The sequence below is a fragment of the Bacillus sp. FSL R5-0439 genome, assembly GCF_038008805.1.
GTDB classification, from domain to species: Bacteria; Bacillota; Bacilli; order Bacillales; family Bacillaceae; genus Bacillus; species Bacillus safensis.
Window position 1 is genome coordinate 3,108,071 of sequence record NZ_JBBOZW010000001.1, and the last position, 57,671, is coordinate 3,165,741.

Here is a 57,671-nt window from a genome sequence, read left to right on the forward strand (position 1 = left end):
ATCCTGCCACGGCTTGATCTCATCTGCGTCGATATCTTCTTCGACCATCTTATCCCAAACCGTTTGGGCGAGCGTTTTGTGGCCTGTATGATAGGCTGCGCTTGCAAGCCAGTATAAAAATGTACTATCTCCCTGAAAACCTGTTTTGTACAAAGAATAAAGCCATTTAAAGGCCCATTCAAATTCTCCTACAAGGGCAAATGTTGCACCAAGCTTATAACGCTGTTCACTTAGTATTGGATACACGTGCGTTAATTGCTTCGCTAACTTGTTGACCTTCTCTTCTTCTTTTTCATAATGGTAGAAGACTAGCTGATTGCAAAGGGCATGCAGATTACCGGGATTTTCATGAAGGACCCGGTTCAACATTTCTTTCGCCTGATGGATTCGGCCAGAATAAAAATAGGCCAAAGCGAGATTGTTATACGCTGACCAAAATTCTGGATACTCAACAATCATCTGTTCCAGCATCTCAATGGCTTCATCGAGTCTGCCGCTTTCAAGCAAATGGTTTGCTTGATCCTGCTTCACAATCAGGTCATCCTGATCATAAGGAAAATCTTCGTCCTCTTCGTCGCTCATATCGAGCAGGTCCAGGAGGTCGTCATTTTCATCCGCAAATTCCCCGTTCTCTTCCAGTGCGGCATAAGCAGTAGCTGATTTATATGCCTCTTGAAATAGTCCGAGATTGGCATAATTATTGGCTTTAAAGTAGTGACACTCAGACATGTTTTCATCGATGTGTTCGAGGATGAAATCAAGCAGTTCGTTTGATTGCTGGTAATGACCCATTTCAGTATAAATAATGGCAAGCTGTGACAGCATTTCTACATTTTCAGGCTCAAGTACGATGGCCCGCTGTATTAGCTTACTTGCCCTAGACAAATTTCTTTCTCTATATGCTTTAAGACCTTTATGAAAAAAGTAATGCCCATCTTGAAAAAGCTGGACGACTTGTGTGTGATTATTTTGAGAAGTGTATTTACTCACCGATACCCTCCATTTCGAACAGTGTACCGTGTGTAGTATAACATACTTCACCAGTCGTCACATAGAACAAAAGGAAAGGAAGGATTTGTTTTTCATTTAAAAATAAAAAGCCTGGGATATCCCCCGGCTTTTCATTCACCTTGATGACGCTTTTTTAATACCTTTAATACATCATCAAGCGGTAATTGCTGTTCACGTAATAGCACAAGAAGATGATAGAGGAGGTCCGCTGTTTCCCATTTCAATTCTTCTTGATCCCGGTTTTTCGCTGCAATGATCACCTCAGACGCTTCTTCCCCTACCTTTTTCAGGATTTTATCGACCCCTTTTTCAAATAGATAGGTAGTATAAGCACCTTCAGGCATTTCCGCCTGACGCTTTGCAATGACCTGTTCAAGTTCATTTAATATCGCAAAACGATCCTGCTCTTCGCTTTGACGCTTTACGCCTTCTTCCGAAAAACAGCTATAGCTGCCAGTATGACAGGCTGGGCCGCTTGGCGCGACAAGGACAAGCAAAGCGTCCTTGTCACAGTCATATCGAATAGAAATCACTTGCTGGGTATGCCCAGAAGTGGCGCCTTTGTGCCAAAGTTCGTTTCTCGACCGGCTATAAAACCATGTTTCACCTGTCTCCAGCGTTTTTTTATAGGATTCTTGATTCATATATGCCAGCGTCAGTACTTCCTTACTTTGAGCATCCTGTACAATCGCAGGAATCAGGCCTGCTTCATTAAAAGTTAATTCATTTGCCTGTTTCATCTGACCTTCACCCCGTGTTCTCTCAAATATGTCTTCACCTCGTGAATGGAGGTTTCTTTATAATGGAAAATGGAGGCTGCTAATGCTGCATCAGCTTCTCCTTTTGTAAATGCCTCCAGCATATGCTGGGCATTGCCAGCGCCGCCAGAAGCGATAACTGGCACAGTGACTGCCTCTGATACAAGCTTTGTCAATCGATGATCAAAGCCTGTCTTTTCACCATCGGCATCCATACTTGTCAGTAAAATCTCTCCTGCACCTCTTTGCACAGCTTCCTTCGCCCAGTCGCTAACCTCTAAATCTGTTTGACGGCGTCCTCCGTGTGTATAGACCATATATGCTTTTTTCTCTTCATCGTATTTTGCATCAATTGCGACAACGATACACTGGGAGCCAAAAAAGTCAGCACCTTCTGAAATCAGTTCTGGCCTTAACACAGCTGCTGTATTGACAGATACTTTGTCTGCACCCGCTCTTAATATACGCTTCATGTCATCAAGGTGGTTAATCCCGCCTCCTACCGTAAATGGTATGGCAAGAGTGGACGCGACTTGTTTGACCACATCCACCATCGTTTTCCGGCCTTCATGCGACGCAGAAATATCAAGAAAGACGAGTTCATCCGCCCCTGCCTCATCATAGATCTGCGCTAATTCTACCGGATCACCAGCATCCTTTAAGCCTAGGAATTGCACTCCTTTGACAACACGCCCTTCCTTCACATCAAGACATGGGATGATTCGTTTTGTCATCATATGCGGTCAAGCCCTTCAAATGCTTCCGCTAAAGTAAACTGCTTCGTGTAAAGTGCTTTTCCAATGATCGCACCAGACACACCAGTTTCTTTTTGCGCTGACAGCTTTTGAAGATCAGCTACCGCGCTGACACCGCCTGAAGCAATCACTTGTTTGCCGGTTGCTTCTGCTAAGCGAACCGTGCTTTCCACATTGGGACCAGACAGCATGCCATCCATTTGAATATCGGTGAAAATAAAGACCTCTGCGCCTTCCTTTGCCAATTCCCTGCCGAGCTCCTCTGCCTTCACTTTAGACGTTTCAAGCCACCCTTCAGTCGATACAAAGCCATTTCGCGCATCAATCCCAATTGCGATTTTCTCTCCATATTGCGCCAGCATTTTTTTCACAAAGGCTGGGTTAGATACAGCTGAGCTGCCAAGTATCACTCTATCGACGCCGCTCTTTAAATAAAAAGCAACGTCTTCTTCTGTCCGAATACCGCCGCCGATTTGTACCTTCACATCTAAAGAAGATGCAATCGCCAGCACATGCTCATGATTGACACGTTTCCCTGCTTTTGCACCATCTAGATCCACAAGATGAATCCACGCTGCTCCATCCTTCGCAAATTTCGCGGCCATGTCGAGCGGTGAATCTCCATAAATGGTTTCTTGATCATAATCACCTTGTACAAGACGTACACATTTGCCATTTCTCATATCAATCGCTGGATATAATGTAAACTCACTCATTTGCTCACCCTCTGTTCGTTTGCTAATTGAATAAATTGTTTGAGCAGCGCCATTCCCGTTGTACTGCTTTTTTCAGGGTGAAACTGTGCACCAAGCACATTTCCCTTTCCAACGATTGCTGGTACTTGAACACCATAGTCCGCGCTTGCTAATTGCTCATCTGGATTCATATCACTCACATAATAAGAGTGAACAAAGTATGCAAATCCTTCTGGTACACCGTCAAACAATGGGGAGGGCTGATGAAATGTGAGCTCATTCCACCCCATATGAGGTACCTTCAGCCTTTGCCCGTCCTGATCACGATCTTTTAAAAGAACGACACGCCCTTTTAACAGCCCCAATCCTTTTGTGCGGCCTGCCTCTTCGCTTTCTTCAAATAACAGCTGCATGCCAAGGCAAATGCCGAATAACAACTTTCCTTCCTGTACAACTTGATGAATAAACGCCTCAAGTCCAGTCTCTTTTAACAGCTGCATTGCATCACGAAACGAACCAACTCCGGGCAAAATATAAGCATCTGCTTTTTTCAGCTCCTCCACATCAGAGGAAACGATATAGCGGGCACCTGCTCGTTCCAATGCTTTTGATACGCTGAACAAATTTCCCATTCCGTAATCAATGACTCCGATCATTAGAGCATCCCCTTTGTCGAAGGAATTCCTTTCACACGTGGATCAATGGTTGTTGCTTCATCTAAGGCACGTGCCATCGCTTTAAAAATGGCTTCAATCATATGATGTGTATTGGTTCCGTAGTGAACAATGACATGAAGGTTGATCCGGGCTTCAAGTGCAAATTTCCACAGAAACTCATGTACTAGCTCTGTATCAAAGGTACCTACCTTTTGACTTGGAAAGGCCGCTCTCATTTCCAAATGAGGACGATTGCTTAAATCGACCACGACCTGGGCAAGAGTTTCGTCCATCGGAACAAAGCTTGAACCATACCGCTTAATTCCCTTTTTATCGCCTAACGCTTCCTTAAACATTTGCCCGAGCACAATGCCGATATCTTCTGTTGTGTGGTGATCATCAACATCCGTATCTCCTTTCGCATCGACGGTCAAATTAAAGTGTCCATGCTTCGTAAATAAATCAAGCATGTGCGTCATAAAAGGGACGTCTGTTTGAATATCTGCTTTTCCTTCTCCATCAATTTCTAGCGCTAATGAAATGTTCGTTTCATTTGTTTTTCTCGCTGTTTTCGCCTGTCTCATTAAGATTCCTCCCGCTTTCTCGCTTCAATCGACCTTGCATGTGCTTCAAGCCCTTCTAATCTGGCAAAAGCGGCAATGCTTTCCCGGTGTGTTTCAAAGGCCTCTTGACTATATGAAATAATGCTCGTTTTCTTTTGAAAATCAGTCACACCAAGCGGGCTGGAGAATCGAGCTGTTCCGTTTGTTGGCAGCACATGATTCGGCCCTGCAAAATAATCGCCCACCGGCTCTGGACTATAGCGTCCTAAGAAAATCGCACCCGCATGCTTGATTTGACCAAGAAGTGATTCTGGATATGCTGTCAGCACCTCTAAGTGCTCTGGTGCTAATTGATTGACGACGTCTACTGCACGATCAATTGATTCTGTCACGTAAATATGGCCATGATCTTGAATGGATTGTGCTGCGATTGATTTTCTCGGCAAAGTATCAAGCTGCTTTCTGACTTCAGCCTGCACGCTTTCAGCAAGTGTCTTAGACGGTGTTACCAAAATACTAGATGCAAGGGCATCATGCTCTGCCTGCGAAAGTAAATCCGCCGCTACCTCATGTGCGACTGCTGTTTCGTCTGCTAGAACTGCAATTTCACTTGGACCTGCAATCATATCAATATCTACCTGACCAAATACTTCCCTCTTTGCCAGCGCTACATAAATGTTCCCTGGACCTGTGATTTTATCAACAGGCTTGATGCTTTCCGTTCCATAGGCAAGTGCCGCAATCGCCTGTGCACCGCCCATTTTATACATCTCAGAAATACCAAGCTCCTTCGCCGCAGCCAAGACAGCGTCAGAGAGACGTCCATCTTTCCCAGGAGGTGTCACAAGAACGATTCGTTCAACGCCAGCGACTAGCGCAGGAATCACATTCATTAATACAGATGATGGATAGGCAGCTGTTCCGCCGGGGACATACACTCCTACTGCATCAAGCGGTGTTACCTTTTGTCCAAGCATTGAGCCGTCCTTTTGGTAATAAAACCAAGAGGACGTAAGCTGGCGCTCGTGGTATGTGCGAATATGCTTGATAGCCGTTTGAATAATTTGAACCATCTCTTTGTCCAAACGTTCGTAAGCTTCTTCCATTTCACCTTCTGTGACAAGCGGATGTTCAATCAACACACCGTCAAATTGCTTTGTAAAAGACCGTACAGCTTCATCACCATTTGTTCTCACTTCTTGTATAATGCGCTGAACAGCCTGACGCTGCTCTTCTGTTCCTGTATCTAAAGACCGTTTGAGTGAGAGAGTATCTGTCTCACCTTCTTGTATGCAGGTGATGTTCATGATGATTCCTCCTCTTCTCCTTCAATAATTCTTGCAAGACGCTGTGCCATTTCATCAATCACCGTATCCTTCATCCTGTAGCTCACAGGATTGACAATAAAACGTGACGTGATATCACAAATATGCTCCGTTTCCACAAGTCCATTTTCCTTTAGTGTTTGACCTGTAGAGACAATGTCAACAATGCGATCGGCAAGCCCAATGAGCGGTGCTAATTCAATGGAACCATTCAGCTTAATGATCTCCACCTGCTCCCCTTGCTCTCTAAAATAGGACGATGCGACATTTGGGTACTTTGTTGCCACACGCGGTGCGACACCACCCCAGCTCGCTCCTGGCAAACCAGCAACAGCTAAATGACATTTACTGATGTTTAAATCGAGCACTTCGTACACATCACGAGCTTCTTCTAGCATGACATCCTTCCCTGCAATGCCAACATCCGCCACACCGTGCTCTACGTAGGTGGTCACATCCATTGGCTTAGCTAAAATAAAGCGGAGGTTTTCTTCTGGTACATCTATGATTAATTTTCTTGAATCCTCGAATTCCTCTGGCAGCTGGTACCCCGCCTGTCTTAACAGCCCGGCTGCTTCTTCAAATATCCGGCCCTTTGGCATTGCCATCGTCAACACTTTACTCATTTCGCTCTTCCTTTCTAGCGCCGATAAAATAAGTCACCTGTTCAAATGCCTTGGTCATCGCGTCAATATTTTCAATCCCCGCTAAGTCTTGCAGGACGATCTTTTTACCTTTTGAGCGCTCATTTTCTGCAAAAGCAAAAGCTTCAAGTCTTTGTTCTTTGCTAAAAATCACAGCCTCCTGCCGCTCATTGATCTCTTTTGCATCGAGCGCTTCAAGAAGACGGTCTAGTCGAAGCCCGAACCCTGTAGCTGGTGCGGGTGCATTAAAATGAGCAAGTAATTGATCATATCTACCGCCACTTCCGATGACCGATCCAACATGATCAGCAAATACTTCAAACAAAATACCCGTATAATAGCTCATATGACTCACCATGCTTAAATCTAAACGGATATATTCTGTACAGCCGTAATCTTCAAGTGTCTCCCATAGCGACTTTAGCTGTGCGAGCACCTCTTTTCCTTCTTGTGAAACGACGATTTCCTCTGCCCGCTCTATCACTTCTTGGCCGCCTCTTAACTCTAAAAGCTGTAACAGCCTCATTTTATCGATGGAGGAAAGCGGTAATTGTTTCACATGCTGTCGGTATCCTACATAATTCTTTTCATATAAGAAGCGGCGAAGGACGTTTGCACGCTCTGTATTTCCGAGTACATCGACAAATAACGTCTCTGCTAAAGCGACATGCCCGATCGCGATTTTGAAGGACCTTAGCCCGGCATTTTTTAAGGCAAATACGGCAAGTGCGATGACTTCAGCATCTGCACTAATCGAACCATCACCAATCAATTCAATTCCGACCTGCTCAAATTCTGATGGTCTTCCGCCTTCTCTTTCCTGCGCACGAAACACACTCGCTGCATACCCGACACGAAGCGGATACGCCTGTTCATGAAGCTTAGAAGCCGCCACCCTTGCAATCGGACCTGTCATATCAGGTCTCAGTACAAGGGTTTGCCCGTTTTGATCAAGAAGTTTAAAAAGTTGTGTATCGGTAATCGCCGATTGCACACCGACTGTATCGTAAAATTCAAGCGTTGGTGTCTCCATTAAACGGAAACCCCAACCATTCATAACATCTGTTAAAGAATGTCTCACTTTTTTCTTCGTCTCATACAATCCAGGTAATGAATCCCGCATACCATATGGTTTCTCAAACATAAACATGTTCTTCCGCACCTCCAACACATTAAAACAAAAAATTCCGAATCCTTTAGTTCGCTAATATGATAATATGCTAACAAAATAAAGTGATTAAATCAATCATTTTTATTTCTCTCTATTTTCATCAACATATTCTGGAATTATTACATTCAAGTGACACCTGTGCCTTTTCTGCATGTTCGGTGAAGGAACGTGCTATAATACTTAAAAATATTGAATAACACAGGAGATTAACAGTGAAGTTCATCCAGACATTAATCTTAACTTTGTTGTGCGCATGTCTTGTTTATTTCGGCTTTATATACGTTTCACAAATCGACCAAGTCAAGAAAACAGCTTCGCCGCAAAAAGCAGCAAAAAAAGAAAACGATACGGCACTCGCGGCTGAAGAAACTCGTTCAACAAAAAAAGCAGAAACCACACATCATTCACTAAAAGGAAGCAAAAAAGCCATGGACGTCATTCTCTACAATCAAATGGATGCACCAAGGCTTTATAATGGATGCGAAGTCACGAGCTTAGCGATGCTGCTTCATTACAGCGGCTATGAGCACGTAACGAAAAACGCATTGGCAAATGAAATCAAACGTGTTCCGCTCAATTATGAAAATGGCTTAAAAGGTGACCCTCATGACGGATTTGTAGGCGATATGGAGAATGGACCGGGTCTTGGGGTTTACCACGAACCGATTTATCAGCTTGCGAAAAAATACGCGGGCGATCAAGTTGTCGACTTAACCGGAAAGCCTGTTAAAAAGGCCATCTATCAGTCACTTGAAAAGGGCTATCCTGTCTGGGTGATTACGACATCCACCTTCGACAAAACCGATAACATCGAAACTTGGAATACACCAAATGGCAAAATAGATGTAAGCTTTAATGTGCATAGCGTAGTCATCACAGGCTATGACAAGGAGCATGTCTACTTGAATAACCCATATGGAGAAAAGAATCAAAAGGTCGACCGTGATCAATTTGAAGATTCTTGGGAACAGATGGGCAGTCAGGCGATTATCATTAAAGCGTAAAAAACAACCTCTATCCGCATAGAGGTTGTTTTTAAATGATTTATTTTTCTAGAAATTCCTTTAGGCGGTCTTCAAGCTTTTCAGCCGTCATTGCACCTCCGCCCAAGCTGAAGTATTCATCCCCTCTTTTTAATAAAAGTGTAGGATAGCCATTCACATGAAGTTGATGAACCTTCGCAAAGTCAGCATATGCATCATTGAACACTTCTTTTGTTTTCATACGTTCAATGACTGCGTCAGGATCAAGATCATGCGCCAAAGCGATCTCCCGATACGTTTCCTCATCACTCAGACTTTTTCCGTCTTGATAAAAAGCCTTTTGCATCGATGAAGCCAAGTACAATGAACGCTCAGGTGCGATGGATCTTAATGCAGAAAAACCAATGGCCGCAGCCTCAGAGTCTAAAAGAAACGTTCCGTTTGCTAGCAGCTTCTGATAACGTTCACCAAACTCGACACCAGTCAGCTGACTAATACGCTGATTTGCTTCTGGGATGTGTGGATAATCTTTTATCGGTAGACTCCTTTCCCCTACAAATAAACCACCCGACACAAGTGTTAGTGATATCTCCGGATGATTTTCATGCAAAGTGCGGATACTGTTTGAAAATCCATAACACCAGCCACAATACGCATCCCATACATAAATGAAAGACAATTCTTGCTCGTTCATACGTTAGATTCCCCATTTATCATTTTTAGGCGGCCATGAAACTGCTTATTCAGCTTCAGATACAACGGTAAAACGTTCTCCAACATGGGCTGCCTGCTCCACTTCATCAACCAGTGCAATGGCGTAGTCAGCATAGCTTACATAGCTGTCACCTTTAGAATTGACAATTAGATTGTCTTTCCCTTTCACGTATGAACCTGTACGTTTGCCAGCTGGATTAAAGAATGCGGCAGGGCTGAGGAATGTCCATTTTAATCCCTCTGACTGTTGAAGATCTTTTAGATTTTCTCCTTGCTGAGAAGCAGTAGGCACATACTCCTTCGGAAATTCTGGTGTGTCCACAAGTCTTGTTGTTTTCGCCTCATCTACAAATAGACTTCCTGCTCCGCCCACAACGATTAAACGAGTCTCAGGTGTTTCTTTTAAAATATCAATCAGCTTTTTCCCAGCTTCTACGTGAAGATGCTCCTGTCCAGGGGGTGCGCCAAATGCATTCACAATCACATCAAATCCTTTGATGTCATCTGCTTGCAAGTGAAACACATCCTTCTCAAGAACAGCTAGTGATGAATCAGTCATTTTTTGTGCATCTCGGACGATTGCCGTTACTTCATGTCCTCTTGATTGAGCCTCTTTCACAATTTCTTGTCCTGCTTTTCCTGTTGCGCCAATAATTCCAATTTTCATGTTAACTCCTCCTACAATATGGTTTTATGTTGATAAAGAAAGGTGTAACTATTTCGGTTACAACAGAGGTAAAAAAAATTGAATTGATCATCCAATTTTTTTGATTAGCACATGCGTTAGTTCACTTAATTTGATCTCAGCAAGTACTTGCTCCATCGCACTTTGAGCGCGGCATAAAATTAATTCAAGCACCGCTTGAATATTTGCACCGATCGGACAGTCAGGATTTGGGCTTTCATGAATTTGAAACAATTCACCCTCATCTACGACTTCAACCGCTTTATACACATCGAGCAATGTGATGTCGTCTTCACTGCGGTTCAGCTGCGAACCACCTTTGCCAAGACTCGTTGAGATTAGGCCTGCTTTTTTCAATTTACTCATAATGCGGCGGATGACCACTGGGTTTGTATTCACACTTCCTGCGATATCCTCCGATGTCTGTAAAGATCCTTTTTCAAGTGATAGCAAGGCCAGAATATGGACAGCGACAGTAAATCTGCTGCTGATTTTCATGTTTTCTCACCTCTGTTGTAATCATTATAGTTACACCATGTCACATTGTCAACAAAAAAGTCTGCCGAGCTACTCAGCAGACTTAGATTGACGTGCTTCCATTTCTTCCTTCGTATAAATCATGCGCATTGGATTTCCTCCAACAAATGAGCCTGCTGGCACATCCTTATGAACAAGTGTACCAGCCGATACGATCGCTCCATCCCCAATGGTCACACCAGGTAAAATAGTGGAATTAGCTCCAATTAAGACTTCATCACCAATATAGACTTCCCCAAGTCTGTACTCTTTAATCAAATACTCATGGGATAAGATGGTCGTGTTATAACCGATTACACTATTTCGTCCGACGGTGATTTTCTCAGGAAACATCAGATCAACCATTACCATTAAGGCAAACGCCGTATCCTCGCCGACCTTCATACGAAGAAAAGTTCGGTATATCCAATTTTTCATTCCCATAAACGGCGTGTACCTTGCCATTTGAATAAAAATGAAATTTTTCACCACTTTGAAAAAGGGAACTGTCCGATAGACTTGCCGCAGCGAATTGACCCCTTTTACTGGATATCGATCTGTTTTTCTCAACTTAATCAGCTCCAACAATCGCCAGGAGATCACTCATTTTCTTCAGCATGAAGTCAGGGCGATGCTTTAAAAGGGCCTCTTCTCCTTTAATAGACCAAGCCACACCTGCCGTTTTTGTCCCTGCCGCTTGACCAGACAAAATGTCATGATAATTATCACCAACCATCACCGCTTCATGCGGATCACTGCCAAGCTTTGATAATGCAAGCTGAACAGGCTCCGGATGCGGCTTCTCATTTTGTACATCATCGAGCGTCACAATAACCTCAAAGAACGGCTCTAAACCGGTCAGCTTCAATCCCATTAAAACCGTATCCCGTATCTTCGTTGTGACAATACCGAGCTTAAATCCTCGATCCTGCAGGACTTTCAATGTGTCTAAAACGGTCTCATATTCAGTCACAAGCAGATCATGCTGCTCATGATTAAACGTGCGGTACATCTGAATCATGTCATCCGTCAACTCAGGATCCATCGCAGAGAATGTATCAAACAAGGACGGACCAATGAAATGAAGAATATCCTCACGGCTGTACTGACCAGGGTAATAATGGTCCAGCGTATGCTGAAATGAAGCAATAATTAATTCATTTGTATTGATTAATGTGCCATCTAAATCAAATAGCACTGTGTTGATCGTCGATTCGTTCATATGGCTTCCTTTCTAACAGCTGCATGTTCCCGCTTCCGCCAAATATAGCTAATGGCAGCTGTCAATAAAATTGCAGAAATCAGGCGGATCACAAGAAGCGGCCATACTGGAATACCAAGTGGAATAAAAACCAGCGTATCTTCGACCACCGCATGGCAGGCAACGAGGAAAATAAAAGCTAGGGTTAAGTCCTTTTTACTCACACCGTCCTCTTCCACTGCCTTCATCATCACGCCGGCTCCATACGCCAGACCAATCGTTAATCCAGCCACCATTGTCATAGACGTATTTTCTTTCATCCCAAGCATTCTAGTAAAAGGTGACAGCCACTTAGACAGTGTATGAAGCCAGCCTAAATCTCTCATGAATTGAATGATGATCATGAGCGGTATAACGATACAGGCAAGCTGCAGCACACCGAGTACTGCTTTTTGTATAGCAAGAAGAACGATCATGTACCAGCTGGAAGGCACATCAGCCGCCTGAGCTGCACTCAAAAGTCCATATTGCGCCGGCTCCTCGCCTCCCTGCCAAACGAGATGAATGACAATAGCAGAAATAACAGCAAGACTGATTCTAACCAGCAAAATCACAGATACTCTCAGTCCAACCTTTGCCGCCACTGTCGATTCGATGATCAGGTTATGGCAAAAGGACAGCATCACTGCCAAAATAAACACTTCCTTCACAGGAAGCTCTAATGTCAAAATGGCTGCAATTCCCGCATACAAATTCAGCATGTTTCCTAATACAAGCGGAATCGCTGCTTCCCCCGAAAGACCAAACAGCCCCATAAATGGCTGAATGAATCGGATAATCCAATCCATGACAGGCGTATGCTGCAAGATACTGACGAGAATAGTTACTGGAAAGATAACTTTGCCAAGAGTCCAAGTTGTCGATAGCCCTGCTTTCAAGCCGTTTTTCCATGTTTCTCTCATCTCTTCTCATCCCCCCTGCTTAATTCGATGAATTGTTCTCTTTATACGGAATTGATGCGTACCCTTTCATTCTTCTAAAGAAAATCAGTAGAACAGCCACTGCGAATATCGCAATCGAAATCATCTGTGCGATTCTAAGATGCTCTGTCAGCATTAAGCTGTCTGTTCTCATCCCTTCAATGAAGAAACGGCCGATTGAATACCAAATTAAATAAGACAAGAAGATTTCGCCTCTGCGCAGCGAAGTTCTCCGTAATAAAATCAATATGACAACACCGGCAAGATTCCATAATGATTCGTATAAGAACGTCGGGTGATAATAGGTACCATCAATATACATTTGATTAATGATAAACTCAGGCAGATGCAAATTTTCTAAAAAGGCTCTTGAAACCGCCTCACCATGCGCTTCTTGGTTAATAAAGTTCCCCCAGCGTCCAATTGCCTGCCCTAGTAAAATACTTGGTGCTGCGACATCAGCTATTTTCCAAAACGATACCTTTCTCACTTTTGTAAAAACGATGGCTGTCAGCACGGCACCAATCAGCCCGCCGTGAATCGCAATTCCACCATTCCAGATTTTAATGATTTCGTTTGGATGCTGCTGATAGTAATCCCATTCGAAGGATACATAATAAATTCGGGCACAAATAATCGCGATTGGAATGGCAAATAAGATTAAGTCAATAAACAGATCTTTATTGATTCCTCTTTTTTCACATTCTCTCAGTGCGAGCCAGAGTCCAAGCAAGGCTCCGACCCCAATAATCACACCATACCAATGAACCGAAATAGGTCCGAGCTGAAAAGCGATCGGATCAATTGGCTGAATTGCTTCGTTCATATAGTCAACTCCTATTCACCTTGGCCATTGTCTTCAATGACATCGGCAAGCTTACTTGTAAATTGTTCTGCTGCATTATGCCCCATACGTTTCAGCCTGAAGTTCATCGCAGCCACTTCAATGATAACCGCTAAGTTTCGACCTGGCCGCACAGGGATCGTCAGCTTCGGCACATCTGTATCAATAATTCTCATTTTCTCTTCTTCAAGTCCTAAACGATCATACTGTTTGCCTTGTTCCCAAAGCTCCAGATTCATCACAATCGTAATTCTCTTATAGCTTCTGACAGCGCCTGCTCCAAATAAGGTCATCACATTAATAATGCCTAACCCGCGGATTTCTAAAAGATGTTCAATCAGCTCTGGTGCACTTCCGACTAACGTATCCTGATCCTCTTGACGGATTTCCACGCAATCGTCTGCAACAAGGCGATGTCCCCTCTTCACTAATTCTAAGGCTGTTTCACTTTTTCCTACTCCGCTTTTCCCAATTAATAATACACCTACACCATATACATCGACGAGCACACCATGAATGGCAGTCGTTGGTGCCAGCTTACTTTCTAAAAAGTTGGTCAATCGACTCGAAAGTCTTGTCGTTTTTAGACTAGATCGTAAAACGGGCACACCATTTTCATTTGATGCTTCGATTAATTCCTTCGGCACATCACGATCTCGAGACAAAATAATGGCAGGGGTAATATCTGTACAAAGAGACATCATTCTCTGCTTTCGTTCGCGTTCTGGGAGCTGTTCAAAAAAAGAAAGCTCTGTTTTCCCTAAAAGTTGAACTCTTTCTTTTGGGTAATATGTAAAATAACCAGCCATTTCAATACCTGGTCTGGAAAGATCACTGATTGTAATGGGACGATTAATCCCTTCTTCCCCACTTACCAGTTCAAGATGAAATTGTTCCATTATGTCCTTCGTACGAACTTTCGGCACGCTTCTTCCTCCTTTTATCACAGGCGATTCAGAAATACAGCTCTATTTTATCACTTTCAATGATGAACCCAAAACAGTATTTTATCCTGTTCCTGTTTCACCGCCCTCACTGGTATAGACAACTATACTTAAAAAGAGTAAACTTAAATGAAAGATAACGAATAAGGGGGCTCAAACATGAGCGGTTCTTTATTGCTCTCCAATATTCATATTGTGACTAAGACAAAGATCATTGAAAACGGTTTTGTCGGTTTACGCGATGGCAAGATTGACTATATTTCAACATCACCACCGACAGGAAATTATGAAAAAGTATATATTTCCCGGGAAAACTTTTATTTACTCCCTGGAATGATTGATATTCACATCCATGGTGGATATGGTGCAGACATGATGGATGCGACAGCAGAAGCGATGAATACACTCGCTGACAACCTTCCATCAGAAGGAACGACAAGTTTTTTAGCGACAACCATTACACAAAACCATCATGAGATTGAGCAGGCACTTAAAAATGTCGCTCAGTGGAAACAAAGTAATGAAGAACAAGCAGGAAGTCAGGCACAATGTCTAGGAATCCACCTAGAAGGTCCATTTATTTCTAAAGATAAGGCAGGGGCACAGCCTGTTCAATGGATTAAACAGCCCGATATTCCGCTTTTTAAAAAATGGCTGGATGCAGCTGAACAGCTAATTCGAATAGTCACGTTTGCGCCTGAGGAAGACACACATTTTGCTTTTCTGTCCCTGTTACAGGAAAAGAACATGATCCCTTCTATTGGACATACGAATGCCCATCACGACATGATAAATTTAGCAGCTAAGCATGGTGCACGCCATGTAACGCACCTTTATAATGCACTGAGTTCGTTTCAGCATCGTGAACCGAACGCTGTAGGTGCTGCTCTTACGAATGAGAACCTTTATACCGAGCTGATCACAGATGGGATTCACTCCCATCCTCTTTCCATCAAGCTTGCGTATTTGGCAAAAGGAAGTGATCGTTTAATCATGATCACAGACTCGATGCGTGCAAAAGGGCTCGGTAATGGAACGTACGAATTTGGCGGTCAGACGGTCACAGTCAGCGGCGAAAAAGCATTGCTGGAAGATGGTACACTTGCAGGATCGATTTTGCGAATGAAAGATGGCGTCAAACGGATGAAACAGCTCACAAATTGTGAGTGGACAGAGATTGCGAAGATGACCTCAACCAATGCAGCCGCTCAGCTGGGACTTGATCAACAGCTCGGTTCCATCGAAATTGGAAAACTAGCAGATTTGGTGATTTGGGATGAATCTGGTGAACTGATGATGACGATCTGCCGTGGACAAATCGTCTTTGAAAAAAAGGAGGCCAACCACTAATGAACATCATCGAATTTGAAAGCAAGGAGCAATTAGGAAAAGAAGCAGCCGCCATTATTGCACATGCAATAGCTGCTAAACCCGATGCCGTACTCGGCCTAGCAACGGGCGGTACACCTATTGATACTTACAAAGAGTTAATTAAACTTCATCAAGCACATCAATTGTCTTTCAAGCAAACAAAAACAATCAATTTAGATGAATATGCAGGGCTTGATCCAGAACACGAAAATAGTTATATGACCTATATGAAACGTCATTTATTTGACTATATTGATCTCCCTCAGAGTCAGTATTTTCTTCCAAATGGCAATGCAGCTCACTTAGAAAAGGAATGCTTAAGATATGACCAGCTTATTGAGGATGTAGGTGGCATCGATCTTCAGCTCCTTGGAATTGGTCAAAATGGACATATCGGTTTTAACGAACCTGGTACCCCTTTCAACTCAAAGACTCATGTCGTGCAATTAGATGAGAACACGAGACAGGCTAACGCAAGATACTTTTCTTCTATTGATGAGGTACCTACTCATGCGATCACAATGGGAATTGCGAGCATTCTTTCAAGTAAAAAGATTCTCCTTCTTGCTTCGGGAAAATCAAAAGCGAAAGTGATACAATATTTAGAACAGGCAGAGATTCATCCAGACTTCCCAGCATCTGCACTGAAACTCCATGAAGATGTAACAGTTTTGATTGATCGAGAAGCTGGATCACTACGCTAAAAACGAGAGGATTTTCACATGTTTATTGATAAGCAGTCACCTATTCCGATGTACCATCAGATTATGGAGAACTTGAAAAAGCAGATTGAGGATGGAACATTAGCACCTGATACACTCATTCCTTCTGAAAGAGAATATGCCGAACGCTTTGGTATTAGTCGAATGACTGTCAGACAAGCCTTATCGAATCTTGTGAACGAAGGATATTTGTATCGACAAAAAGGTAAAGGCACCTTTGTTAGCCGAAAAAAATTTGAACAGCCGCTTCAAGGCTTAACAAGCTTTTCAGAGGATATGCGGCAGCGAGGGCTCAAAGCATCAAGCCAGCTGATTGACTTCAAAAAAACCGCATGTCCAGAGCACTTGCTGACAGCCTTACAACTGTCAACTAGTGATGATGTCTTTGAACTAAAACGGATACGCCTTGCAAATGATGAACCGATGGCGATTGAAACGAGCTATATCCCTGAAAGATTTGCAGGAGATTTAACAAAGGAACATTTAACTGGCTCTTTATATGAATATATAGAAACTCACACTGGTCATGTCATTGCTCATGCCAAACAGGAGCTTGAAGCCAATGTTGCCTCAAAGGAAGAAGCACACTTGCTGTCTATTTCAACAGGCGATCCTGTACTGTCCATAACAAGAACGACTTTTTTTCAACAAGACGTTCCATTTGAGTATGTAGTTTCCGTTTATAGAGGGGATCGTTACAAGCTCATTCATACAATGGAAAGATAAACAGTGCCCCTGACACGGAGCACTGTTTTTTTATTTCCTAAGAAATTTTGTTTCATCATCATTTTTTGTATGAATTTTCCATATTGGTGAAATGGCTTTTCCTTGGAAACGATCTTTTGCTACAGTGTACCAATAATAATCTTCATTTGGCTTTAAGCCCTTCCACTCAAAGCTCGCTTTTTTGCCGCTTTTTACGCCTCGCGCTTCTCCTAGAAGAACATTCGTATACACATTGAGTTCAAAATAATTGGTTTTGACAGATTTCATTTTCGGTGTCAAATCCACATCGATTGAAAATTCATCTTGATCTCCATACGTTTTTGGATCGTAAAAATGCTCTTTATTCAAGTATGGTGAATATGTTGTAAAATGAAGCTGATTTTTTTCTTGATCGGCTGTTATGACCCTCATAAACCCTTGCCCACCTTCAGGTCCTGACTGATAATCGGCGAGTATTTGATATACTTTCCTGTCTGCTTTTCCATCATGGTCATCATCAAGCTCATCTACTTTCCTGCTGGCTCCATGGTAGTGGCCGCTAAATACTGCCACAATATTAGGATGGCGTTTCACCACTTGATGGAAGATGAGATCGCCAATCGGGCTTCGGTTGCCGCTCACTAACAAATACTCATGGAAATTTAAAATGACAATACGATCTGGATGCTCAGAAATCACGCGGTTTAACCAATCAATTTCATCTTGCTTAATCCCCCAGCCCATGTACACCATCATATAATCATTGCCGCCGGCAGAGATGAGATCATAATGACCTTTATTGTTTCGATAGGATTCACCATAGTAAGGCTTATCAGCAAAGCGTTTTTCCCCGAAATATTTCCCGTATTCCGCATATAAACCGTCCTTGTGTCTAACATCATGATTTCCTGCTAAAACACCATAGGGAATGTGATTCTCATCTAATACACGCATAAATGTATCAGCACGGTGCCATTGCTTATCCTTTGAATCATCCACAATATCGCCTGTATGGAACACATATTGAATGTTTAATTTCTCCCTCTGATCTCTGATCCATTCGACCATTTGTTTAAAGATATGAGGATAGCTCTTTGCATAATATTGAGTGTCAGACATCCACACCATCTTATACGGCTTTTGCGATTTGCTGATTTCATCCTGTACTAGCAAATCAAACGTTTGATTCCTCATGTACTGTCTCACTGACAGCAGCCCTTTTAGGTAAAATTCCTTTTGATCCTTCGCAAAGTGATGAGTGATTTTATCCCACTTTTCCTGCTGGTGATTCCATGCGTACATTGTCACCTTTCTCCCCGACAATGAACTCCCTTTCCATACAGCTTCGACGACATCCTTTTCGCGCACATCATGATGAACCTTAATTTGAAAACGATGATAAGGAAAACGCTGTAAATCCTTCGTTTCAACTGCCTTCCCATCAACAAATGCAATGCGGTTCCTTTCTTGATCAGAAAAAATCATTTCTCCTTTTTGAAGAAAACTCTTTGGCGGCTCTGTCTCTGCTGCATACTTAAAAATCTTCATTGAAGGATGCAGCGATGTATATTGATAGGCACGATAAAAAGAGTAATCTAACTTATCATTGGTTGGATCCTTGGTTAGCACAGTTTGCTTTGATGATTTCATTTTCGTCTTATCTGCCACCCGTTCTGGTGTTTCTGGATGCTCATGTACGGTCTTGAACTCTTTTTTCAACGTCGACATGTTCCCAGCAGCGTCTTTTGCTTTGATCATAAACGTGTGCTTCCCAGGCTTTAATTCACTAGAGGACGTCTGATATGGCAAAGAAACTGGTTTGCCATCTACATACGCCTTCAACTCCTCTATGTCACTCCAGCGATCCGTTACTTTTGCTTTTAATGTAAAGGCGCCTTTATATTGATCCTTTGCTTGTACGTTGGTCTTAATTCTCGGCCCAGTGTTATCAACTTTCACACGTACTGAAGCATGCTCGTCTGAGGTTTTGGCCTCAATTAGGTGTGGCCCTTCTTTCAGCCTTTTTGTATCCCACTTTATATAGGTTGAGACATAAGCCTCTTTTGGAATCTCAAATTGAAACGTTCTAACCTTTTTTGCGTTCCCGCTGTCTCCCATTCTCCATTCCTTTTGCGGCTTCGCATTGATTGGCTGAATTTGTGTTCCATTCGATAAGATCATCCTGACGTTTTTCAATTCAAAATCATCATGATTCTCTCCAGGGAGCCTGTCTATCGGAGAAGACTTTGTGCCAGCGTGGAATGAGATCGTTTGGAGACCTGCCTTTTTTATCTCTTCTTCTGGTATTGGCATTGTATAGGTACGGTACACTTTTGTCGAATCATCAAAAACAGAAAGTAAACGCTTACCTATAGACACCCCATTTTTAAAATATAAATTTGTTCCTTTGACATCAAATGCGATATATGGATCTGCTTCAAGGGCAGCGGATACTTGCTGATTCCGTTTTCCATCAATCCGTAATTCGATGCTTTTTTTCTGATCAGACGTTGCCTTTAATGAAAATAACCCTGAAACCGTATCTCCCTCTTCTACATTGAATCGGAGACCGTGGGCTTTGCTAACCTGCTCCACATCAACCGTTTTTTTCAACGTTTTGGCTTCATTTTCGCCATCTGACGCTTCAAGCTGATATTCCAATTGTTCCTTCCCAATCAACTCAGGTGAATAAATAATATGATGAAATAACCGGTCATTTTGGTCTTTTTGCAGCAGTATTTCCTTGAACGCTTCTTTTCGATTCGTTCGATAACGCAGCTTGACGGTTTTCACGGCCTGATCATCCTGGACATCTGCTTTAATCTCTACGCTTTCAGTTGGTTTCACCGGTTTCCTTATCGTCATATCTTCAATCACAGGTTTATGGATATCTTGAGAAATTTCCTTTTTCTCAGATGGAATTTGTGCTTTTAGCACTTTACCTGGAGTGGGCTCTTCCTCAATTTTCGAAATCAGCTTCGTCTGCGTCGTACCATCCATTGGATACTTAAACAGCAAGGATTTATGCTCGCTAAACCATGATGGCTTCAAACGAAATGCGGCAGAAGAAATCTCTTCACCTATATTTGTTGTGATCGAAACAAGACGAGATTTAGAGTTGGACAGCCCTTTGCTCTCGATAATGGTTAGATGCTCGCCCTCTTTTAATTGGCTTTTGTACATGGCATTAAAGTCCGCTACAGTTAAATGCTCCTGCCCTTTTTTTCTCAGCCAAAAAACATAAGGTTTTCCAGGTGAAATGGTGATTGGATTTTTATGAAAGGAATATACATCATCCAATTCGATACCCTGTGTGGGATTGCGGTAGCGGAGCTGATAATGTTTAAGTGAGATAGGCGCATGTGTCGTGTTATACACTTCGATAAACTCAAAAGCATCTTTGCCTTTTCGGTTTTTTGAATTAACGACAATTTCTGTGATGAATAAGTCCGGAATATGCGAAAGATCCTCTTCAAATCCATTTAAATGAACCGATTTCTCTGCTGTTTTGATCACTGATTTTTGCGTAAGGAACTCAGTATAGTAATGAACGGTTGGATTCCATAATTGATCTGGCGGAATTTTCGCTGTAAATTCTGGCTTCATTCCGGGCAGCCGTTCCATTGGAATCAAGCGATACCCCAGTTCATCACTTTGTTTATAATACAAGTTCGCAGACAAAATCTGTTCTTGGTCACTAATGGACGCACGAAACTGAAGGTCATGGCTTTTTCCTTGAACCGGGCGGACATCCACATGAAATTGATCAAAGATAAAAGGCGAAAAAGGCTTGTCCGGTACATTCACTTCTGTTTGAAGAAAAGGCCTTGCTGAAGCAGGCTGACTGAAACAAAAAAGAATGATAAAAAAACATAAAAGCATGATTTGTCTGCTCACGTTCACCATCTTGCACCGCCTCCCTTCGGATATTGTGTCTCCTGAAGGTGGTTTTTATGTCAGATGGAACGGAGAAACGATACAAATTTGCACAAAAAAACCGTTAGCTTTTTTTCGCTAACGGCTCTACGATTCCTTTTTGTATCAACAGATGGAAAATGGACAAAATGACAGCCATCCAAATGGCCGTTCCGAATCCATCAATGTTAAAGCTATCTCCCATAAAGCTCGATGTCATCATGAGTGTAATGGCATTGATGACAAATAAGAACAATCCTAGAGAAAGGACGGTCACTGGAAGCGTTAAAATGATCAAAAACGGCTTCACTAAAATATTGAGCAAGGACAAAATGATACTTGCCACAATGGCTGCGCCAAACCCTTCAATATACACGCTCCCGAGCCCAGGCAGAATGCCTGAATCAAAATATCCAGCAATGACGATTAAAAGTAATGCATTTACTAAAATACTGACGATCCATCTAAGCATTTATTTAGTGCCTTCTTCCGGAACAACAAAATACCAGATGAAGTAGATCAGGAAGATCGGCATAAATGCTGTCAAAAATCCGATGATGACGGTTAAAATGCGAAGCAGCGATGCATCAACACTTAAATATTCCGCAAGTCCACCAACAACACCCGCTATTTTTTTATCTGTTGCTGAACGATAAAGCTTCTTCATGTAGAATCACTCCTTGTCTGATTGGTGCTTTACTTGTATTGAGCCTGTTTTTGTTTCTGCAAAAATGGATATACTTTGCACCGCTTGTTGATTGGCTTTGATCATTTTCTCTTTTTGTAATGTTTCATTTTTTTCTTTAATCATCTCTGCATCAAGTAAATCGTGAGAGATAGACCCGAGATTGCTTTTCAGCTCAGCGGTCACTGCACATGCGCGCGGGATCTGAACGTCCACACTGCCTGTTGTCGTTTTCGCATAGATGGAACGGCACTTTTCATCTGACAGCTGAACCGCAATATTTCCGTTAAAGCTCTGGGCATCAATTGATTCACTTTTCCCGCGCAGGTCTATGAGCCCATTGATGGTTTCTACTTCAATCATACCACACTCGTGATCTGCCAGTTTGATTTGTCCGTTTGCTGTTTCAATTCCGACTTTTTCTGCCTGTAACGAGGCAAAAGAGACAACACCATTTGTGGTTTTCGCGGCAAGTTCTTTTGTCTTTAGCTTTTCCCCGCGAATCGGCCCATTAAACAGCTTGACCTTGATCTTATCGTATTGGATACGCGGTACGTATAAAGTAACATTGACTTTCATCGTCTTCTTTTCGGTTCGAATAAAAAATTTATCTCCTTCAAGCCCGCAGTCCAATTGATTGAGAAATTGCTGTCTTGCCTGCTCTCCATCCTCTGCACGGTAGATTTTCGCATGACACTCTGCTCGAATATCTTGATCGTCCCAAGGCATCACATTGAGGCTGCCGTTCGCTAATTGAATATCTAAATGAGAGAGCGAAGCGTCTTTGAACTGAAAAATATGCTCAACATCAACGGACTGTCCAAAGTTCAAATCAAGATCCACGTCTTTTACCTTTTTCACCGCAGTATCTAGCCAGCCAAACAGCTTTGCCCCAAGATTTTCGGTGCCGTTTCCTTTACTCTCTGCTCCAGCTTTTTCTTCATGAAAGGTGTGATCAGTCGTAGACTTTTCTAATGAGACGGACTGACCTTCTTCTAATTTTTCTAGCAGCGTAATTGCTTCTTTTGCTGATAATACCCCGTCTTCTACTAATTTTAAAATTCGTTCTTTTTCATTCATACAAAGCCCTCCTAAGATTTGATGGATTGAAGTACTTTAATACCTTGAATGATATTCCAAATGACAGAGATCAAAAAGCCAATGACTACTAAAAAAGACAAGATGAACACCGTCATGACTGGAATGAGCGAGTCGCCTGCCTGTGTCGCCAATAAAAACGGGATAGACCCAAAAACCAATACAATGCATGCTGCGACCGGTAAAAGATGTGACCATAATGCCCGCATCGCATGCCGTTTCGTTTCCTTTTGGTCTACTACAAAAACCGCCACGATCGGTACGATAAACGGCATAAAAAATACACTAAAGTAACAAATAGAAGCAATAATCGACTGATCTCTATTCATATATATTCGCTCCTTCATAACGAAAATTCCTTTCTAACTCATACGTTTATTGCGTATAAAAAGTTTCAAAATCATTCGATTTACATATGACCTTAGACACAAATTATTTCTTTTTGCACCTAAGAGTAGATTCTTCACAGATTACCCTTTAAAATATGTTGAAAAGATGGTGATTATCATTATAGGGGGTAATTATTTTGACAGATCATCATAATTCAAACCATACGGCTCAAACGCTTTTAGACCTTATACAGAAACAGAAAAGCATGAACAGCGATATGATCAGGGAGCTTGAGACCATTCATCCGTCTCATCCAAAGTATGGTGATATCCGTTATTTAAAGGTACTGCTCGACAGCAGCAGCACGCATATTTTAAAGGATTTAACGCACCTCAGTAATTTAATGCCGAAAGAAGATGTCCAATAAAAGAAAAACCCCTCTTATCGAGGGGTTTTCTTTATGAAGAAGTCACACTTTCTGTTTCTTTGACCAGCTGTTTCATACGCTTACGGTCACGCTCTAAAATAGGCTTCAAGTATTGACCTGTGTAAGATGTTTCTTCTTTTGCAATGTCTTCAGGAGTGCCGGAGGCAATGATCGTTCCGCCGCCTGCACCGCCTTCTGGTCCGAGATCAACGAGGTAATCAGCAGCCTTGATAATGTCAAGGTTGTGCTCAATGACCAGCACCGTATCACCGTTCTCAACCAAACGCTGAAGCACTTTTAATAAACGGGCAATATCATCCACATGCAGACCTGTTGTCGGCTCGTCCAAAATGTAAAGAGACCTTCCGTTTGAACGGCGGTGAAGCTCAGATGCCAATTTCACGCGCTGCGCCTCTCCTCCGGACAATGTCGTTGCAGGCTGTCCAAGTGTAATGTATCCAAGCCCCACATCATAAATCGTTTGAAGCTTCCGCTTAATTTTCGGGATATTCTCGAAAAATTGGAGTGCGTCCTCCACCGTCATTTCCAGCACATCAGCAATGTTCTTCCCTTTATATGTGACCTCAAGAGTTTCACGGTTATAACGTTTCCCGTGACACACTTCACAAGGTACATACACATCTGGCAAAAAGTGCATTTCAATTTTAATGATGCCATCCCCGCGGCACGCCTCACAGCGCCCGCCTTTGACGTTAAAACTGAATCTGCCTTTTTTATAACCTCTTACCTTTGCTTCGTTGGTTTGTGCAAACACATCCCGCACATCATCAAAGACACCTGTATACGTGGCAGGGTTCGATCTTGGTGTACGGCCAATTGGAGATTGATCAATATCAATGACCTTATCCAAATGATCCATTCCTTTGATTTCTTTGTGCTGACCTGGCTTCGCCTTCGCTCTGTGCAACTTTTGTGAAAGTGATTTTAATAGAATTTCATTCACAAGCGTACTTTTCCCTGAGCCGGATACTCCAGTCACAGCTGTAAAGACGCCAAGAGGAAACTTCGCATTCACGTTTTTCAGGTTGTTTTCTTTTGCACCTTTTATCTCAATATAGCGGCCGTCAGGCTTTCTTCTCTCAATTGGCAGCGGAATAAATTTCTCACCTGATAAATATTGTCCTGTTAATGATTTCGGGTCCTTCATGACTTCTTCTGGCGTTCCAGCTGAAATCACTTCTCCTCCATGAACTCCTGCTCCAGGTCCAATATCTATTAAATAATCAGCGGCTAGCATGGTATCTTCATCATGCTCGACGACAATCAGTGTGTTCCCGATGTCGCGCATGTTTTTCAACGTCCCAATCAACCGGTCATTATCGCGCTGATGCAGACCAATGGATGGTTCATCTAATATATAAAGAACACCTGTCAACCTTGACCCGATTTGAGTCGCCAGGCGAATCCGCTGCGCTTCTCCACCTGATAGTGTGCCAGCTGAGCGGCTCAAATTCAGATAATCTAATCCCACATTATTTAAGAAAGACAAGCGCTCTTTGATTTCACGCAAAATGAGCTGGGCAATCTGCAAATCTTTCTCAGACAACTCGATTTTTTCATAGAAATCAAGGGCATCAGAGACAGACAAATCGGTGATTTCTCCGATATGCTTGCCATTGATGAGAACCGCCAGCGTTTCTTTTTTCAGACGATATCCTTTACATGTCGGACATGGCTGATTCGCCATATATTTTTCCATTTGCTCACGAATATAATCAGAGCTGGTTTCTTTATAGCGTCGTTCAATATTACGAAGAACACCTTCAAACTCAATTTCATTTTCACGTACCTGTCCAAAATCATTTTCGTATTTAAAATAAATCCGTTCAGATCCGCTTCCATATAAAATTTTATCAAATAAATGCGATGGGATATCTTTCACAGGAATGTCCATGTCGATGCCATAATGTGTACATACGGCCTCAAGAAGCTGCGGATAGTATTGCGAGCTTTGCGGCTCCCATGGTGCAATGGCATGCTGACGTAAAGTCAGATCCTTATTAGGAATGACAAGCTCAGGGTCGACTTCTAGTTTGGAACCGAGCCCATCACAGCTCGGGCAGGCACCAAAAGGACTATTAAATGAAAACATTCTCGGCTCAAGTTCACCAATAGAGAACCCGCAATGCGGACAAGCATGATGTTCGCTGAATAACAGCTCTTCTTGTCCAATCACATCAATCATCACTCGGCCTTCGCCCAGCCGCAGCGCGGTTTCAAGTGAGTCAGACAGACGAGCAGCCACGCCTTCCTTCACCACAATTCGATCAATGACTACTTCAATGGAATGCTTCTTGTTCTTTTCAAGCTCGATATCTTCTGAAAGGTCTTCCATCTCTCCATCGACTCTCACTCGCACATAGCCCTGCTTCCGAATTTGATCAAGTACTTTCACATGTGTTCCTTTGCGGCCGGAAACAACTGGGGCAAGCACTTGTAATTTCGTTCTTTCAGGATACTCTAAAATACGATCTGTCATCTGCTCAATCGTTTGTGACGTAATTTCAATCCCATGTATAGGACAAATCGGTTTTCCGACTCGAGCATACAAGAGACGCAAATAATCATAAATCTCAGTGACAGTACCAACTGTTGATCTAGGGTTTCGGCTCGTCGTTTTCTGGTCAATACTAATCGCCGGAGAAAGACCTTCAATGGCATCTACATCCGGTTTATCCATTTGTCCAAGAAATTGGCGTGCATACGCTGAAAGAGATTCAACGTACCTGCGCTGACCTTCTGCATAAATGGTATCAAAGGCAAGCGACGATTTTCCTGAACCAGATAATCCCGTAATGACCACTAGCTGGTCACGCGGGATATTCACATCAATATTTTTAAGGTTGTGGGCTCTAGCACCTTTCACCTCTATTCGTTCCATAGCCATCAGGCAATCATCCTTCCGCTTTTAGCTCTAGCAATAGATCTCTTAATTCTGCTGCTTTTTCAAAATCAAGCGCTTTTGCTGCATCTTTCATTTCCATCTCGACTTTTTCGATCACTTTTTCTCTTTCTTTTTTGCTCATTTTCGAAAGCTTTGGTGCTGCTTTTGTTTCGTATTCTTCCGAATCCTCATGTATCTTTGTTGCCTTAATAACATCTCGAATTTTCTTATGGATCGTTTGTGGGGTAATCCCAAATTTCTCGTTATATGCTTCTTGCTGTTCTCGTCTTCGCTTCGTTTCTTGAATCGCAATGTCCATCGATTTCGTCATATTGTCTGCATACATAATGACCCGGCCTTCTGCATTTCTCGCTGCACGGCCAATCGTCTGGATGAGGGATCTTTCAGAGCGCAAAAAGCCTTCTTTATCCGCATCTAAAATGGCCACGAGCGACACCTCTGGAATATCCAGTCCTTCACGAAGAAGGTTGATTCCAACAAGCACATCATATTTACCGAGACGCAGATCACGGATAATCTCAATCCGCTCAAGGGTCTTAATTTCTGAATGCAGGTAATTTACCTTGATTCCGATTTCTTTTAAGTAATCAGTAAGATCCTCAGACATTTTCTTCGTCAATGTGGTCACGAGCACACGCTCATTTTTCTCAATTCGTGCATGAATTTCTCCAATTAAGTCATCAATTTGTCCTTCAATTGGGCGCACTTCAATAATTGGATCAAGTAATCCTGTTGGACGGATAATTTGTTCCACAACCTCAGGCGTTTTCTCAAGCTCGTATGGACCAGGCGTTGCTGATACATGCACGATATGATTGATATGCTTTTCAAACTCATTAAAGGTGAGCGGTCTGTTATCAAGTGCTGATGGAAGGCGGAATCCGTGATCAACCAACACTTGCTTTCTCGCTTGGTCCCCGTTGTACATGGCACGGATTTGCGGAATCGTCACATGCGATTCATCGACAACAATCATAAAGTCATCTGGGAAATAATCAAGCAGTGTGTAAGGTGTTGAACCAGGAGGACGCAAGGTCAGATGTCTTGAATAATTCTCGATTCCTGAACAAAAGCCCATCTCTCTCATCATCTCAAGGTCATATCTTGTCCGCTGCTCAAGGCGTTGCGCCTCAAGTAATTTTCCATTTTCGCGAAGCTTTTCGAGCTGTTCTTCTAGCTCTTGTTCAATATTGATAATGGCTTTTTCCATTTTTTCTTCTCTTGTGACGAAGTGAGATGCTGGGAAAATGGCCACATGATCACGATCACCAAGTATTTCTCCAGTCAACGCATCCACTTCACGAATACGTTCAATTTCATCACCGAAAAACTCCACTCTGATACAATGCTCATCTCGTGAAGCAGGAAAAATCTCAACAACGTCTCCTCTGACTCGGAAGGTTCCGCGCTGAAAATCTATATCATTACGAGAATACTGAATATCCACCAGCTTACGAAGGAGCTGATTGCGTTCAATCTCCATTTCAGTGCGCAAAGACAGCACAAGCTCTCTATATTCCTCTGGCGAACCTAAGCCATAAATACAGGACACACTGGCAATGATGATGACATCCCTTCTCTCAAATAACGAGGACGTAGCCGAGTGTCTCAGCTTATCAATCTCATCATTGATACTGGCATCCTTCTCAATAAATGTATCGGTCTGAGGTACATATGCCTCTGGCTGATAATAATCATAGTAACTCACAAAATATTCAACAGCATTATTCGGGAAAAATTCCTTGAATTCGCTGTATAACTGACCGGCAAGTGTCTTATTATGCGCAATGACAAGAGTCGGTTTGTTCACTTCTTTGATCAGGTTGGAGACAGTAAAGGTCTTTCCCGTACCTGTAGCACCTAACAGCGTTTGATGCTGTTTCCCCTGATGGATCCCCTCAACAAGCTTTTCAATTCCCTTTGGCTGATCTCCTTGGGGCTGATAGTTAGAAACTAATTCAAAGCGGTCACTCACATCAAAGCCTCCGTTTCGTTACGAAATCTATCTAATGAATATATTATCATAAAAGAACACAAAAATACGAACTAAAGTTCGGCTCTCACTTGATTTTTATTTCCAATACAGTCATACCCTCTCTCCCTTGGCAAATAACCCTCTTAAGAAAACCTTCCTTTCAGTATGGAACATTTTGGAGTGAGATATTCGATGAGCAGAAAAAGAAAGCTGTGCTTACTAGAAATCGTAAGCACAGCTCTTGTTTAAAACATGTCAGCTTTCAGCATTGAGATAACATCATTGTTGTTTTTCAGCTTTTTCTCTCTTTTCGATTTCTTTTTTAGCCATAAACAAAGCCCCAGCTACTAAAGAAATAATATCTAATCCCACAATAAAGTAGGTTTCTGTATAGCCTTTCATATACGAAGCAAATAAAAGCGCTGCTGTTAACGCAATGCCTACGTAATGATTATAAGTAACCTTTGAAAATAAAATAACGAGCAGGAAAGGAAAAACTAGTGCAAATATGGCTTTTGTAATCACAAAAACCCTCCCTCTTCATGGTCTACTTCCTTGATTATAGTAAAGATTGGCATATTGAACAATTCACAGTTTTCAATTTCGCCGTTTTTCTTCATATTCGTAGACTTTTGTTTTAGAAATAGAAGGAAATTAGTGAGATTGTCCCCTTTGTAAAGATAGGTCTTTCTGTCTTTGACAATAACATCCAATCAATCCTATGATTAAAATGATAGTGCGCACTATCATTTTAAAAAATAGAGAAACATACAAACCATTGGCTATTTGGATAAGGGGGCATTCCCATGTATTCAGTTTTATTTCATGCGGCTGAAGAATCCGCATCACTCGCAGGGGCAAAAGGCCTAAATTTAATCAAATTAAACAATCACGGCCTGCCAGTCCCAGATGGATTTATTATTAAAACCAACAGCTTTGAAAGCTTTCTTTCATATCACAATCTGCAGCCAGCAGAACAAAATCTTTCTCAAAAAATCAAAGAAGCATCGTTTCCTTCACAAATGGAAGCAGAGCTGCTTTCGTCCTTTCAATCATTGCGGAAGACTTATCCCTCAGTTGCAGTCCGCTCCTCTGCTGTTGCTGAAGATCTCGAAGGGGCCTCATTTGCAGGACAGTACGAGACCTATTTAAATATCAAATCAAATGAAGAATTTTTACTAGCTGTCAAAGAATGCTGGTCTTCTTATTTTGCAGCGAGAGTCGTAGACTATAAGGAAGAGATGAATGAAAACGAAGAAGAGATTCCGCTTATGGCCGTTGTCGTTCAAGGATTGGTCCATTCTGACGTCTCCGGTGTCATCTTTAGTGAGAATCCCATATCTGGAAAAACAAATGAAATGATGCTGACCGCAAGCTACGGCTTGGGAGAAGCAATTGTCTCCGGTCTTGTGACACCAGACACGTTTATTGTAGATAAAGAGAACTTTTCGATTGAAAAAACACTTGGGGCGAAAGAGCTGCAAATTGTTCCTTTCCAAGAGGGTGTCATCGAGGAGCCAGTAGCGGTGGAAATGGCTGGCCAGTTTTGCCTGAACGATGATCAATTGAAAGAAATCGCACAAATCACAAAACAAGTAGAAGCACTTTACGGACATGGAGTCGATATCGAATTTGGTATAGCAAATGGGTCGTTTTATTTACTTCAAGCAAGGCCGATTACGACAGCTCTCTCAAAATCAGCAAATGAAACAGCAGGTGCTTCTTTTCTCATGCAGCCAGAAGAGCTGCAAGATTTCTGGATTTCAATGGACGATCATATGCCTGGTCCAACAAGCCCTCTTTTCTCAAGCCTGATCATACCAGCCTTAAAAAGCGGGATGAAGAAAAATGGAGAAAAGTATCAAGTACCTGATATGAACATCAAAGATATTAAGCTTTACAGGGGACACCTATACTCTGCACCGGAAATGTCTCAAGTGGGAGAGACAGCTGCACCCGTTTTTAATGAAAGTATGTTTGAGTTATTTCCACATCTAAGTGAACGGATGTATAAGATTCTTGAAGAAAACTTCTTTCCATTTTACGAAAAACTCGATCGCCAAATAAATGAGCCTATAACCATTGAAAAAGCAATCGAAGGCTTTGAAGAATTAAAGGCTTTTTATATACGAGCATATGATGATCATTTTGATATCATCATGCCACAAGTCATTCTGTCATCCATAATCGAAGACATGCTTGTGACGTATACCGGTGATCAAACACAAGTCGTCTTGCTGCACGAAATGATGATAGGCGTGATGAACAAATCTCTTGAAATAGATAAGATGCTATCGGATATAGCAAAGGAAGTCCTTCAAGATCCAGAACTTCATCAAGCATTTATTCAGCATGAAAAGAACCCAGAGCTGTTGTATGCACTCAATCACTCGAAAAAAGGAAAACACTTCATTTCGAAATTAGAAGAATTTCTCCAAGTTTACGGCTGGCGATCTGTTAAAAGTCATGACTTTACGGAAGAAACATGGATAGAGAACCCTGAATATATATTAGATATCATTAGAAATAACATTCAGACCCGATGTGATTTTGATGAAGAATTTGCAAAAGCAGTGATCAAAAGACAAGAGACGTATAAACATTTTATGAGTCAAGTGAAGGATGAGTCGTTTAAAACAAAATTTGAGACGCTGTATCAATATGCCCTTCAAGCAGCGAATATCCGAGATGACCACCATTTCTACATTGATGCCATGTTAGATGCTAAAGCCCGGGTATATCTATTAAAAATTGGTGAACTTCTTACACAAAAAGGAGCAATTCCTCATCAAGATGATATATGGAATCTCTATGATGAAGAGGTATACAAAGCACTCACAACGTCTACCTCATTCGAATCGGTTGTCCAGCAAAGAAAAATAGAAATGAAACAAAATGAAGACATTCAACTCCCAGCTTACACCGGCACACCAACTGAAGCTGAATTGCAGCAAGTGGAAAGAATGCTTGGTTCGTTAAGAGAAAACGAAAACAACACAAACGATGTGATCCATGGAATTGGCGCATCCAGTGGTATTGTTTCTGGAAGAGTAAAAGTCATTACATGCGCTGAAGAATTCTCACAATTTCAAAAGGATGATATTTTAGTTTGCAAATCGACTACACCCTTATGGACGAGCTTATTTAGAGATGCAAAAGCAGTCATCACAGATGCTGGAGGCATTTTATCCCATTCAGCTATTATTGCTAGAGAGTATATGATGCCAGCTGTCTTAGGGACTAGAATAGCAACTGAAACACTCCAATCCGGTGACCTTGTGACAGTAGATGGCAGCAATGGACGCGTTCAGATATTAAATCAGCATTCACGTTCATGAACTAATCGTATTGGCGGTCATAGATTTTATCGGTATACTTACTTTGTTGCAAACACATTCATAACCTGAGGTGAGTATGCTTGTTAAAATCTACAAATCAACGAATCATTCGCGCAACAATGGATTTATTAACTGAAAAGGGCTATCAAAAAACAACAACCAAAGAAATAGCGACAAAAGCGAATGTGAGTGAAGCAACTATTTTCCGCAACTTTAAAAACAAACGCGGCGTCATTGCTGCCATTATGAAGATGAAATCATTACCGACAAAAACCCTAGAAGCAGAATTTAAAGGCGATTTATACACCGATTTAAAGTTTCTCGGTACCTATTTCCTTGAAAATTTGACTTCCAAAAAAGAATTTATTTATATCAGCATGCGAGAACCGGATATGTTTAAGGATTTAACGAATCATGAAAAGTTATATCCTCAAGAACTGAGAGAAATGCTGATACAATATTTCAAAAAGATGGGTGCCAAGCATCATGTATTAAAAGAAAAAGAAGACATTTATGCAGACATCTTCATTAGTACGTATTATGGATTTTTCATTCAGCAACTAGAGCAAGATTTCCAACTCGTGCTCACACAAAAAGAAGATTTTATTGAGACATGCACACACATTTTCATGAGAGGAATTTCTCCCGCTTAAAGGGTGAAATTCTTCTTTTTTACAAAAGGTGGTATACACATTGAAGTTAAACAAAGAGAGCCTCATCATCTATTCTTTGTTGCTTGGGGCTATACTAGTTCCAGTCAACTCAACGATGATCGCAGTTGCTCTATCATCCATATCAACGTATTATGATCAATCCCTTTCAAACATCACTTGGGTTGTCACAATTTATCTTATTGTCATGGCAGTCACACAGCCTATCGCTGGTAAGTTAGGAGATATATACGGACACCGGCGAATGTATTTAATTGGGGTCATGCTCTTTTTAATTGGCTCGATCGGATGTGCTTTAGCACCTAATCTAGCTTTTCTCATCATTTTTCGTTCCATTCAAGCAGCTGGTGGTGCTATTTTAACACCGAATAGCATTGCATTGATTCGTGCAACAGTATCCCCCGAAAAACTGTCTAAAACAATGGGATACTTTGGGTTTGGAGCCGGTATTGGTGCCGCACTTGGACCTTTTATTGGTTCGATTCTTATTCAGAGTTTTGATTGGCACTCTATATTCTTTGTAAATATCCCATTCTTGTTCCTTACACTTGTGACCGGCGTATTACTCATTCCAAAAATAAACCATACACGCTTACAAGTAAATGTGGACATCATTGGTTCATTGTACTTAACCATCGGGATTGCCACACTCATTCTATGCACAAAAAGCCATTTGCTAAATGAATACTTGATCTATGGAATTCTAGCGTTGATCGTCATTCCATTATTCTTTATACATGTACGGAAAGTAAAGAATCCGATCATCGATTTATCGCTTTTTAAAAACAGTTCATTTACAAATGCTAACCTGTCGATCATGCTAAGTAATTTTGTCATGTATGCCATCCTTCTAATTATGCCGCTGTTTATGGAACAACAACTTTCACTGTCTCATACACAAAGCGGTATCATTCTATCAGTATTTTCTCTTTGCATGTCTATTAGCGGCTTGCTAGGGGCAAGACTCCATCCGAAAAAAGGCGCTAAAAAAATGATTAGCTTTTCATTTATCTGCCTCACTTTATCAGGGATCATGTTAATCACACTCAGTCAGTACCCTACCTTACCACTGCTTATCGTGACACTTATCGCAGGTGGAATTTCATCAGGGATTGGAATGACTAGTATGCAGATGGCTTCTTTAACGTCTGTTGATCAAAGCTTATCCGGTTCAGCATCTGGTATTTTCTCTACCTTTCGATATTTTGGCAGTATCATTTCGTCTACATTGATTGGTGTCATGAGTGGTTTTCAATCTTTATTTATTGTATTAATGGGTGCAGGCATTCTTGGTTTCTTTTTATCTCAACGTGTAAAAACAAAATCAACCTCCCCATCATCTGAACATTCCGCCTAATGGCTCCCTTGCTCTATGTCTATTTAGAGCGGGGGAGTTTTTCATCATTTGTATCACTGTAAGCTATAGCAAGTGCATCCATCAAATCCTGAAAATCATCTTTTAAAGAAGGAAAAATGGCATACGACCAGACAAAAAAGGAACTTCAAGTACAAATTGTCTCCCCTCACTTCACCTAAAAACTCTTTTTCATTCTTTTCAGCATAGATAACTTCAATTTTTTTTCACAATTTTTGTGGTATGATTTTGAAAATAGAGAACGCAAAGGAGCGGAAGAATGGAACGCATGAAATATGTTTTAATCTGTTTATCAGCTCTACTTTTATTCTTGACAGGCTGTGGAAAAGAACAGCAATTTACACCGCCAGGCAGCTCTCAATCGATCGCTGTCATCTCTCAATTAAAAAAAGCCTCCTTTTCAATAGTTGATATACAAAAAAACAAAATGCTCTCTTCTGTGGATTTAAAACACCCACTTACTGATCTTATTCAAATCAATAAAGACGTCATCATTGCTACAAGTAAAGAGGGAGAATCCCTTATCGAAATCAATTTAAAAAAAGGGACAGCAACAGATTATATGAATTTGGATAAAGGGCTGACTTCCCTTACATATGATGCAGCTTCTCATACATTAATTGCTGCAAATTCGCAGAAAAATGTCGTTTATTTTATTGATACGAAGAGTAAAAAAATAAAATCAACTGTGAAAACCGGAAAATTACCTTCTTCTATGACACTTTCTTCATCAGGTGTTTTATTTGTTTTAAATGCAGAAAGTCATACTGTCTCAGTCATAGATATTGAAAAGGAAAAAAATATACGTACGTTTTCTGTACTTGAACGGCCTTCTGGGATTCATTTTGATGGGCAGTCCATTTGGATCGGCGGCCATGGTAAACAAGGTACCTTAAATAAGAGTATTCTTGCTTATGACCCTAAAACTGGCAAAAAACAGCGAGAAATAAAGCTAGGCGTTATGCCTGTTGCATTTTTTCCAGAGAAAAATTCTTCTACTTTATATGTACTATGTCATGGAGATCATACGCTATACAAAGTAGATACCAAAACAAATAAGCAGCTTGCTTCTGTTGAAACTGGTCAAAATCCGAATTATATCACCGCTGATACGACATCAATTTATGTGAGTAACTTGGATGACAACTCAGTATCCATCATCGATAAACACTCACTTATTATGAAAAATCAACTAAATGTCCCATCAGGACCTTATGCTATCGTGTTGGAGGAAAAGAAATGAAGGAACAAATGCGTATTTTAATCGTAGATGATGAGCTTGATATGCTTGAGTTAATCGGGTCTTTTTTAAAGAGACATGGCTTTCACATTACTACTGCGAATAATGGAAAAGATGCCTTGTATCAGCTTGATAAGGAATCTATTGACCTTGTTGTATTAGATATCATGATGCCTGACATGGATGGATTTGAAGTCTGTCAGCGTATTCGACAAACATCTCAAATTCCAATTTTATTTTTAACAGCAAGGAGTTATGAGGAGGACCGAATTAGAGGACTTGAAATTGGAGCAGATGACTACATCATGAAACCTTTCAGTCTACGTGAGCTAGCAGCAAGAATTGAAACAACCCTGAGACGAATTAGAGGTCTTTCACTAAAGCGCAGCCGAATACAGATTGGTGACATGGAGATTGATCAAGATGGCAGACAAGTTTACCTCCATCAACAGCCCGTTAATTTAACAAGAAGAGAATTTGATTTACTCATGTTTCTTTTGCTCAACCAAGGACAAGTGTTTTCAAGAGAACACCTTTATCAAAAATTGTGGGAATCACATTCAACGAGCGGCTCTTTAAGAACAGTCGATACACATATCAAAACGCTGCGACTGAAATTAAAGGAAGCAGAACGATATATTAAAACCGTTTGGGGTGTCGGCTATAAGTTTGAGGAGGAAGGATGAAGCCATTATCGATTAAAAAGAAAGTACTCTTCTTAATCCTTGCAGTGATCGGAATCGTTGCAGCCTCAGCGCTTGCCCTTACTTTTTACTTATACCAGCATTTATATATTGATAAACAGATCGATTCCTTAAGTTTGCAAGGTAAGAAGCTGGCAGAAATCTATCACACACACGGGAAAGACAAGTATTTTACCGACAGAATGAAATGGGCAAATGACTCAAGTCAGGCGAACGTTATTTTTACAGATGATCCAATGGAACTTTCAAGTGGACTTCCTTTTGATACGGACACAAATGACAATCTCATTACGTTCAAGGAACGCCAAAAGCTCCTTCAAGGTGAAACCGTTGTGTTAATTAGAGAACACCCGAAGTTTCACCAAGATATTCTTGGCATCGCCATTCCTGTTTTCTCAAGTAATGATGATCTATCGGGAACTATTTTCCTCTCCATGCCCTTATCAGATGTATATGAACCCTTTGTTCAAATTAGATTGACGCTTGGTATATCCATCTTATTGATTATGCTCCTGATATTCTTGATCGGATATAAGAGCTCCAATAAAATTGTGCAGACAATTAATAAAATGAAAGAAATTGCAATAGAAATGGAATCTGGTGATTTCTCAAAACGAATGGCCGTAACCAAAAAAGGAGATGAGTTAAACCAGCTTAGTCGCTCCTTTAATAAACTGTCTTCAACTCTCGAAAAAGTTGAACAGCACCGTAGAGAATTTCTTGCGAATGTCTCTCACGAACTTAGAACGCCTTTAAGTTATATGAAAGGCTATGCAGAAGGAATTGAAGAAGGGATCATTGATCAAAAGAAAGGGATGCAAATCATCCAAGATGAGGCCGCACGTTTAAGCCGTCTTGTGCACGATCTTTTAGATCTTGCACAGTTAGAAGGAGACTCTTATCCACTAACGATGGAGCCAATTGTCTTTGCACAGCTGATCCACGATGTTCTTGATCAAATGGCATTCGTCGCAGGCAATAAAAGCATTACTTTCAAACGAATGCTTGAAGAGGATTGTATTGTTTATGGTGATAGCGACCGTCTCCAACAAGTGATACGTAATTTACTGGACAATGCCATTCATTACACGCCATCTGGGAAATCAATATCGATTGAATTACAAGCTCACCAAAGTGTTGCTCAATTGAGAGTGACTGACGAAGGCAATGGTATTCCAAAAGAAGATCTTCCACATGTTTCTGAGCGATTTTATCGTGTCAATAAAGCACGAACAAGAAAAGATGGCGGCTCTGGCCTTGGACTAGCCATTGTCTATCAAATCATCAAAAAACATCATGGGACATTCGACATTCAATCTGAGCCTGGGTTTGGTACAACAGCCATCATTCAACTTCCCAATGCTCCATTCAATGAGAGCTCACCTACTCTATAGCTACTGGCATATTTTACTCTCATTGGAATCACTATTTTATCTGATAAATTCAGTATCCATAGAACTTTCTACAACTTGAACAGCTCTTTTCATTAAGAGCTGTTTTTATTTCTAAAAAATAAAAAAATGGCCTTTTTTTATTAACATTTTATTCATATTTGCTTGTTACACTTTTTTCAAGTGAAGAAAAAGGAGTGACATGCTTTTGATCAGACGTTTTCAGAAATTTGATATTTATTTATTTTTCATATTGATCTTATCTGCCATCTTAAACATTTATAACATTTGGGAAGATGATACGGTGAATGCGTATTATACTGCGGCTGTCACAAGTATGATGCAAAGCTGGCATAATTTCTTCTTTGCTTCATTTGATCCAGCAGGATATGTCACGGTGGATAAACCCCCGCTCACCTTCTGGCTGCAAACGATGAGTGCCAAAATTTTTGGTCTCCATGGATGGAGCGTCATCTTGCCTCAAGCTTTAGCAGGCATTGGATCTGTTTATCTGATCTATCGTCTTGTCAAACCAACTTTTGGTCAAGCAGCGGCAAGATTAGCGGCACTTATCATGGCGTGTACACCTATTGCGGTTGCTGTATCTCGAACAAATAATATTGACAGCTTACTTGTCTTTATACTTTTACTAGCAACAGGAATGATGTTCAAGGCTGTAAAACAGCAAAAGGTTCTTTGGGCGATTGTTTCGTTTGCGATGATTGGCGTCGGCTTTAATACAAAAATGCTACAAGCCTATATGATCGTACCAGCACTCATTCTTTTTTACATCATTGCCTACCGAACGACATGGAAGAAAAAGTTGTTATCACTGATGATTTCAATGATTGTTCTTTTAGGTGTATCTGCTTCTTGGTCTATCGCTGTTGATCTCACTTATAAAGACAATCGCCCTTATATGGGATCAAGTCAATCGAACTCAGCACTAGAATTAGCCTTTGGTTACAACGGTCTTCAGCGGTTGACTGGTCAACAGTCTGGCGGGGGAGGTGGCACAAATCAGGGTGAGGGACAGCCACCTTCACAGCAGGGTGATCAGCAAAATGACAATGATTCATCCACCATGCCTCAGCCGCCATCTAATGGAAATCAAAACAACTCAGACAATTCAAACCAATCATCCAGTCAGGAACAGCCTTCAATGCAAGGACCACCAAGCAGTGCAAACGGCACAACACCACCTGATATGCCATTTGGCGGTAATGGTGATGGGCCGCCAAATGGCGTGGGCGGAAAAATGGGAAATGGCTCCGGCATGTTTGGTACAGGAACCAAGGGACCGCTACGTCTGTTCCAATCTGAACTATCCGATCAAATCAGCTGGCTGCTTCCATTTGCAATCTTCGGTGCGATTGGTATCTTCTTCTCGACTGCCTTTGAAAGAAGACGTCTCAATACAAAACAAAAAGAAACTCTATTTTGGTTAGCTTGGCTTATACCTGTTGCTGCATTTTTCAGTGTAGCAGGATTTTTCCATCATTATTATTTGATCATGCTGGCACCACCAATTGCTGTATTAGCAGGAGCCGGATGGGTTTCGATGACACAATTGCTTCAAACAGGAACTGGGTTTAAAAAATGGCTGCTTCCATTTGCGATATTCGTTACAACAGCATTTGAAATCTTTATCCTATCCACTTTTACAAGCACGATCGGTCTTGGACTAAGCATTGCAGTCGGTATCATTGGTGTTGGAACAATCCTTTCTCTGCTTTTGATAAAAGGAAAAGAAAAACGAAAACAATTCGTGTCTCTCATCGCCATCCTTGGCATGCTGGTTGCACCACTATACTGGGCAAGCACACCTCTTCTTTATGGAGGAAATAGTATGCTTCCAGAGGCTGGTCCTCAGCTTGCCACTTCAAGTGGCAGCATGAGTTCACAAGTCAATGAAAAGTTGATCAGCTATCTTGAGAAAAACAATACGGGAGAAGAATTCCTATTCGGAACAACAGATGCAACCACTGCTTCACCTTACATTATTAAAACTGGAAAAGCTGTTATGGCATTAGGTGGATTTAGTGGATCTGATAACATTCTCACTCTTAGTGAATTCAAACAGCTCGTCAAAGACGGCAAAATCAAATACTTCTATCTTTCTGGTATGAGAGGCGGCAGCTCTGACATTCTAACTTGGATTCAAAAAAATGGAAAAGAAGTATCTGCTTCTAAATGGCAGAACAGCTCTACATCCAAAGTGAACCAACAAACAGACAGCCAACAATCAGAACAAAATGATCAGTCAAATGGACGAATGGGCGGAATGGAGAGCGGCACTCTTTATGAACTATCCGTTGATTAATTCATCTATTAAAAGGGAGGAACGATGACTGATGGAAAAGAACATACAATATTCTATTGTAGTCCCAGTCTATAATGAAGAGCTTGTGATCCATGAATCCTATCAGCGACTGAAAACAGTCATGGATTCGACGGGAGAAGCATACGAGCTTCTCTTCGTCAATGACGGTAGTATGGATCGAACAGCTGAACTAATTAAAGGGTATTCCCAAAACGATCCAAAGGTAAGACTCATTGATTTCTCACGTAACTTCGGACACCAAATTGCAATTACAGCTGGGGTGGATTATGCAAAGGGAGAAGCTGTCATCGTGATAGATGCAGACCTACAAGATCCGCCTGAATTGATATTAGAGATGATCGCAAAATGGAAAGAAGGCTATGAAGTCGTATACGCCGTGCGCACCAAACGAAAAGGTGAAACTTTTTTCAAAAAGCAAACCGCTTCTCTTTTCTATCGCGTTTTACGTCAAATCACCGAAGTAGATATCCCAATCGACACCGGCGACTTCAGGTTAATGGATCGTAGAGTGTGCCATGAAATGAGAAAAATACGAGAAAAAAATCCATTTGTTCGCGGCCTAGTCAGCTGGGTAGGTTTCAAACAAATTGCAGTAGAGTACGTTCGAGATGAACGTCTAGCAGGAGAAACAAAATACCCGCTCAAAAAGATGCTTAAGCTCTCGATGGATGGAATCACTTCCTTTTCCTATAAACCTTTGAAGCTAGCGAGTATAGCAGGAATTGCCCTTTCCGCTATCGGATTCATTTCAATGTTTCTTGTACTTTACTTAAAGATTTTTACAAACAGCACCATTACAGGATGGAGTTCATTAATTGTCATACAGCTGTTCTTTAGCGGCATTATCCTCTTTATGCTGGGAATGATTGGGGAATACATCGGCCGAATCTACGACGAGGCAAAAGATCGACCACTTTACATCGTAAGAGAGAGTTACGGGCTTCAGTCAAAGCCACATCCTGTTCAACCTCCTGTTCATTTCAAGCAATACAAACAGCATTAAAAAAGCGTGTGAGACCTCTTTCAAGGTCCCGCACGCTTTTTGTATTAAGCAGCTGTTTCAAACCGCTTTCTATTAATGAAGAAAGAAAGAGTAATCATCAGATAAATGCCCATCGTGACCATTGTTTGGACAATCGGAGTTGTTGACACAACGCCGATGAAAATGGCAATGATCGCAATCACAGAAAACCATGTTGTAAAAGGATACAGCTTCACACGATATCCTCCTGGTTCTGCTACACTTCGAGATTTTAAATGCCCGACAGCAATAATAAACCAGATGAATAAGACCGTATAGCTTAAAGATCCCATTAAATAATTAAAGGTTTGACTTCCTACAAAAAGAGAAATCAATACAGCGGCATACAATGTAGATGTACACACTAGGATTGCTCTAACAGGCACCTGCTGTTTTGATAGCTTTGAGAAGCCCTTCCATACACGTCCATCCATCGCTTGCGTATAAAGTACCCTTGAGGATGCGTACAGTCCAGAGTTCATAGAAGACAAGATCGCTAGTAAAATGATACCGTTCATGATGTCACTTGCATATGGCACGCCAATCGTTGCAAACACGGTGACGAATGGACTCACTTGCTCATTGTTTACTTGATTCCAAGGAATCAAGCTGACGATGATGAAGAACGGCAGTACATAGAAACCGATGATTCGTACAAATGTACTTTGAATAGCCTTTGGAATGACTTTTTCAGGGTTTTTTGTTTCTGCTAATGTGACCCCAATCATTTCCGTCCCGCCATATGAATACACCACAACAAGCATAGCCGCAATTAAGCCGCCCGTTCCATTCGGGAAAAATCCTCCATGGCCGGTTAAGTTGGATAATCCCGGTGCTGCATGCTGACCAAATGAGACAAAAAGCATGGTTAACCCAATGATAATAAATAAAATAATGACAGCAATTTTAATAGAAGCTAACCAGTACTCCGTCTCAGCAAACATTTTAACGGAACAAACATTGATCAATGTCACAACAAGTGAAATGATTAACACAAGTATCCAAATCGGCACCTGTGGGAACCAGTACTGAATAAAGATCGCAGATACGATCGCTTCTGCTGCAATGTTCAGCACCCACATTTTCCAGTATATCCAATCTAAGAAATAGGCCGGATATTTGCCTAACACAGGTTCAATTAAATCACGAAATGTTCTTGCACCAGGTCGTGCAACCGTCATTTCAGCAAGTCCTTGCATAATAAATAATAAAATAAGACCACCAATCATATATGCCAAAATGACAGCAGGACCTGCGATATCAATAGCAGAGCTGCTTCCTTTAAAAAGACCAGCACCAATTGCACCGCCAAGTGCGAGCATCATAATATGCCTTGACGTCATTGTTCGTTTTAACTGCACATGTTCCTTTTCCATTTTCTTTAGCTCCTTTAAATTTGAATCTTCAGACAAATATAAGATAAAAGCATATAAAAAGGCCAGTCATCTCCTGAAGAGACGACTGACCTTGCAACCGCGTTACCACTCTAATTGATTCAACCCTAGCTGAATCCAACTTAAAACCCGTTAACGGAGGTCACACGTAAAGACTTACTATTCATTCAGTCTTACCGCTCTTTGAGCGAGTTCAATGATTCGTTTTACTGCGTTGCACCAACCCGCAGCTCTCTTAAAAAACGGATGTTCATCTACTATTCTCAAGTCAAAGCGTTTATAGTCAATTTGTATATTCATCAAAGATTTTATTTTTTAAATATACTGACTAACCACGCAATTGTCAACATCCTTTTTCAGACATTCTCTTTTAACGAATCCAAACAGCTACTTCATCCATCGGACGGCGCGTTTTGCCGCGCTTCGGCTCGGTCACACGATAACCAAAGGCTGCCATGACAGAAATATCATACTGACCATCCTCAAGCAGCCCTTCTTCATCTAGAATGCGATGAATCTCATCGTAGCTGAATCCCTCGACTGGACATGAATCAATACCAATTTGCGCAGCGGCTGTCATCATGTTTCCAAGGGCAATATACGTTTGTTTTGAAGCCCAATCAAAGAGCGTACGTTCATTTTCTAACAAATGAAGATCATTCTCTTGGAATTCTTGGTAGCGTCCCTTCACCATCTCGAACGTTTCGTCTGTCATTCCTTTGATTTGCTTGTTGATGTATTCTGCATATGCTGAATCATAACGGGCGTCTGTTCTTGCCAAGATGATCACAAAATGGCTCGCAGTCGGAAGCTGCTTTTGCGCTCCCCATGTATACTCTTTTAATTTTTCTCTAAATGCTTCATTTTGAACAACGAGGAACTTCCAAGGTTCAAACCCTACAGAGCTTGGGGAAAGTCTTCCTGTTTCTAAAATAAACGCAAAATCATCTTCTGATATTTTTTTCGCTGGATCAAACTCTTTTGTCGCATGGCGGAACTCATACGCCTCAATGATTTCTTTTTTTAATTGCTCTTTGTCTCGCATTGTATTCATCCTTTCTATTATCCAATTAGGGGGTGTGTTTCATCAATCCAATTTCTTTCCATTCACATATAGAAATTGTTATGATAAGAAAACAAACAGCCCGAATGTGTGATGTGATATCTCTATGGTATAAGAAAAGCTTCGAGTGATTCAAGTACGCACATTTTTGTTCGTTAGTTACCATCTTGTTCGTATATCACCAAATTTGCCTTAGAAAGGAGTCTTAAGATGAGTGCACCATCCAATCCAGTCAGTATTGTTAATCATGGCTGTCCCGTTTCAGTGACGACAAGTGTCATCGGAGGGAAATGGAAAGGAGTGATCCTTTATCATTTGACTTGCGGACCAAAACGCTACAATGAATTGCGCCGGCTTCTGCCAAGAATTTCTCAGCGTGTCCTCACACTGCAATTGCGTGAGCTTGAACAAGACGGCGTTGTTCATAGAGAAGTCTATGAGGAGGTCCCCCCTCGTGTCGAATATTCACTCACTTCTCTCGGAAATACCTTAAAGCCTATCATCTTCGCCATGCGTGAATGGGGCGAATCCTACGGGAAAGAAGCGCGCCCAAAAGAAAAAAGCTGCCATCTCTAGCAGCTTTTTTTAAGATGAAATTGCCGTTGGTTCTTGCTGTGGATCATCCTTTACAAACAGGATGCCAAGCTGATGATGCTCCCCTTCATAAGAAGCCCGTTTCTCAAATCTTGTCTGACCATTTAAGCCAATGATCTCGAGCTTTGTTAGAGCACGATTGGTTTGAAGGGCTTCATAAAATTCCGAAACGGTTTTTACCTCAATTCCATTCACTTTTGTAATGACCTCTCCGATCTCAAGCTTTAAATCAGCCGCTGGTGTATTTGGAATAATTCCTAGCACCATCAGCCCTTGATTACGCTTAGAGAAGTAGAACGGGGCAGCATTGTCATTGACCCTCTGCTTCCATGAGAGAAAGGCTCTTCCTATCACCGCAATCAATACAGCTCCCCAAGCAATCGGTTCAAACCAAATACTTGCAGCACCTAATAAGGCGACAGCGAGTCCGAGCATGAGAATACGCCGCGCTGTAATTTGAATACTAACAATTGGCAGTGAGCCTTGAATTCTCTGACCGAATCCGATGATATAAGGAATCAAAATAAATGAAAAGCTTTGATCATGCACTTGAAGCACCGGCCACCATGGCAGAGAAGAAGTGAATTCACCTGCTGGCATCAGCAAAACAAGCGGTAAAAGCCACAGACGGTTTGCCCGCTGCTGACCAATTAAAAGTCCTCTCGCACTCATCACCATAGCAGGCGATGTACGTAAATGCGCCGTTCGATAGGCTAGGATCCCCTCGGTCATTAATAAAAGTCCTAGCAGAATGACAACGGCTGATGCATTCATCATTGAGAGCTGCGGCAGCCAAGAATGACTCACTTGGAAATGCATCAGTCCAAGTGCCGCAATAAAACTGAAACCGAGTGTGTATGCAGACGAAAGCGCACTCGCCTTAAAGAATAAAGAGAAAACGATGGTCATCGCTGCAATCAGCACGATGAATCCAGGGGGGAGGGCAATCCCTAAGCCTACTGAAATGACGGATAGGCATATCCCTAGAATCCATCCCTTTGAATATGTAAATTTAAGTTCATCGTATACATCTTCTATTCTTGTTTGAAACGCTTTTCTCTCCCGCTTTACGCGGATGTAGCCATGCAATAGGCTGATTAATATCATGAAATAAAAAAGAGGATGGATTAAAAACAGACCGACCGCTTTTAATCCGGCTCCCATCCACTCCGAGCTCATTATCGTTCACCGCCCAAGTCAAGCATTTTCTCTTATTCTATCAAATAAATCGATGCTTGACATCAGGTTTATTTCTCCTGATTCATCCAAAGTGTGACATTCGACAGTGAAAAATCTTTTAAGTAGTGATTGACATCTACATCTAGTATGCCGCCGAGCAGCTGCATCGACCTCTTGATGTCGGTTAAGTTTATACCAAGTCTCTTATGATTATCCATTAAATAATTGAAGTATATCTCAGCACAGTCTTCATCGATTTCGTCGACTGATTCTACCGTTGTGTAATTGACCAAGTACCTGCTTAACAGCATGAGCAGACTTAATGCCTTTGTAGCGGAAAACGTCACATCTTTCGAACGACTCTTAAGTTCCTCTACCAACTCGTAATATTTTTTCTCTCTCACAATACTTGCCCTTTTCAATTGTGTACCCCCATTTACTAGTTCTTTTAAGAAAAGCGCAAACCTCGGTACAGCTTAATGCTCAAGCTGAATATCCGCAAAAAATAAAATATTTAAAATGAGTGCTACTTTTTATTGTAAGAATTATTTATGTAACATACAACTTTCAAAAGTTTCATTTTCATGACATGTTTAAATCAACAGAAAGTCTCTTATATACATATGTTATCGGGTAAAATCGAAGGAATGTTATGTTTTTTGTAAAATAAATGAATATATTTCTCGATATAATTTATTTTTAATCATAAATTATTACATGTTCATGACACTTATGAACCAAAAAAAAGAGGCTATTATTCGCCTCTTTATTTTTTAAGATATAGTGCTTTTAGTGCAGTCTGTAATTGAAGGTCATTTTTTTCGTATGATTTCACTTCATCCACCATTTTGTTCATCATTTCCGCTGTTTTCAAATCAATGACACCTGATTTATCGAGATTGTATGTGCTTTGGAAGGCAAGTACGGCCTTTTTCGTTTCTTCATCAAAGTATCCATCTACTCTGCCAGGGTCAAATGACAATCCCTTTAACAGCGTCTGGGCTTGTCTCACTTCTTCATTGTTCATATCAAGCTGAAGCGGTTCTTTTAGCTGAAGCGGACCTGCGGTAAAGTAATCCGGCTGATGAATTGCAATTGTCGGTACGACGCCTTTTTTGTGAATCCAATTGCCTTTTGGCGTGAGCCATTTATACAGCGTTAATTTAATATTACTTCCATCTCCCATCGGAACCGCCTGCTGCACAGTTCCTTTTCCAAAGGAGACATCACCGACGACTTCATACTTGCCAGCTTCTTTCATGGCTCCAGCAAGTATTTCCGAAGCGGAAGCACTGCCTTTATCAATTAAGACATTGACTGGGTAAGGTTTTTGTTCTTTCAGTTTTGAAAAATATCGTTTCCGGTCGCCATTCCGTTCTGCGATTTGAATATAGGGCTGATCTTTCGTAATAAAATGCTTCAAAATATCTTCCACACTTTGCAGATAGCCGCCAGGGTTTCCTCTCACATCCAGTACAAGGCCTTCTATGCCCTTTTTCTCGAGCTGTTTCAGGCTTGACGTGAAATCCTTCGCCGTATCTTCAGAGAAGCTGGAGATCGCAATATAGCCTGTTTTATGCCCATTGACCTCTTTTACAGAGGAAGTCACTGTTTCAAGCGGGATTTCCTCTCGTTTGATATGGAACGTTAGCTCTTTTTCAATCCCATTTCGTTTGATTGTTAAGGCGACAGAAGTTCCTTTTTTCCCTCTTATTTTCAGCACAGCATCGTTTAAGCTTTTTTCTTTCATCGGTTCACCGTCAATGCTGATGACTTCATCTTTCGGCTTTAGACCCGCTTTTGCCGCAGGGGATTTTTTAAAGGCGGAGACGATAATGATTTTTCCTTCATCCATCCCCACTTCTGCCCCAATCCCCTCAAAGGAAGAATCAAGCGAATCAGAAAATTGCTTTGCGGTTTGCTTGTCCATGTATACTGAATATGGATCGTTTAACGTCGAAAGCATTCCTTGGATCGCGCCTTCAAGTAGCTTTTGCCGATCCACTTCCTCTACATATTCATTCGAAATAAGGTCATAGGCTTTCTCGATCTTTTCCATCCCATTCTCTTTCGCCTTATCACTTGATTGAGCTTGTCCAGCCATTGCAGCAGCTGCTTGCGGTGACTCCGCATGAGTTCCTTCTTTATGCGTCATCACACCTGCACTTATTAAGAGAACGACACTTGCCATAATAGATGCGATTTGTTTTTTCATATTTGGCCTCCTTCTTCAACTCTTCCTGATGACCTGAGTTATTATATGCCAGAAGAAGGGATTTCATGTAAAGACATTCTCCCGTGAAGGCTTGACGAATCATTTTATTAGGTGTAATTTTTATTTTGTTATGATTGAGAAGGAGTCTTCGCTATGTATATTATCTTGACGATGCTTTTATTAGGAATTTTATTAGGTTTTGTAGGAGCAGGCGGGGCGGGATTTGTCATCGCATTGCTTACATTAATTTTTGATATCCCTATCCATACAGCACTCGGGACGTCATTAGCCGCTATGGCATTTACGACACTATCAGGTGCATATAGCCACTACAGGGAAGGGAACATTCAGTTGAAATCTGGTTTGATTGTCGGGGCTCTGGCTTGTATTGCTTCTTTTGCCGGGGCTAAGGTCGCTCCTTTTATTCCAGAAGAGAGTCTGCACTATTTAACAGCAGGGATGCTTTTTTTATCCGCTGTTTTTATGATGATCAAACTATTTGTTCTTAATGAAGAGGCTGAGCAGCAGCCGCTTTCTTCACGCCAGCTGATGACAAGAGGCATTATTTTAGGCCTTGTGTCTGGAATGCTGTCAGGCATGTTTGGTATCGGGTCTGCACCGTTTATTCAAGTAGGACTTTTGATTTTACTGAAGCTGTCGATTCGGCAAGCTGTTGGCACGACGATGCTTGTCATTATTCCGATTTCCATCGGCGGTGGAATTGGATATATTTCAGAGGGCTATGTTGATTTTATCTTGCTGATCCAAATATTAATTGGAACCGTCTTAGGCGCATTTATAGGCGCGAAATTCACACGCCTTGCACCGAAGCTCTTATTGAAATCAGCTGTTCTGTTAACACCTATTATTGCCGGGTTACTGCTGTTATTTTAATTCTATCTATACAAAAAAAGCCGATAACGTCATGTTATCGGCTTTTTGATTAGCGGATATATTGCGCTGGATTGACTGCATTTGATTTCGCGCCATTCCATAATCCTTTATGAATTTCAAAATGAAGATGCTGACCATGCGATTGGCCGGTATTTCCCATATAGCCAAGGAATTGTCCTTGTTCAACTCTCTGTCCTGTTGACACACTTCTTGTAGACAGGTGGGCGTATACAGTTTGATATGTCTGTCCATTGATATTGTGCGTAATGAACACAACATTTCCGTAGCTCGATGAGTAGCTTGAGTTTGTGACGGTTCCAGATGCTGCTGCATAGACAGGAACTGTGCCTTTTGCTGCAATATCTAATCCGAAGTGGTTTCCGCCAGAACGTCCGCCAAAGCCAGATGAGAAACGCCCTGCAGCTGGTTTAATAAAGCCTGAGCTGCTTGCTGGTGTATCAGATACTTGATCTGATCCGCCGCTACGAGGTGCAGGTGCATTTTTTTCAGCTGCTTGTTTTGCTTTCGCCGCTTCTTCCTTTTGACGGTGTGCTTCCTCAGACTTCACAGCCGCTTTTTGGTTCGCAAGAATTTCTTGTTCATTCTCAAGCTTACCTAGTTCATCATGTGCATGATTTTTTTTATCTGTCACATCACCTAAAATGTGTTCTTTTTCTTTGTGCTTCTTAGATAAATCTTTTTTCAGTGCTTCTAACTCTTTCAGAGATGTTTCAAGTCCACTTAGCTGATTATTTAGCTCTGCTTCTTTTTGCTCCACCAGCTTTAAATCATTTTCATGTTCTGTAATCATGTCTTTGTCTGCTTCGACAATCGTTGTGACAGCCCCAACACGACCGACAAAATCACTAAAGCTGCGAGCACCTAGCAGCACATCTAAATAGTTGATCGTACCGCCGCTTTTTTGCATAGAACGAATTCGGTCTTTGAAAATGGCTTTTCTTTTTTCAATTCGCTCATTGATGACTTGAATGTCTTTTTTCAGCTGTTTGATCTCTTGCTTCGTTTTTTTAACTTCTTTCTCTTTTTCAGCGACTTTTTCAGTTGCAGTACTTACCTTTTGGTCAATTTGTTCAATTTCTTTCTTGAGCTTTGATTCTTTCTTTTCAAGCTTTGCCAGCTCTGACTTCTTCTTCTTCAAGTTTGATTCAGTCTTCGATGTTTTCTCTTCGATTTGTTGACGTTTTTGATCTAGGTCTTCGTATGCGAATGCACGATTCTCGTTCCCTGGAATGTATAGCCACGTTGTTCCAATAAACGCTGCCATTCCAGCCATCATCAGCTTTCTTTTCAAAACGATATTCCCCTCCCATGACAACTGTCGACATGAAGAGCCGACCGGATGAATCGGATCAACCGGTCACATCTTCTATAGAATCCTCGAATGCTGCCATCAAAATATATTTATACTTTTAAGAATTTACGGATAGACGTTAAGCTTCCCCATACCCCAATGATTGCACCGATCACTAGCAGGATCAGTGATACTTGATAGACAAATGGGTTGTATGGAAGCATTGAAATAAATGAGCCCTGTACTCTCGGTGCGACCCAGCCCACTGCATATTGATACGTGCCAAGCAATAGAGCAATAGGTATAATGGAGCCAAATACACCAAGCAATAATCCTTCAATGAAGAATGGCCAGCGGATAAACCAGTTCGTTGCACCTACCAGCTTCATAATCTCAATTTCTTTACGTCTAGCAAAGATCGTAATTTTGATCGTATTGGAGATTAAGAACATAGCTGTAAATAACAGCCCAATAATGAGCACAATGCCGACATTACGCGCTACTCCGACTACATTAAAGAGTCGGCTGACCTCTTCTTTCCCATAGGTTACTTTATATGTACCCTTTAGGTTTTCTAATTTCTTCGCTACTTTTGGTGTATCGTGAGGATCTGTTGTTTTCACAATGAACGCATCGTTTAATGGATTTTCTTGATCAACAAGTCCCATGGATTGTCCATTTTCTCCGAAGCTTTTAATCAGAGCTTTCAGTTCGTCATCCTTAGATGAGTACTTCACATTACTGATTTCAGGAATCTTTTCAATTTCTGCTTTTAATTCATCCTGCTGCTTTTGATTCGCCGTTAATTCGATTAATACTTTTACTTCTACTTCTTTTTCAGCGTTCGATGCCATGTTATTCAAGTTGAGCATAATCACAAGGAAAACCCCAACTAAAATCAATGTGACAGTAACCGCACTAATTGATGCAAAAGTCATCCACGTGTTTCTTCCTAGTGAACGGAAGCTCTCACGTAAATGCCGCGAGAGAGTTTTAATCATAAATTCCGTACTCCCCTCTTGCTTCGTCACGCACAATCATTCCATCTTCGATTGCGATGACGCGTTTCTTCATGGTGTTTACAATTTCTTTGTTGTGTGTCGCCATAACCACTGTTGTTCCGCGGTTATTAATCTCTTCGAGCGTCTTCATGATTTCCCAGGAAGTGTCTGGATCAAGGTTTCCTGTCGGCTCATCTGCAATGACGACCTCAGGGCTATTGACGATCGACCGAGCGATAGATACACGCTGCTGTTCACCGCCGGACAGCTGGTCAGGAAATTGGCGCGCTCTGTGCTTTAGCTGGACTAGATCGAGAACGTCAAGCACTTTTTTCTTAATGATATGAGGCTGTTCACCAATCACTTCAAGAGCAAATGCAACGTTCTCAAACACTGTAAGAGTTGGAAGCAGCTTGAAATCTTGGAATACTACGCCAATTTCTCTTCTTACGTAAGGAATTTCTTTTTCCTTCATTGAACCTAAATCTTTGTTATTAATTAAGATTTGCCCTTTGGTTGGCTTCTCTTCACGATACATCATTTTGATGAAAGTGGATTTACCAGCACCACTGGGACCAACAACATACACAAACTCTCCTGGATGGATAGAGACATTGATTCCATTGATCGCCTTTACGCCATTAGGATAGATCTTGTAGACTTCCTTCATTTGAATCATGTAATCACCTAATCTTTTCTTATTCGCTGACTAACAGCTTATCATGATGTTTTGACACTTCTCGTCAAAAAACGTTATGTATGGTTACGCACATACCCTTCGATACTTACTAGCAATTTATGTCCTTTTCATCCAAAAAGATGAAAAAATTGAATCGTCTCATTTTCAACAACTCCAATTATACGTCATGAATCGACGCAATGGTATTACATTTATATTTCAAAACTTATAAATAAAAGGTAAATAGAACAATCAAAACCGAAAAACATGCCTTTATACCCTTATTTTTTAAATAAAAATTTAATATAATGCGTTTTCATACTATCCAAAAGTCTTTTTCTACATATAAAAAACAAAAAAACCTTGTCGATTAGACAAAGGTTTTATTTTTTCTCTGCAAGCCATTTTGCTACTTCTTTTGCTTGCTTCTCATCTACCATTCCGCTTGGCATAGAGCCTTTACCGTTTTGCGCAATATCTGCGATTTGGCTTTCATTATATTTCTTCCCTACTTCTTTCAGGCTTGGTCCGCCTCCGCCAGATAGGTCTTTCCCATGACAGCCAATACAGTTTTGCTGATAGATCTCCTCACCACTGCTCACAGATGAAGCACTTTTGCTGCCTTCTTTTTCGCTGCTGCTTGAATTTCCTCCACAAGCCGCCAGAACAAGAAGCATTGATGCAAATAGCATCGTTAATCCGCTTTTTTTCATCTATTTCCCTCCCTTACGATCATTTGGTCAACGCTATTATATCCTTGTTTATGCCCTTTTAAAACCCTCACCAAGCACCTCTTTTGCATCCATTACAATGACAAATGCTGATGCATCGATTGCTTTCACCACTTGTTTCAACTTTGTGAATTGTGACTGCCCAACGACACACATCAAAATTGGGCGGTCATGATCGGTATATCCTCCGACTGCTGAGATCTTCGTCACACCGCGGTCAATTTGATCAAAAACCGCCTGTCTGACCTCATCTTCATGCCCTGTAATGATCATCGCCATTTTCGAATGACTGAAGCCAGCCTGTACCACATCAATCGTTTTACTCGAAATAAACACACCAATAACCGCGTACAGCCCCTCTTCGATTCCAAAGACTGTCATTGCAGCCAGAACAATCAAACCATCCATCATCGCTAAGCATGTGCCTAGCGTGAGTCCGGTGTACTTATTGATGATTTTGGCAGCGAGTGCCGTTCCACCTGTTGATCCATTCCCAAGGAACACGAGCCCTATACCGATTCCAATGACCACACCGCCAAAAATAGCTGCCAGCAGCGCTTCATGTGTGACAGGTGCAATATGTCTTGTGACAAACACCATGAAAGGTAAAAAAATCGAGCCGACGAGTGTTTTCACTCCAAATGTACCGCCTAATAAATAAAAGCCAGCAATAAACAACGGAATATTGAGCCCCCATTGCACATACGCTGCTTCAAAGCCGAATGACTGCATAATGGTACTAATTCCGCTCACACCGCCTGCTGCAATCTGATTCGGCAATAATAACGTATTAAATCCAATCGCCACAATGGCAGATCCGATTAAAATGAACAAATAATTTTTCACTTCGATCCAAAATTGTGAATGTCCCTGCTTCATGTCTTTCTTCCTCCGTTACTTCTGAATGCACACCTATTTTAAGCCCTCTTAAAACGATTGTAAATAACAGCCAAATGCAGTGCTAATGGATTAATACTTTATCACACAGACGGATCAGCGTACTTGCCGGTTGGCATAGGAGTAAATGATGGTATATTTAATATGTACATGAGAAAGAAGGGGCATGCGATGAAGAAAATACTGAAGATAACAGGTATGACATTACTTGCACTGATCATCTTAGCTTTTGGTGCTTTCTATATATGGAGCCGCTTTACATACGGACCATCAGAAGCATTAAAAAAACAGGTGAACATGGAGCAAGTGGAACATAAAAACGATGTTTATACTTTTAAAGCATCAAAAAGTGATACTGGCATCATTCTCTATCCTGGGGCAAAGGTGGAACCACTTGCGTATGCCTATATTGGGGATACGCTGATGAAAAAAGGCTACTCTGTCTTTATCCCTGACATGCCATTTTCCTTTGCGATCTTCAATTCAAACAAAGCGCAGGACATCATCAAAGATCATCAAACGATCAAACACTGGTATATTGGCGGACATTCACTTGGCGGAGCAGCTGCCGCTATGTTTGCAGAAAAAAATCAGAGCAAGCTAGATGGACTCTTTTTCCTAGCATCTTATCCAGCATCAGATGACCTGAAACAATCGTCACTAAAAGTCCTCTCTATTTCAGGTGAAAAGGATGGGCTGGCAACACAAGAGAAAATCAAGAAATCGAAAGCAAATCTGCCGTCTCAAACCGTTTATCATGAAATAAAAGGCGGGAATCATGCGCAATTTGGCATGTATGGCAAACAAAAAGGGGATCAGCCGGCGGACATTCCAGCCCTGTCGCAGCAAAATGATCTCATTCAGACAATGCTGGATTGGCTGAAGCCAGCAAAAAAGCTCCCATAACGGGAGCTTTTCATTTTTATTTTTTCGTCACTTCTAAAAATTCTTCAGCATCTGCTACAGCCAAACGAATGGCTTCTTCCCAAAATGCTTTTTGGGTAAGGTCAACGCCTAGATGCTTTTTAGCTAAATCTTCCACTGTCATTGAAGCAGTATCTTTTAATAATGCAATGTATTTCTCTTCAAACGATGTACCAGCCTGCAATGCTTTTGCATAAATTCCTAACGAGAACATGTATCCAAAGGTGTATGGGAAATTATAAAATGGAACATTCGTGATATGGAAATGCAGCTTAGACGCCCAGAAATGAGGATGGTATTCATCTAATGAGTCACCAAACGCTTCCTTCTGCGCTTCGACCATCAATTCATTCAATCGGTCAGCCGGCACTTCTCCTTGTTTACGCTCTTCATAAAATCGCTGTTCAAATAAGAAACGAGATTGAATGTTCATGAAGAATGCTACACTGCGCTGCAGCTTATCCTCTAACAAGCTGAGACGCTCCTCTTCATATGCCGCTTCTTTTAATGAAGCATCAGCTACAATCATTTCTGCGAAGGTAGACGCTGTTTCAGCTACATTCATTGCGTATTTGCGATTCAGAATGCGAACATCCTGCATCACGTCCTGATGGAATGAATGACCAAGCTCATGCGCTAGTGTCGCCACATTGGATGGACTTCCTGAGAAGGTCATAAAAATGCGTGATTCTCCGCTGTCAGGGAAATTTGTACAAAAGCCGCCTACCCGCTTGTTTGGACGGTCCTCAGCTTCTACCCAGCGTTCGTTAAAGGCTTTTTCTGTAAAAGCAGCGAGCTCTTCTCCAAATCCAGCGAAGTGTTTCACAATAAAAGCAGCTGCTTCTTGATAAGGATAGATTTTGGTCTCACTGCCGATAGGAGCCCCAACATCAAACCAGCTCAGCTTATCCACTCCAAGCATCTCAGCTTTTCGATGTAAATAATCAATGAATGGCTGCTTATGTTCATCAATCACAGACCACATTGTATCAAGGGTTTCTTGTTTCATACGGCAAATTTCAAGCGGCTCTTTTAAAATGTGATCCCAGCCTCTTGCTTCATACACTTGCAAACGAAAGCCAGCAAGGTGGTTGAGCGTACTAGCAAATAAATGTTCATCCTGTGTCCATGCATGCTCTAGGTTGTGGTAAACAGCCTTTCTGACTTCACGATCGGAATCATCCATTGCATTTTCCGCTTGGCCTACAGAGATCATCTGCGTTTCACCATGCTGTTCAAACGGAATGGTAATTTTATTCACTAAGCTGGAATAAAGCTCATCCCACGCATGGTACCCATCTACAGCCAGCTTTTGGATCAGTGTTTCTTGTTCAACAGGTAATTGATCCTTCACACGGTCTCTTCGCTCATTTAATATGTAGCGGACATCTGAAAAGGCTGCTGAATTCATCAGTTCTTCCCACTTGTTTGCAGGAATAGCAGCAAGCGCTTGATCAAACAGTGCAAGGATGGTTCCTAAATCCGCTTCTAGCTTGGCAATCGTACCTCGAAGGCTGCCTGCTTTCATATCCTTCGTATTTTGAGCTTGGAGGCAGGATACAAATGAACCTGCTTGAGACAATTTTTTATATGTAGTTTCATACGTGTCAAGGACAGACGTTAATTTGCTTTCAATGTGTGTATCTTCTTTTGAAAAGGCATCCACCTTTTGTCGTAATTCATCTAATAGCTGCTGAATGGTTTGCAGGTATGTCTTAAATTCTGGTGAAGAACTGCCTCCTTTAAAAAAGGCATCTAAATCCCACGTTTCTTGCAATGGTGTTAATCCCAAAATATTTCCCCCTTTATTTGCTAATTTCATCATACAAAGGATATAGAATCAGTATGTCGTAAGTATTCCTTTATATTCATTATATTTTCTCACAATTAAAAAAACCCGGCAAGAAGCCGAGTTTTTATGATAATTTCGAACGTAGGTATGCATCGATAAATGAATCTAAATCTCCATCCATCACCGCTTGAACATTTCCCATCTCCGTATTGGTTCGATGGTCTTTCACAAGAGAATAAGGGTGGAATACATAAGAGCGAATCTGGCTGCCCCAGCCAATTTCTTTCTGCTCTCCTCTGATTTCATCCAATTCTGCCTGCTGTTCTTCGATCCGTTTTTGATAAAGTTTCGATTTCAACATTTTCATCGCACGTTCTCTGTTTTTGATTTGTGATCTTTCTGTTTGGCACGTCACGACGACATTGGTTGGAATGTGTGTAATACGAACAGCAGAGTCCGTCGTATTAACGTGCTGTCCGCCTGCACCGCTTGCACGATACGTATCTACCTTGATATCCTCTGTGCGAATATCAATATCAATTTCTTCATTGAATTCCGGCATAACATCACATGAAACGAAGGATGTATGTCTACGGCCAGATGAATCAAAAGGAGAAATACGGACCAAACGATGGACACCTTTTTCTGCTTTTAAATAACCGTACGCATTATGCCCTTTGATCAGCAATGTCACCGACTTAATTCCTGCCTCATCACCTGGAAGGTAATCAAGCGTTTCGACCTTAAAGCCTCTGCGCTCTGCCCAGCGAGTGTACATTCTCAGAAGCATAGAACCCCAGTCCTGTGATTCGGTACCGCCTGCACCTGGGTGAAGCTCCAGAATGGCATTGTTTTTATCATAAGGTTCGCTTAAGAGAAGCTGCAGCTCAAATTCGTTAAATTGCTTCGTTAAGTTCTTCAGCTCTTTTTCAAGCTCTGCATGAAGCTCTTCGTCATAATCTTCCTTTAATAAGTCATGCGTCATTTGCAGCTCTTCATGCGATTCACTGAGCTCATGATAGGAATTCACAGAATCCTTCAGTGCATTGGCTTCATTGATAACGCCTTGAGCCTTTTGCTGATCATTCCAAAAATCAGCCTCTGACATCGTCGCTTCAAGCTCTGCGATTTTGGCTTCTTTTGTTTCTAAGTCAAAGAGACCCCCTAAAATCAGCTAGTCTGCTAGCCATATTTTCAAGCTCTTGTCTAATTTCTACTAATTCCATATCCTTCACCTCATAGATGTATGGGGGCTGACATGAATAGAAAGAGGTTTTCACCTCTTTCCATTACTTATTCTGTCTTCCCATGACAATTTTTATATTTCTTGCCGCTTCCGCAGTGACATGGAGAGTTTCGTCCAATGTCTACGACTTTACGTACCGGCTTTTTCTTCACTGTCTTCTCCTCATCGCCCTCTTGTGGCTGATGAGCCGTTGTTTGACCTTGAACCACTTCTTCACGTTCTAGGTTGTTTTGGATTTCTGATTTCAAGACATACTTGGCCACATCATCTTCAATTGAAGCAACCATATGCTCAAACATCGCAAATCCTTCCATTTGGTATTCACGTAGCGGATTCGTTTGTGCATACGCACGTAAATGAATACCCTGACGCAGCTGATCCATTGCATCGATATGGTCCATCCACTTCGAATCCACCGCACGAAGAACGATGACTTTTTCAAATTCACGCATTTGTTCTTCGCCAAATGTTTCTTCTTTTGCATCGTATTTTTCTTTAATACGATCCATGATGAAAGTTGTGATTTCATCTGCTTCTTTACCGAAGATATCTTTGACCGTGATGGCACCTTCGTCTAAATAGTTCGTGTTGATTAATTCAACAAGACCATCTAGTTTCCATTCTTCAGGCAGCTCTTCTTTTGGCGTATAAGATCCCACAGCACGCTCAATTGAAGATTGGATCATATTGATGACAATTGATTTTAAGTTGTCGGAATCGATGACTTCAAAACGCTGTTTGTAGATCACTTCACGCTGTTGACGAAGCACATCGTCATATTGCAGAAGCTGCTTACGGGAATCAAAGTTGTTCCCCTCTACACGTTTTTGAGATGATTCAACGGCTTTAGACACCATTTTACTTTGGATTGGTGTAGAGTCATCCATGCCAAAGCGGTCAAGCATCGCCATCGTTCGCTCTGCACCAAATCGGCGCATCAATTCATCTTCCATGGATAGATAGAATTGGGTAATCCCTGGGTCTCCTTGACGTCCAGAACGTCCGCGAAGCTGGTTATCAATACGACGGGATTCATGACGCTCTGTCCCGATAACAGCCAGACCTCC

General features: G+C 41.5%; 54 protein-coding genes and 1 other annotated feature (2 of these 55 running past the window's edge). Of the genes, 16 read left to right on the forward strand and 38 right to left on the reverse strand.

The annotated features are described in order from the left end of the window. The 9 genes from NST59_RS16100 to NST59_RS16140 all read right to left on the reverse strand — a co-directional run. On the reverse strand, positions 1-990 hold the 5' portion of the coding sequence (locus NST59_RS16100; protein WP_144490035.1) for a tetratricopeptide repeat protein. It extends 471 nt beyond the left edge of the window; the window shows 990 of its 1,461 coding nt (coding positions 1-990); the start codon lies at positions 988-990; its stop codon lies beyond the left edge, outside the window. A 131-nt stretch (positions 991-1,121) separates the two neighbouring features. After that, complete coding sequence (gene hisIE / locus NST59_RS16105; protein ID WP_126682338.1) at positions 1,122-1,751, reverse strand: bifunctional phosphoribosyl-AMP cyclohydrolase/phosphoribosyl-ATP diphosphatase HisIE; 630 nt, start codon at positions 1,749-1,751, stop codon at positions 1,122-1,124. Continuing rightward, entirely contained in the window at positions 1,748-2,506 is a 759-nt protein-coding gene (gene hisF / locus NST59_RS16110; protein WP_047201833.1) for an imidazole glycerol phosphate synthase subunit HisF, read from the reverse strand. The genes hisIE and hisF overlap by 4 nt, the downstream gene beginning before the upstream one ends. After that, on the reverse strand, positions 2,503-3,240 hold the full coding sequence (gene hisA / locus NST59_RS16115) for a 1-(5-phosphoribosyl)-5-[(5-phosphoribosylamino)methylideneamino]imidazole-4-carboxamide isomerase (protein ID WP_059376610.1): 738 nt from the start codon (positions 3,238-3,240) through the stop codon (positions 2,503-2,505). The genes hisF and hisA overlap by 4 nt, the downstream gene beginning before the upstream one ends. Next, positions 3,237-3,875: an imidazole glycerol phosphate synthase subunit HisH gene (gene hisH / locus NST59_RS16120; protein ID WP_064498000.1), complete on the reverse strand. Its 639-nt coding sequence runs from the start codon at positions 3,873-3,875 to the stop codon at positions 3,237-3,239. Before hisH ends, hisA begins: the two co-directional genes overlap by 4 nt. Then, complete coding sequence (hisB, locus tag NST59_RS16125) at positions 3,875-4,459, reverse strand: imidazoleglycerol-phosphate dehydratase HisB (protein ID WP_024423560.1); 585 nt, start codon at positions 4,457-4,459, stop codon at positions 3,875-3,877. Before hisB ends, hisH begins: the two co-directional genes overlap by 1 nt. Next, the gene (hisD, locus tag NST59_RS16130) at positions 4,459-5,745 is read right to left on the reverse strand and encodes a histidinol dehydrogenase (RefSeq protein ID WP_341040819.1); all 1,287 of its coding nucleotides are present in this window, start codon (positions 5,743-5,745) and stop codon (positions 4,459-4,461) included. Before hisD ends, hisB begins: the two co-directional genes overlap by 1 nt. Beyond that, entirely contained in the window at positions 5,742-6,389 is a 648-nt protein-coding gene (gene hisG, locus NST59_RS16135) for an ATP phosphoribosyltransferase (RefSeq protein WP_144467954.1), read from the reverse strand. Before hisG ends, hisD begins: the two co-directional genes overlap by 4 nt. Continuing rightward, positions 6,382-7,557, reverse strand: a complete 1,176-nt coding sequence (locus NST59_RS16140) for an ATP phosphoribosyltransferase regulatory subunit (protein ID WP_144490029.1) — start codon at positions 7,555-7,557, stop codon at positions 6,382-6,384. Before NST59_RS16140 ends, hisG begins: the two co-directional genes overlap by 8 nt. Before the next feature lie 233 nt (positions 7,558-7,790). Here NST59_RS16140 and NST59_RS16145 point away from each other — a divergent pair, with 233 nt between their 5' ends. Next, positions 7,791-8,582 carry a C39 family peptidase gene (locus NST59_RS16145; protein WP_341040820.1) on the forward strand — a complete coding sequence of 264 codons (792 nt, stop codon included), beginning with the start codon at positions 7,791-7,793 and terminating at the stop codon, positions 8,580-8,582. 40 nt (positions 8,583-8,622) lie between these two features. Here the strand turns inward: NST59_RS16145 and NST59_RS16150 are convergent, their stop codons facing one another. From NST59_RS16150 to hprK, 8 genes are all read right to left on the reverse strand, one after another. Continuing rightward, entirely contained in the window at positions 8,623-9,255 is a 633-nt protein-coding gene (locus tag NST59_RS16150; RefSeq protein WP_106025585.1) for a DsbA family protein, read from the reverse strand. A 45-nt stretch (positions 9,256-9,300) separates the two neighbouring features. Continuing rightward, entirely contained in the window at positions 9,301-9,942 is a 642-nt protein-coding gene (locus NST59_RS16155) for an NAD(P)-dependent oxidoreductase (RefSeq protein WP_106025584.1), read from the reverse strand. Positions 9,943-10,029: 87 nt separating this feature from the next. Beyond that, complete coding sequence (locus NST59_RS16160) at positions 10,030-10,458, reverse strand: Rrf2 family transcriptional regulator (protein ID WP_024423567.1); 429 nt, start codon at positions 10,456-10,458, stop codon at positions 10,030-10,032. A gap of 69 nt (positions 10,459-10,527) precedes the next feature. After that, positions 10,528-11,046, reverse strand: coding sequence for an acyltransferase (locus tag NST59_RS16165; protein WP_039181684.1), 519 nt, complete (start codon positions 11,044-11,046; stop codon positions 10,528-10,530). 1 nt (position 11,047) lies between these two features. After that, the gene (gene ppaX, locus NST59_RS16170) at positions 11,048-11,698 is read right to left on the reverse strand and encodes a pyrophosphatase PpaX (RefSeq protein ID WP_039181686.1); all 651 of its coding nucleotides are present in this window, start codon (positions 11,696-11,698) and stop codon (positions 11,048-11,050) included. Continuing rightward, on the reverse strand, positions 11,695-12,639 hold the full coding sequence (locus NST59_RS16175) for a nucleoside recognition domain-containing protein (RefSeq protein ID WP_039181688.1): 945 nt from the start codon (positions 12,637-12,639) through the stop codon (positions 11,695-11,697). Before NST59_RS16175 ends, ppaX begins: the two co-directional genes overlap by 4 nt. A 19-nt stretch (positions 12,640-12,658) precedes the next feature. Beyond that, positions 12,659-13,483 (reverse strand): prolipoprotein diacylglyceryl transferase, encoded by an 825-nt coding sequence (gene lgt / locus NST59_RS16180; RefSeq protein WP_039181691.1) that lies wholly within the window; start codon positions 13,481-13,483, stop codon positions 12,659-12,661. Between the two features lie 11 nt (positions 13,484-13,494). Then, the gene (hprK, locus tag NST59_RS16185; protein WP_126682343.1) at positions 13,495-14,427 is read right to left on the reverse strand and encodes an HPr(Ser) kinase/phosphatase; all 933 of its coding nucleotides are present in this window, start codon (positions 14,425-14,427) and stop codon (positions 13,495-13,497) included. A gap of 177 nt (positions 14,428-14,604) precedes the next feature. On the opposite strand from hprK, the gene nagA reads away from it, so the two are divergent. The 3 genes from nagA to NST59_RS16200 are packed head-to-tail and all read left to right on the forward strand — an operon-like array spanning position 14,605 to position 17,264. Next, positions 14,605-15,795, forward strand: a complete 1,191-nt coding sequence (gene nagA, locus NST59_RS16190; protein ID WP_247543797.1) for an N-acetylglucosamine-6-phosphate deacetylase — start codon at positions 14,605-14,607, stop codon at positions 15,793-15,795. Further along, entirely contained in the window at positions 15,795-16,520 is a 726-nt protein-coding gene (gene nagB / locus NST59_RS16195; protein ID WP_216431242.1) for a glucosamine-6-phosphate deaminase, read from the forward strand. Before nagA ends, nagB begins: the two co-directional genes overlap by 1 nt. A gap of 18 nt (positions 16,521-16,538) precedes the next feature. Next, complete coding sequence (locus NST59_RS16200) at positions 16,539-17,264, forward strand: GntR family transcriptional regulator (RefSeq protein ID WP_144490021.1); 726 nt, start codon at positions 16,539-16,541, stop codon at positions 17,262-17,264. Between the two features lie 30 nt (positions 17,265-17,294). On the opposite strand, the gene NST59_RS16205 is transcribed toward NST59_RS16200, so the two are convergent. The 5 genes from NST59_RS16205 to NST59_RS16225 form a co-directional block, all read right to left on the reverse strand. Beyond that, complete coding sequence (locus tag NST59_RS16205) at positions 17,295-21,149, reverse strand: metallophosphoesterase (protein WP_341040821.1); 3,855 nt, start codon at positions 21,147-21,149, stop codon at positions 17,295-17,297. A 94-nt stretch (positions 21,150-21,243) separates the two neighbouring features. Continuing rightward, a complete protein-coding gene (locus NST59_RS16210; RefSeq protein WP_024423577.1) occupies positions 21,244-21,630 on the reverse strand; it encodes a phage holin family protein in 387 nt (128 codons plus the stop codon). Continuing rightward, positions 21,631-21,825 carry a PspC domain-containing protein gene (locus NST59_RS16215; protein WP_024423578.1) on the reverse strand — a complete coding sequence of 65 codons (195 nt, stop codon included), beginning with the start codon at positions 21,823-21,825 and terminating at the stop codon, positions 21,631-21,633. It abuts the gene before it with no gap. Between the two features lie 6 nt (positions 21,826-21,831). Then, a complete protein-coding gene (locus NST59_RS16220) occupies positions 21,832-22,923 on the reverse strand; it encodes a DUF4097 family beta strand repeat-containing protein (protein WP_047201846.1) in 1,092 nt (363 codons plus the stop codon). 11 nt (positions 22,924-22,934) lie between these two features. After that, positions 22,935-23,270, reverse strand: a complete 336-nt coding sequence (locus tag NST59_RS16225; protein ID WP_047201847.1) for a membrane protein — start codon at positions 23,268-23,270, stop codon at positions 22,935-22,937. Between the two features lie 197 nt (positions 23,271-23,467). Between NST59_RS16225 and NST59_RS16230 the strand changes: the two genes are divergently transcribed. Beyond that, positions 23,468-23,698 carry a hypothetical protein gene (locus NST59_RS16230; RefSeq protein ID WP_047201848.1) on the forward strand — a complete coding sequence of 77 codons (231 nt, stop codon included), beginning with the start codon at positions 23,468-23,470 and terminating at the stop codon, positions 23,696-23,698. Between the two features lie 31 nt (positions 23,699-23,729). Here the strand turns inward: NST59_RS16230 and uvrA are convergent, their stop codons facing one another. From uvrA to NST59_RS16245, 3 genes are all read right to left on the reverse strand, one after another. Then, complete coding sequence (gene uvrA, locus NST59_RS16235) at positions 23,730-26,606, reverse strand: excinuclease ABC subunit UvrA (protein WP_047201849.1); 2,877 nt, start codon at positions 26,604-26,606, stop codon at positions 23,730-23,732. A 7-nt stretch (positions 26,607-26,613) separates the two neighbouring features. Continuing rightward, the gene (gene uvrB, locus NST59_RS16240) at positions 26,614-28,599 is read right to left on the reverse strand and encodes an excinuclease ABC subunit UvrB (protein WP_341040822.1); all 1,986 of its coding nucleotides are present in this window, start codon (positions 28,597-28,599) and stop codon (positions 26,614-26,616) included. 279 nt (positions 28,600-28,878) lie between these two features. After that, positions 28,879-29,124 carry a CsbA family protein gene (locus tag NST59_RS16245; protein WP_064497990.1) on the reverse strand — a complete coding sequence of 82 codons (246 nt, stop codon included), beginning with the start codon at positions 29,122-29,124 and terminating at the stop codon, positions 28,879-28,881. Between the two features lie 281 nt (positions 29,125-29,405). Between NST59_RS16245 and NST59_RS16250 the strand changes: the two genes are divergently transcribed. The 8 genes from NST59_RS16250 to NST59_RS16285 all read left to right on the forward strand — a co-directional run bounded on the left by NST59_RS16250 (position 29,406) and on the right by NST59_RS16285 (position 40,665). Then, positions 29,406-31,937 carry a PEP/pyruvate-binding domain-containing protein gene (locus NST59_RS16250; protein WP_144490015.1) on the forward strand — a complete coding sequence of 844 codons (2,532 nt, stop codon included), beginning with the start codon at positions 29,406-29,408 and terminating at the stop codon, positions 31,935-31,937. Between the two features lie 80 nt (positions 31,938-32,017). Next, the gene (locus NST59_RS16255; RefSeq protein ID WP_039181719.1) at positions 32,018-32,590 is read left to right on the forward strand and encodes a TetR/AcrR family transcriptional regulator; all 573 of its coding nucleotides are present in this window, start codon (positions 32,018-32,020) and stop codon (positions 32,588-32,590) included. A 40-nt stretch (positions 32,591-32,630) separates the two neighbouring features. Further along, positions 32,631-33,965, forward strand: coding sequence for an MFS transporter (locus NST59_RS16260; RefSeq protein ID WP_059377552.1), 1,335 nt, complete (start codon positions 32,631-32,633; stop codon positions 33,963-33,965). Positions 33,966-34,242: 277 nt separating this feature from the next. Then, positions 34,243-35,226 carry a hypothetical protein gene (locus NST59_RS16265; protein WP_099663653.1) on the forward strand — a complete coding sequence of 328 codons (984 nt, stop codon included), beginning with the start codon at positions 34,243-34,245 and terminating at the stop codon, positions 35,224-35,226. Beyond that, entirely contained in the window at positions 35,223-35,909 is a 687-nt protein-coding gene (locus tag NST59_RS16270) for a response regulator transcription factor (RefSeq protein WP_144516289.1), read from the forward strand. Before NST59_RS16265 ends, NST59_RS16270 begins: the two co-directional genes overlap by 4 nt. Next, positions 35,906-37,321: a HAMP domain-containing sensor histidine kinase gene (locus tag NST59_RS16275; protein ID WP_144490011.1), complete on the forward strand. Its 1,416-nt coding sequence runs from the start codon at positions 35,906-35,908 to the stop codon at positions 37,319-37,321. Before NST59_RS16270 ends, NST59_RS16275 begins: the two co-directional genes overlap by 4 nt. A gap of 205 nt (positions 37,322-37,526) precedes the next feature. Further along, positions 37,527-39,641 (forward strand): ArnT family glycosyltransferase, encoded by a 2,115-nt coding sequence (locus NST59_RS16280; protein WP_341040823.1) that lies wholly within the window; start codon positions 37,527-37,529, stop codon positions 39,639-39,641. A 31-nt stretch (positions 39,642-39,672) separates the two neighbouring features. Continuing rightward, positions 39,673-40,665, forward strand: a complete 993-nt coding sequence (locus NST59_RS16285; protein WP_106025572.1) for a glycosyltransferase family 2 protein — start codon at positions 39,673-39,675, stop codon at positions 40,663-40,665. A 44-nt stretch (positions 40,666-40,709) separates the two neighbouring features. On the opposite strand, the gene NST59_RS16290 is transcribed toward NST59_RS16285, so the two are convergent. Next, the gene (locus tag NST59_RS16290; protein ID WP_059377561.1) at positions 40,710-42,059 is read right to left on the reverse strand and encodes an amino acid permease; all 1,350 of its coding nucleotides are present in this window, start codon (positions 42,057-42,059) and stop codon (positions 40,710-40,712) included. Positions 42,060-42,133: 74 nt separating this feature from the next. Beyond that, positions 42,134-42,358 (reverse strand) — a binding site (T-box leader). A gap of 89 nt (positions 42,359-42,447) precedes the next feature. Continuing rightward, complete coding sequence (locus tag NST59_RS16295; RefSeq protein WP_039181741.1) at positions 42,448-43,122, reverse strand: NAD(P)H-dependent oxidoreductase; 675 nt, start codon at positions 43,120-43,122, stop codon at positions 42,448-42,450. Between the two features lie 228 nt (positions 43,123-43,350). On the opposite strand from NST59_RS16295, the gene NST59_RS16300 reads away from it, so the two are divergent. Beyond that, a complete protein-coding gene (locus NST59_RS16300; protein WP_024423595.1) occupies positions 43,351-43,716 on the forward strand; it encodes a winged helix-turn-helix transcriptional regulator in 366 nt (121 codons plus the stop codon). Positions 43,717-43,725: 9 nt separating this feature from the next. Here the strand turns inward: NST59_RS16300 and NST59_RS16305 are convergent, their stop codons facing one another. From NST59_RS16305 to ctpB, 3 genes are all read right to left on the reverse strand, one after another. Continuing rightward, entirely contained in the window at positions 43,726-44,913 is a 1,188-nt protein-coding gene (locus NST59_RS16305) for a PDZ domain-containing protein (protein WP_024426241.1), read from the reverse strand. A gap of 68 nt (positions 44,914-44,981) precedes the next feature. Beyond that, a complete protein-coding gene (locus tag NST59_RS16310; RefSeq protein ID WP_003212923.1) occupies positions 44,982-45,335 on the reverse strand; it encodes a swarming motility protein SwrAA in 354 nt (117 codons plus the stop codon). 344 nt (positions 45,336-45,679) lie between these two features. Continuing rightward, positions 45,680-47,128 carry a carboxy-terminal processing protease CtpB gene (ctpB, locus tag NST59_RS16315; protein WP_039181746.1) on the reverse strand — a complete coding sequence of 483 codons (1,449 nt, stop codon included), beginning with the start codon at positions 47,126-47,128 and terminating at the stop codon, positions 45,680-45,682. A gap of 153 nt (positions 47,129-47,281) precedes the next feature. Here ctpB and NST59_RS16320 point away from each other — a divergent pair, with 153 nt between their 5' ends. Further along, positions 47,282-48,022, forward strand: coding sequence for a sulfite exporter TauE/SafE family protein (locus tag NST59_RS16320; RefSeq protein WP_024423598.1), 741 nt, complete (start codon positions 47,282-47,284; stop codon positions 48,020-48,022). A gap of 49 nt (positions 48,023-48,071) precedes the next feature. Here NST59_RS16320 and NST59_RS16325 read toward each other — a convergent pair whose 3' ends face one another. The 5 genes from NST59_RS16325 to NST59_RS16345 all read right to left on the reverse strand — a co-directional run bounded on the left by NST59_RS16325 (position 48,072) and on the right by NST59_RS16345 (position 52,624). Next, entirely contained in the window at positions 48,072-49,334 is a 1,263-nt protein-coding gene (locus tag NST59_RS16325) for a murein hydrolase activator EnvC family protein (protein WP_039181752.1), read from the reverse strand. A 110-nt stretch (positions 49,335-49,444) separates the two neighbouring features. Then, positions 49,445-50,335, reverse strand: a complete 891-nt coding sequence (gene ftsX / locus NST59_RS16330) for a permease-like cell division protein FtsX (RefSeq protein WP_039181755.1) — start codon at positions 50,333-50,335, stop codon at positions 49,445-49,447. Next, positions 50,328-51,014: a cell division ATP-binding protein FtsE gene (gene ftsE / locus NST59_RS16335; RefSeq protein WP_024423601.1), complete on the reverse strand. Its 687-nt coding sequence runs from the start codon at positions 51,012-51,014 to the stop codon at positions 50,328-50,330. Before ftsE ends, ftsX begins: the two co-directional genes overlap by 8 nt. Positions 51,015-51,397: 383 nt before the next feature. Beyond that, the gene (cccB, locus tag NST59_RS16340; protein WP_039181758.1) at positions 51,398-51,727 is read right to left on the reverse strand and encodes a cytochrome c551; all 330 of its coding nucleotides are present in this window, start codon (positions 51,725-51,727) and stop codon (positions 51,398-51,400) included. Between the two features lie 48 nt (positions 51,728-51,775). Continuing rightward, positions 51,776-52,624 (reverse strand): YitT family protein, encoded by an 849-nt coding sequence (locus tag NST59_RS16345; protein WP_024426245.1) that lies wholly within the window; start codon positions 52,622-52,624, stop codon positions 51,776-51,778. A gap of 189 nt (positions 52,625-52,813) precedes the next feature. Between NST59_RS16345 and NST59_RS16350 the strand changes: the two genes are divergently transcribed. After that, complete coding sequence (locus tag NST59_RS16350; RefSeq protein ID WP_039181762.1) at positions 52,814-53,548, forward strand: alpha/beta fold hydrolase; 735 nt, start codon at positions 52,814-52,816, stop codon at positions 53,546-53,548. Positions 53,549-53,564: 16 nt separating this feature from the next. Here the strand turns inward: NST59_RS16350 and NST59_RS16355 are convergent, their stop codons facing one another. The 3 genes from NST59_RS16355 to secA form a co-directional block, all read right to left on the reverse strand. Beyond that, positions 53,565-55,358, reverse strand: coding sequence for a M3 family oligoendopeptidase (locus tag NST59_RS16355; protein WP_039181766.1), 1,794 nt, complete (start codon positions 55,356-55,358; stop codon positions 53,565-53,567). Positions 55,359-55,482: 124 nt separating this feature from the next. Continuing rightward, positions 55,483-56,584 (reverse strand): peptide chain release factor 2 gene (gene prfB, locus NST59_RS16360; RefSeq protein ID WP_098677688.1). Its coding sequence is split into 2 segments (ribosomal slippage): positions 55,483-56,511 and positions 56,513-56,584, totalling 1,101 coding nucleotides; the frame shifts between segments, so codons are not numbered across the junction. 67 nt (positions 56,585-56,651) lie between these two features. Beyond that, a protein-coding gene (secA, locus tag NST59_RS16365; RefSeq protein WP_034281086.1) for a preprotein translocase subunit SecA crosses the window boundary here: on the reverse strand, positions 56,652-57,671 show its final stretch. The gene runs 1,506 nt beyond the window's last position; 1,020 of the gene's 2,526 nt are visible here — the last part of the coding sequence; the start codon falls outside the window, past its right edge; it ends in the stop codon at positions 56,652-56,654.

Bases quoted from the DNA above. Each gene is read 5' to 3' on its own strand.
- NST59_RS16285 (WP_106025572.1), top strand. From the start codon at position 39,673: ATGGAAAAGAACATACAATATTCTATTGTAGTCCCAGTCTATAATGAA.
- NST59_RS16210 (WP_024423577.1), bottom strand. From the start codon at position 21,630: ATGCTTAGATGGATCGTCAGTATTTTAGTAAATGCATTACTTTTAATC.
- NST59_RS16320 (WP_024423598.1), top strand. From the start codon at position 47,282: ATGTATATTATCTTGACGATGCTTTTATTAGGAATTTTATTAGGTTTT.
- NST59_RS16305 (WP_024426241.1), bottom strand. From the start codon at position 44,913: ATGAGCTCGGAGTGGATGGGAGCCGGATTAAAAGCGGTCGGTCTGTTT.
- NST59_RS16155 (WP_106025584.1), bottom strand. From the start codon at position 9,942: ATGAAAATTGGAATTATTGGCGCAACAGGAAAAGCAGGACAAGAAATT.
- NST59_RS16270 (WP_144516289.1), top strand. From the start codon at position 35,223: ATGAAGGAACAAATGCGTATTTTAATCGTAGATGATGAGCTTGATATG.
- NST59_RS16175 (WP_039181688.1), bottom strand. From the start codon at position 12,639: ATGAGAGAAACATGGAAAAACGGCTTGAAAGCAGGGCTATCGACAACT.
- NST59_RS16215 (WP_024423578.1), bottom strand. From the start codon at position 21,825: ATGAAGAAGCTTTATCGTTCAGCAACAGATAAAAAAATAGCGGGTGTT.
- hisIE (WP_126682338.1), bottom strand. From the start codon at position 1,751: ATGAAACAGGCAAATGAATTAACTTTTAATGAAGCAGGCCTGATTCCT.
- NST59_RS16265 (WP_099663653.1), top strand. From the start codon at position 34,243: ATGGAACGCATGAAATATGTTTTAATCTGTTTATCAGCTCTACTTTTA.
- nagA (WP_247543797.1), top strand. From the start codon at position 14,605: ATGAGCGGTTCTTTATTGCTCTCCAATATTCATATTGTGACTAAGACA.
- ppaX (WP_039181686.1), bottom strand. From the start codon at position 11,698: ATGAACGAATCGACGATCAACACAGTGCTATTTGATTTAGATGGCACA.
- NST59_RS16300 (WP_024423595.1), top strand. From the start codon at position 43,351: ATGAGTGCACCATCCAATCCAGTCAGTATTGTTAATCATGGCTGTCCC.
- nagB (WP_216431242.1), top strand. From the start codon at position 15,795: ATGAACATCATCGAATTTGAAAGCAAGGAGCAATTAGGAAAAGAAGCA.
- ftsX (WP_039181755.1), bottom strand. From the start codon at position 50,335: ATGATTAAAACTCTCTCGCGGCATTTACGTGAGAGCTTCCGTTCACTA.
- NST59_RS16200 (WP_144490021.1), top strand. From the start codon at position 16,539: ATGTTTATTGATAAGCAGTCACCTATTCCGATGTACCATCAGATTATG.
- NST59_RS16290 (WP_059377561.1), bottom strand. From the start codon at position 42,059: ATGGAAAAGGAACATGTGCAGTTAAAACGAACAATGACGTCAAGGCAT.
- hisH (WP_064498000.1), bottom strand. From the start codon at position 3,875: ATGATCGGAGTCATTGATTACGGAATGGGAAATTTGTTCAGCGTATCA.
- NST59_RS16150 (WP_106025585.1), bottom strand. From the start codon at position 9,255: ATGAACGAGCAAGAATTGTCTTTCATTTATGTATGGGATGCGTATTGT.
- NST59_RS16350 (WP_039181762.1), top strand. From the start codon at position 52,814: ATGAAGAAAATACTGAAGATAACAGGTATGACATTACTTGCACTGATC.
- NST59_RS16225 (WP_047201847.1), bottom strand. From the start codon at position 23,270: ATGAATAGAGATCAGTCGATTATTGCTTCTATTTGTTACTTTAGTGTA.
- hisF (WP_047201833.1), bottom strand. From the start codon at position 2,506: ATGATGACAAAACGAATCATCCCATGTCTTGATGTGAAGGAAGGGCGT.
- NST59_RS16250 (WP_144490015.1), top strand. From the start codon at position 29,406: ATGTATTCAGTTTTATTTCATGCGGCTGAAGAATCCGCATCACTCGCA.
- hisB (WP_024423560.1), bottom strand. From the start codon at position 4,459: ATGAGACAGGCGAAAACAGCGAGAAAAACAAATGAAACGAACATTTCA.
- hisG (WP_144467954.1), bottom strand. From the start codon at position 6,389: ATGAGTAAAGTGTTGACGATGGCAATGCCAAAGGGCCGGATATTTGAA.
- hisD (WP_341040819.1), bottom strand. From the start codon at position 5,745: ATGAACATCACCTGCATACAAGAAGGTGAGACAGATACTCTCTCACTC.
- NST59_RS16140 (WP_144490029.1), bottom strand. From the start codon at position 7,557: ATGTTTATGTTTGAGAAACCATATGGTATGCGGGATTCATTACCTGGA.
- NST59_RS16295 (WP_039181741.1), bottom strand. From the start codon at position 43,122: ATGCGAGACAAAGAGCAATTAAAAAAAGAAATCATTGAGGCGTATGAG.
- hisA (WP_059376610.1), bottom strand. From the start codon at position 3,240: ATGAGTGAGTTTACATTATATCCAGCGATTGATATGAGAAATGGCAAA.
- NST59_RS16160 (WP_024423567.1), bottom strand. From the start codon at position 10,458: ATGAAAATCAGCAGCAGATTTACTGTCGCTGTCCATATTCTGGCCTTG.
- NST59_RS16205 (WP_341040821.1), bottom strand. From the start codon at position 21,149: ATGGTGAACGTGAGCAGACAAATCATGCTTTTATGTTTTTTTATCATT.
- ctpB (WP_039181746.1), bottom strand. From the start codon at position 47,128: ATGAAAAAACAAATCGCATCTATTATGGCAAGTGTCGTTCTCTTAATA.
- NST59_RS16220 (WP_047201846.1), bottom strand. From the start codon at position 22,923: ATGAATGAAAAAGAACGAATTTTAAAATTAGTAGAAGACGGGGTATTA.
- NST59_RS16345 (WP_024426245.1), bottom strand. From the start codon at position 52,624: ATGAAGCAGGGACATTCACAATTTTGGATCGAAGTGAAAAATTATTTG.
- cccB (WP_039181758.1), bottom strand. From the start codon at position 51,727: ATGAAAAAAAGCGGATTAACGATGCTATTTGCATCAATGCTTCTTGTT.
- ftsE (WP_024423601.1), bottom strand. From the start codon at position 51,014: ATGATTCAAATGAAGGAAGTCTACAAGATCTATCCTAATGGCGTAAAG.
- NST59_RS16275 (WP_144490011.1), top strand. From the start codon at position 35,906: ATGAAGCCATTATCGATTAAAAAGAAAGTACTCTTCTTAATCCTTGCA.
- uvrA (WP_047201849.1), bottom strand. From the start codon at position 26,606: ATGGCTATGGAACGAATAGAGGTGAAAGGTGCTAGAGCCCACAACCTT.
- lgt (WP_039181691.1), bottom strand. From the start codon at position 13,483: ATGAACGAAGCAATTCAGCCAATTGATCCGATCGCTTTTCAGCTCGGA.